Source organism: Ensifer sp. NM-2 (assembly GCF_003024455.1).
GTDB classification, from domain to species: Bacteria; Pseudomonadota; Alphaproteobacteria; order Rhizobiales; family Rhizobiaceae; genus Ensifer; species Ensifer canadensis.
On sequence record NZ_PVZR01000017.1, the window covers coordinates 113592 to 160709 of the forward strand.

Consider the following 47118-nt stretch of genomic DNA (forward strand, 5'->3'; position numbering starts at 1 on the left):
TATCAAAACGGTGAGCATTATTCCCATGGCGGATCTTGATATGTTGATCACTGTCATCCCCATTTGATCGTTTCAAGACAGTTTTCTTCGGTCTTGAGAATACATCACCACGCCTTCGGCGGCCAAGGGCCGCCAATGGGAGTAAGCACGGACTCGACGCGAAGCTACCCGCCCATCCGCTTTGCTGATCGATGATCGCCAGGAACAAGTATCGGTGCAGGTCGGCAATATCATCGGGCATTCGTCGTTCGCTCGGATCGAGGTAGCCGAACACGATCGGCCATCAAGTGGGCTGGAGAGCGTAAGACGATATCGTATCTGCAAGGGCTCTCAGTTTGGCACTGATTTCGCGAGCCTGATGCTCAGTCAGTGCAAATTGGAGTGCAGATACGTCTGTGTTATCAGGATTGACGCTGAACTCGAGCCTAAGGAAGATGTCGGCTTCGTTGTTGATCAGCGTTGCGGCCTTCCAGCCGACGACCGGTGATACTCTGACGCTGCCGCGCCCGTCCTTGTTCCAACCATTCATCGTGTTGCAAACCTCCGGCTGAGGAAGTCAGATTAAAGCAAAACAATGACAGGTTGTCGACTGCCGCCACGAATTCACGATAAGGCAGGCTGATGCTCTGGCAGCCTGGCCGCACCGCTCGTTGCCACTTGGACGTTTTGTCGCTCACCGCGGCGCCTTCGGATTCTACAGCGCGCAATCAAAAGTTGTTTCCCTCGTCGGCTCCGCTTCTCAGCCCTTAAGAAAGAAATTGATGCGTCACCCAGCGAACGTTGAAGCTTACACTGCGCAATCTGGAGCGTAACGGCTTCGTCCATTATTTTCCCGAAGTGCCGCCGCGTGTCGAATATGAGCTGACCGAGATTGGCCGCGGGGCTTTGCGCGCCCTTGAAAGGTTCAACTTTTGGGTTCGTGATAATCTGCACACCATCCAGGATTCCGTCGCGCTTACGACGATACCAAGTAGTTAACCCGCTTGCGGGCAGCTTTCTCGCTGTGGGCGTGTATCTCCACGCCATGAACCATCGGGCACGAGTGCTTGTCGACGCCCAGTGCAGCAATCTGGGAGTAGGCTGTCAGACGTAGCGAACCGCTTCGGCCCTCGTGCTGGCCCGTTTGGACAGCCAGAAGTAAACACGGAGATAGATCGTCACGCCGAGGTGGAAAGGACAGCGGTGGCGAGTACCTCCAGACGTATTCCGTCGGAAAGAAGATCGACGACGACGGTGGCACGGATCGGGTAGGGCGCTGAGAAAAACTGCCGATAGACCCGATTCATGCCGGCTGCGTCGGCCTTGTCTGTGAGATAGGCCTGGATCTGCACGACATCGGCAAGCGTGCCCCCGGCCGCCTCGAGCGCCTGCTGCAGATTGAGGAACACCTGGCGCGCCTGCGTTTCGATGTCGCCGGTGATCAGTTCGCCCGTCGTCGGGTTTTTCGCAATATGGGCGGAGCGCACGATAGGGCCCGACTTGACCGTGGCGCTCAAAGGCGCCTTTGACGCAGCGATGCCGGTTTCGACTTTCTCAAACACAATCCGCTCCCTTATGTCTTGTTGCTGAGAACGGCGTGGGCGAGGATTTCGATGCGAAGGCCTTCAGAAAGTAGCTCCTTCACCACCACGGTCGCACGTACCGGATAGGGCTCCCTGAAGAACTCGGCGTAAACTTTGTTCATGCCGGATGCATCCGATCTTTCAATGAGGAAAACCTGAACCTGCACCACATCGGCCAGTGTGCCGCCTGCGGCACGGATCGCGATGTCGAGATTTCCCAGTGTTCGGCGCGTCTGGGTTTCAATGTCGCCGGTGACGAGGTCGCCGTTCACCGGGTCCTCCGATATGTGGACCGACCAGACGAGATTGCCGGCACGCACGACTTCGCTGATTGGCACGTCGCAAGGGTCTGATCCGGTATCGATGGCTTCAAACATTTTGTTCTCCAAGGAAGTAAGGCTCCTCATTCGGGTCGCGCTTCGAAGTGGGTCACGAACTTCGTGTTGAGATAGCCGTCGAAGGTTTCAACTCCGCCTTCGCTACCATAGCCGCTGTCGTTGATGCCACCGAAAGGCGTTTCGGGTAACGCCAGACCGAAGTGATTGATGCTGACCATCCCGGCGGCAAGCGCTTGCGCTGTGTGCCGGGCTCGACTGCTCGAAGCGGTGAACACGTACGAAGCCAGGCCAAAAGAAAGGCTGTTGGCGCGGCGGATCACGTCTTCAAAACCAGAAAACGGTGTGACGATCGCAATTGGACCGAAGGGCTCCTCGTTCATCAGTTGCAGAGCCTCACAGCCGCCGGCGACGACCGTTGGTGCATAGAAGAAGCCGGTATTGCCGATGCGACTGCCGCCGGTCACGATCTCGGCCCCCCGGTCGCGAGCATCCTGTACGAAGCCTTCCATGGCCGTCACCCGGCGGGCGTGGCAGAGCGGTCCCATCTGCACCCCTTCGTCAAAGCCATTGCCAACCTTCGTTGCGGCCACCTTGTCGGCGAAGCGTGCAAGGAAACGGTCATACGCTGTTGCCTGAACGTAGAAGCGGGTCGGCGAGACGCAGACCTGTCCGGCATTGCGGACCTTTTGGACGGCAAGCGCGTCGGCAGAAGCTTCAATGTCGGCGTCGTCGAAGACGATTACGGGAGCGTGGCCGCCAAGCTCCATCGTCGACCGCTTCATGTGCCGGCCGGCGAGCGAAGCGAGCAGCTTGCCGACCTCGACAGAGCCCGTAAACGAAATCTTCTTCACCTCAGGGGCCGCCAGCAGCGTCTCGGAAATATGCGAAGACGATCCCCAGACAATGTTGAGGCAACCGTCCGGCAGTCCCGCCTCCTGCATGAGCCGGCCGATCGCGACCGTGGAGGAGGGCGATTCCGCCGGGCCTTTCAGGATGATCGTGCAGCCGCTAGCCAGGGCCGCCACGACCTTGCGTAGCGCCTGGCTGAAAGGGAAGTTCCAGGGGGTAAAGGCAATGCAGACGCCGACGGGCTCGCGGGTGACCACCTGTTGCACACGCGGATCGCGCGAAGGGACAAGGCGACCGTAAATGCGTCGCGCCTCCTCCGCGTGCCAATCGGCATGGTCGGCCGCGAATCGAATCTCTCCGATTGCTTCTGCAAGCGGTTTTCCCTGGTCCATCACCATGCTTCGGCCGATGTCTTCGACATGCTTGCGGGCGAGTTCGGCGAAGCGGCGCAGAACCTGTCCGCGGTCAAGCGGCGAGCGGTCTTTCCAGCTATCGAATGCACGCTGCGCGGAGGCGACGGCCGCCGCGAGATCGACGTCAGTAGCATGGGGCAAATGGCCGATGAGCGTACCGCTGGCAGGTTCGATGACCGCGTCCCGCCGCTCGGTCTCATAGATCCAGCGGCCGTCGATCAGCATGCCGAGCCGTTCATAACAATGTGGCGGACGGTTGGAGATGGCGATCTGCGGCATCACGCGATGTAGCCTTGGCTGCGCGCCCACGAAAGCGTGTCGTCGAGGGCCAGCTGCATGCGGGTCATGAGATCGTCGATCTGCATCTTAGAGATGATCATGGCCGGGCATAGGCTCACCATGTCGCCAAGACCGCGAGTAAGGACGCCGCGCTCGGTTGCGAACTTGCCGGCATGGTTGGCGACCTGCCAGGCGGGCGGAAAGTTCTCCTTCGTTCCCTTGTCCTTGACGAATTCGAGGCCGGCCACAAGACCAACACCGCGGGCCTCACCGATCAGCGGGTGTTCGCCAAGCTTGCGAATGCCCTGCTGGAAGCGCGAGCTGACGGCGCGGACGTGGGAGACTATGTCGGTTTCCTGGTAAATCGTCAGTGCCTCCAGCGCGACGGCGGCCGCGACTGGATGACCGCCATAGGTGAAGCCGTGCGAAAAGGTGCCGATCTTGCGGCTCTGGTCGACGAGGACGTCCGCGATCTTCGCGTTGATCATCAGCGCAGAGATCGGCATGTAGGCGGCCGAAAGCTGTTTTGCGCAACTGATCATGTCCGGGTTCAGTCCGTAGGTTTCTGACCCGAACATGTTGCCGGTACGCCCGAAACCGCAAATGACTTCGTCTGCGACCAGAAGGATATCGTACTTCTTCAGGACCGCCTGGAGCTTTTCGAAATAGGTCTTCGGCGGTGTGATCACTCCCCCAGACACCATGACCGGTTCGGCAAAGAACGCCGCCACCGTTTGCGGGCCCTCTTCAAGTATCATTGCCTCAAGGTTGCCGACTAGCCGGGTCGCAAAGTCCTCCTCGCTCTCGCCGGGTTCGGCAAACCGCCAGTAGTGCGGGCAGTCAGTGTGCAGGATATTGGCGATCGGCAGATCGAAATCGCGATGATTGAACGGCAGGCCCGTGAGGCTGGCGGTGGCGACCGTTACGCCATGGTAAGCCTTGCGGCGCGAAATGATCTTCTTCTTCTCAGGTCGTCCGACCGCATTGTTATAGTACCAGACAAGCTTGATCGCCGTGTCGTTTGCCTCGGAGCCGGAGCCGGCGAAGAAGACCTTCGACATCGCAACTGGGGCCATTTCAAGCAGCTTCTCGGCGAGACGGATGCCCGGTTCCGTCGATTTGTGGGCGAAGGAATGGTAAAATGGCATCGTCTTCAATTGCCGCGTCGCCGCTTCCACCAGTCGCTGCTCACTGAAACCGAGACCGGCGCAGAAGAGGCCCGCGAGACCTTCGATGTAGCGCTTGCCTTCATCATCGATCACGTAGATCCCTTCGCCGCCAGTGATTAGATGCGGCCCCACCTCCTGGTGAACCGCAAGGTTGGTGTAGGGATGGACGAGGTTTTGCCGGTCCAGGGCGTGGAGGGAATTGGGGCGGTCGTTCATGGCAAGCTCCAGGGTATGCTTGAATTGCTTGGCGATTGTCAGGCGATGACGTGCACGTCTTCGCTACGCCAGGTGACGTGGCACTCCGAGGCGCCGTCGAGTCTTCGTGCATCGACGCCGGGCACGCGCATGCGGATCGCTTGGGTGCCGAGCTTGCCGACGACCAGAAGGTTGTCGCCGTAGTTGATGGTGCTGTCGATCTTCATCGCCTGGCGCCCAGCCTCCGCCCGGACAGCGAGACGGATCATTTCCGGACGCAGCAGCAGCTCGGCCTTAGTGTTTCGGTCGCCACCTGCAGCCTTCGTGTCGACGACGCCGACTGGCGTCTCGAAACGGCCACCGCCAAGCGAAGTGGCGGCAATGATGTTGCTGTCGCCGATGAAGGAGGCGACGAAGCGGCTCTTCGGCGCGAAATAGATCTCGTTCGGAGTGCCGACCTGCTCGATGCGTCCCCCTTTGAAAACGGCGATCCGGTCCGACATGGTCATGGCCTCGGACTGATCGTGGGTGACATAGACCATGGTGACGCCGAGATCGCGGTGGATGCGCTTCAACTCCACCTGCATGTGCTCGCGCAGCGCCTTGTCGAGTGCGCCGAGCGGTTCGTCGAGCAGAATGACATCTGGCTGGAAGACGAGCGCCCGTGCAAGGGCTACGCGTTGTTGCTGGCCCCCGGATAGCTCGGAGGGGACACGTTTCTCGAAACCCTGCAGGCCGACCTTCGCCAGCGCCTCGCGCGACCGGCGGTCCTTCTCCGCCCTCTCCACGCCCCGCATGCGCAAGGGGAAGGCGACGTTGTCGGCAATCGTCATGTGCGGGAAGAGCGCGTAGTTCTGGAAGACCATACCGATGTTGCGCTTGTGCGGCGGTAGTTTGTCGATGGCACGCTCGCCGAGCCGGATTTCGCCGCTCGTCGGATGCTGGAAACCGGCAATCATCATCAGTGTGGTTGTTTTGCCGGAGCCTGAGGGTCCAAGGAAGGAGACAAATTCGCCGGCCTTGATGTCGAGCGACACGTCGTCGGCCGCCATATGCTTGCCGTCGTAGCTCTTGTTGACACTGCGGAGTGTGAGGGAACGGGCGTTCATGGCTTTGCTCCTTGATCAGGATGCCGCGGGAGCGGTGTTGGTGGCGCCGTTTTCGAGCGGCTGACGCGTGAAACCGGACCGGCGGCGCAGGAATTGCGGTGCAAGCCAGATTGAGATGCCAGCCAGAACAAGCAGGAAAAGGAATGAAGAGGCTGCCGAGATCGTCGGATCCGCCTCCTGGCGGACGGCATTGAACATCTGGCGCGGCAGGGTTGCCTTGTCGCGGCCGGAGATGAAGAGCGCGATAACGGCTTCATCGAAGGATGCGATAAAGGCAAAGAGGCCGGCAACCGTGAAGGCGGGACGCAAGATCGGAAAGGTGACCAGCCGGAACGTCGTGAAAGGCGATGCACCCAGGCTCATGGCGGCCCGTTCGACGGATTGGTCGAATCCTTTGAGCGCTGCGGTCAGGATCAACGTCGCCATGGGCATGGCGATGCAGCTATGGGCCAGGATGACGCCCAGGTAGCTCTGCACGAGGCGCAATTGACCGAAATACATGTAGTACCCGAGCGCCATGACGATGGTTGGCACGATCATTGGCAGCATGATCAAGAGATTGAACAATCCACGTCCGAGGAAAATGTGCCGCACGAGAGCAAAAGACGCGGGGATCGCAAGGCTGAGCGTCACGAAGACCGTACCGATGCCGATGATGACGCTGTTGACCAGCGGCTCTGTCCAGTTCGGGTCGGAGAAGAAATTGATGTAGTTCGCGAGCGTATAACCCGGCGGCGGGAAAGTCAGCGAGGCTGCCGAGCTGAACGACATAGGAATGACGATGAACATCGGCGCGGCAACGAAGACGGCGATGAGGAGCGCAAGGGCGCGGAGGAACGGGTTCATCGGCCGCCTCCTGCCCAAAGCCGGTCGAGACCGAAGAAACGGTTGTAAAGCGCGTAGACGGCAAGCGTGAGGCCGAGCAAGACGATGGAGATCGCCGAGCCGAGACCGAAATCGAGCGTCTGCTCGATCTGGTCGCCGATGATACCGGCGATCATCTGGTCGCGCGGGCTGCCGAGCAGGACAGGCATCACATAGAAGCCGAGGCAGGTGATAAAGACAAGCGTGCAGCCGTTGACGATGCCAGGTGCCGAGAGCGGTAGGTAGACCGCAACGAAGGCCCGAAGTGGGCTCGCACCGAGGCTTTCGGCAGCGCGGACATGGAGAGGATCGATGCGCTTCATGACCGAGAAAAGCGACATGGTCATAAAAGGGATGAGCGCATGGGTCATGGCAAGCGTTGCACTAAAGGTGGTGAAGAGCAGCTTGGGCGCCGGATCCCAACCGAGCCAGGTAAGGAGTGCTGTGACCGGTCCCTGGTTGCCGAGGATGACCATCCAGGCATAGGTGCGCACGAGATAACTCGTCCAGAATGACAGAGCGACCACGGTCAGCAGGAAGGTTGCGAAGCGTTTCGATCCGTTCGCGGCGGCATAAGCCAGAGGATAGGCGAAGAGAAGCGCAATGGCCGTGACAAGGAAGGCGGTCCTGAAGGTCTGGTAAATGACGGACGCAAACAGGCCCGAATGCAGGAGACGGCCGAAGTTCTGCAGGCCAAGAGCGGGCTGCGAGACGCTCATCCAGCCCACATAGGCAAGCGGTACCAGGAACAACCCCGCAAGGAAAACCGCTGCCGGGGCCATCAGCGGTATCGGCCCCTCCGCAATGGGCGAAAACGATCTCTGTTTCATGTCACTGCTCCCTCATGCCGTTCACCTGTTTTCAGATCCTCCCGGTTCCGCTTGTTGCTGAACCGGGAGGTTTGGATCAAAGACCGACCCAGCTCTCGAAGCGGCTGCTCAGCTCGTCGATCTGGGCCGTCAGCTTGGCGCCGTCGAGCATGACAGCGCGGGCGAGGTGATCTGGATAGGTCGGCATGGTCTTGGCCACGTCAGCCGGAATGAAATCGAACGACTTCGGGTTCATCGGGCCATTCTGGTCGGCGATGCAGAACTTCGCGAGGCCCTCGGCATTCTGGCCGATATGGCTGATCAGCTTGAAGCCGTTTTCGGCCCTCGGACTGTCCTTGGCGACGATCCAGCACGCCTGGTCGACGATCGCCTGATCCCAAACGATCTCGATCGGATCCTTGGAAGCCTTCTTGGCGCCGGCAGCATCGCTGTCCCAGAGGCCCGCCATGTCGACCTCGCCGTCGGTCAGGATCTGGCGGGCCTGCGGGCCTGCCGTCCACCAGACGCGAACGTTGTCCTTGACCTTGTCAAGCGAGGCGAAGGCGCGGTCGAGATCATAGGGGAAGAGTTGGTCGGGGGAGACGCCATCGGCGAGGAGCGCGATGGCGAGAATGCGGGCGGCATGGCGCTGCAAACTGCGGTTTCCCGGGAACTTTTCGACATTGAAGAAATCGGTCCAACTCCTCAGGCCGTCCGGGTACTTCGCCTTGTTGTAAGCCAGCTGCGTGGCGAAGCCGTGGGTCGACAGGCCGTTTTCATAGATCGCGCCCTGCCACAGTTTCGAGGTGTCGACGTGGTCACCGAGCGTTTCCAAGAGGCCGGCGGCATTTGCACGAGCGACGTCTGCAACGCCGAGCGTGGTGACGTCGAACTCAAAGACGCCAGTCGTCTTCTGTGCTGCGAGCTTGGCAAACGAGATCGGCGAGACCGTGCGGATCTCGATACCGGTATCGGCTGTAAAGGGATCGAAGAGGAACTTCTTGACGGAGGCTTCCCAGTCGCCGCCCCAGGTGTTGACATAGAGTACATTTTCTTCAGCGCTTGCACGGCGCACGAAAGGTAATGCGAGCATTGCGGCCCCGAATAGGCCTGCACCGAGTACTGCGCGTCGCGAGACCGGCATTGCCGATGCTTTCTTGAACGTGTCCATTCGTTGTTCTCCTTAGTCGAACGGTCGTTGATTGCTGTTCCTCGTGGCCGCTCGCCTGCCGGCGGCGGCCCTTCTTTTGTTGGAGTCCGTTTCCGGATCGATCAGTCGGCGCGGAAGACCTCGCCATAGAGGCGCAGCCAGTTGTCTCTGAGGATCTTGTTTGCCTCTTGCTGGTTGAACCCGACGCGCTTGAGTGCGGGCGCCACGTCCTGAAGGTTTTCCGGCTTCAAGAGCCATTCCGGCTTCGGCACGGCGCCGGGAGTTGAAGCCGAACCCGCGCCGTACTGGACGGAGCGTGTCCAGCGGCCCTTGCGCATCCAGTCGTAGTCGCGCTGGCTGTGGTTGTGGGAAATGTCGGTACCGATGCCGACATGATCGATGCCGGCAATGTCGACCGTTCGCGCCACCATCTCGCACCAACCATCAACGCTCGCGCAGGCACTTTCGGGCGTAATGTTGCGGTAGGCGACGCAGCCGATGACGCCTCTGCGTTCCGCGAGTGCCTTGATCACCTTGTCGGACTTGTTGCGCTTGTGCGCAAAGAGCGAGTCCGCGTTGGCATGGGTGATGGCGACCGGTTTTTCGGACCATTCGATGGCGTCAAGCGTCGTGCGGTCGCCGACATGAGAAAGATCGACGAGCATGCCGACGCGGTTCATCTCGCGTACAACGTCCCTGCCAAATCGGGCGAGACCGCTGTCATTCTCCTCGTAGCAGGAGCCGCCAAGTTCGTTCTGGTTGTTATAGGTGAGCTGTACGACACGCACGCCGAGCTCGGCGAAGAATTCCACATAGGCGATGCGGTCTTCGAAGAGGTTGGAGTTCTGATAACCGAGCACGATCGCAACCTTGTTCTCGCGCCCGGCGCGCTCGATATCGGCGGCTGTGCGGGCAATCAGGATGATGTCGGCGTTTTCACGTTCCATGTCGCGCCAGCGAGCAAGGGAATCGAGCGACTCCATCGTCCCCTCCCAAAAGCCAAGTGTCGGCGTGACGGCGCTGTAGCCGCCACGTTTCAGGGCTTCGAAGGATTCGCGGTTGAAATGGCCGCATTGCAGAGCATCGATAATCATGGTCATTCCGTTCAATGTTTGGCGGAAACGGCGCTATTGGGCGCGTCAGCGAGAAGCAACGAAAAGTCCGTCTCGTCCTCGTCCTGGCGGCCGATGACCTTGCCGTCGGCCTCAACGATGATCGGTCCGGCATGGCGGCGTGAAAGATAGGAGTCGGGTGCGAGCGCCTCTGCGGAGCGATGGTAGAGTTCCCACCAGAGCGCGGCGTCGACATCGACCCCGTCGCGGCGGATCTTGTCGAGCAGGGCGATTTCATCGGCATCAGTTGCGGGCGTGACGGCGATCGTCGCGCGATCGGCGCCAACAGCGACTATTGCCTTCAAGCCGAAGCGCTGCGCCAGCGCCTCGATGACCCGCAATTCGCCGATGTCCGCAGCGTTGCGCACGGTGACGATGCCACGGCCGCCGGTCTTCAGGATCTCGACCGCCAGCTCAAGGGCGGCATCGGCGGCAAGCCAGGCATGTTGGCCGCCGCAGTGAATGACAGGGTCATCCGATCCCTCGAGTGAAAGTGCGCTGGGGGTGGCCTTGCTGATCGTCTCAAGCGTTGCGGGCAAGCGGGCAAAGCCGCCGAGGGCGGCCGAGTAGACTGCGCAATCGCGAAGGGCCGGAACGAGCCCGCTTTCGATGCGCGTGACCTGGAGCAGGCGCTCAAACACCATGCGCATCTCGCGCAGGCTGACAGTCATGGAGGTCGCAAGATTAGACTGGCACGTGCTCACAGGTTTGGCTCCGCAGGATAAAACCACAACTCGTCGGCGCTCCCAGAAGCAATGTCTTCGGGAATGGGCGCGCCATGGAACAGAACGCCACGCAAGTTGCGATCGAGGAAGTCGCGTGTCTTGTCGATGCCGTGGATACCGACATTGAGAAGGCGGGTGATATGAGCTGGCGTGAAGGAGCCGCTCATGATGTCTGCATGGGGCGAATGCAGGCTGGTGCCGGCAAGGGCCTGGACACGGGTGACGATGGCCCTGTGCTGTGGATGGGCGAACAGGAAGCGGGCTGTGCTGAGGTTCGGGTCGGCCGCCGAGAGGTCGCGGTCAAGGGCTACGACGAGACGTGGCAGGTCGAGGCCGAGATTGACGACATTCTGACCGACCTCCGTTGCAAGGCCGCGGCGCGGTTCTTCGGCGGTCACGGACTTGTACCAGACGTAGCGCTCGGAGGCCGGAACCTCCAGATTAAGCTTGAAGGCCCAGGCGTAATCGTTGCGTATCAGGTCGCGCAGTCGGTGAACCGGCATTTCCGGTCGCCCCGTCAACTCCTCGTCGATGACCAGGCCGTCGACCAGGGCATCGGCCTCGTCGGGCACCAATTCGATCAGGAGCGAATGAAGAGTTTCCATAGCTTCCGCATGGACGCGCCCCTCAAGCGAGGCCGCAAGTTCTGCGAAGGGCTCGGCCTCAAAGCGGTTGCCCGCCTGCCAGCGTTGCAGAAGGTCGGCGACAGCGCGCCGGATGATCTGCAATTCTTCCGCAAGCACGTCGGAACGCGTGAAGTTTTCGTAGGCAGCACGATCCTGCGTGCGGAAGGTGATTGCCTTGTCGACGAGGGTCAGCAGCTTGGTGATCTGTGAGCCCGCGTCGTCGGGGAGTACAGCCTTAGCGCGCGCAATGGCCTCTTCGCGAATGAAAAGCCAGCGTTCGATCAGCCGCGGGTGGTTGTTGACGAATAGCATCAGGCCGAGTGCCGAGCCGTTGCCGACGCCGAGGAAGCGGCGAAGGTCCTTGGCCATGTCCGGCGCCTGCGGCGAACCGAGGCGGACAAGATGCTGCAACAGGTCCTGAGCGAAGACACGCATCATGTAGGCGCACAGCATCTGCGCAGCGAGCGACCAGCGCAGTGGGTGGTCCGCTTCATAGGCAAGGAAACTCTTCGTTCCAAACGTGCCGTTGCCGTCGAGACCGGTGTTGCGCATGAGATAGCAGGTCTGTGCAAGTTCAGCGACGTCTGGCTGCCGTCCCGCTGTCAACGCCTGGCGGGCACTCTCGAAGAAGCGACCGCTGCGATTGGAGCGGCACCATATGAGCGTGCCGGGTGTGGCGCGCCCCTCGTAAAGTTTGGGAAGCTCATTGCGCGTGGTCTCGAAATCGACCTGGCTCAGATCGCCCTCGATCAATGCGCCCATCATGTCCCAGGCCCGGCCGATGATCCGACCGGTGCGACCATGGGGCGAAGGCTCAAAAGAAAAGACGGGGAAGCTGAAGCGCCAGCTGCCAATATCGATGCGGTATTCGGCAACCCCGTTACCCTTCTCATCGATCTCGAAGCGCTTGCAAAGGATCTGCCAGCGACCGCGGATTGCGTGGCTGAGCAGCGCGCGCGATGCGCTGACGCGCGACGGCTGGATGGCGGCCAAGCGCTCAGGCGCCATCATTTCGCCGGCTGAACGCATAAGCCGCGCAATGCGGCACGCGTCCTGCGCCGGAGCAGGTCTTCTAAGGGCAGTCATTTATTGGTCTCCTCGCATGCGCCCCGAGCTCGCCGCCGCTGCCGCAACGACGATCCCAGCGCATTTTTCAGTATCAAAACCTTGGAACGGGCCCGAAAGGGCCAGTGCGCCGATGCACTCGCCCTGCGCGTCTAGGATGGGTGCGGCGACCGCCGAGACAGTGCGCGGGCCTTCGACTTCCGAAATGGCGTATCCCTGCTGGCGAACCAGCGTCATCATGTCATCGTCCGGGAGGCTGACGCCTTGCGCACGCAGTCGCTCAATGATTTCTGGGCGCGCGTGCGAGGCGAGCACGCGGCCGAAGGCTGTCCTATCGAGCCTGAGATGCGCACCAACCTTGAGGTCGGCGCGAAGAACGCCACGAGATTCCACCCGCCGAACGATAACGGCATCCCTGCCATCGAGGACTGCGAGCGAGGCCGTTTCACCGCTTTGCGTCACCATTTCCTCGAGAACGCCCGCAAAACGTGCGCCGAGATTGGACTGCTCCAACGCCATGGCCGCGTGGCTGACGACCCGCAGTGTCAGCCGGTAGCGGCCATCCTGTGTCTGTTCGATCCAGCCGGCCTCGACCAGCGTGACGAGGCGCTGATGGGCAGCGCCTCGGGCTTCTCCGAGCTGCTTGGCGATGTCGACCAGGCGCATCGGCTCTGCGGCGGCCGCGACACAGTCGAATGCAGTAAGTGTCTTCAGCACGGATGAAAGGGGGCGAACTGCCATTCGAAATTTCTTTCTTTTTTCTATTGTCCAACAATAGAAGACGGTGTATGGTTATGTTGGACGATAGATTGATATCTGTCAACTTGGGATTCCTGTGGCCGATGAAAAAATCTGCGCCCGGCCGCGCGCACTGAAATGACCAGGCCCTATTGGTTTGAATTCATGCCTGGCTTAGAAACCTGAGCATCAGGATCTCTCAAACGAACCACGATGCCGGTGAAGATCGACAAGAAGGACGCGCGGGGCATCGCGCAGGTGATGCGGCTTGGCTGGTTCAGAACAGTCCACTGCAATTCTCTTCCCAGCGCGATGGCCATGCATAGGGCCGCGTGTGTCCGCCAAAGGTCGGACATTCCAAGCTGCAGCTCGCGGACTGTGATTGCGACGCGAGCGGGGCCGCGTATCCCAGGTGCCCGGCCCAGACGGGTGACCATAAGTTTGTTATGGTTGAAGCATAGGTTCTGACCCATCACGGCCATGGGGACGACTAAGGTGAACGAAACGGAACTCAAGCTTGAGCTGTCGCCCGACGCGCTCGGGCGGATTAAGGCGTCGCCACTTTTGACAGGCAAGCCTAAAACCATGTCCCAGCGCTCGGTCTACTTCGACACCCCGGACCACAAATTGCGCGCGGCGGGATTTTCCTTGCGGATCCGCACGGTAGACGGAGTGCGGACGCAGACCGTCAAGGCAGACAACGCCAAGTTAGCCGGGCTTTTCGTGCGCCCTGAATGGGAGTTCACAATCTCCAGTGACCTGCCTGTTCTCGATCACTCGACGCCAATCAGATCGCTTCTGGAAGACGATGTCGACGCTCTGCAAGCCCGGTTCGATGTTCACGTCGAACGTCGAATGTGGTTGCTCTCGCGCGACGACGCCAAGATTGAAGCAGCGTTGGACATCGGGCGTGTTACTGTGGGCGATCGGGAAACCCGATTCTGCGAGCTGGAACTCGAGCTGAAGAACGGTTCCAGTTCCGCTCTGTTTGATCTTGCCCAGGAGCTGGACGGCTTCGCACCGGTTCGGATCGGCGTGCTGAGCAAGGCAGCGCGTGGCTACAAACTCCTTGGACCTGCCGTCAGTGTGTTCAAGGCGGAGCTCGTCCAACTGGATAAGCAGATCACAACGGCCGCCGCTTTTCAGCAGATCGCTCAGGCCTGCATCAAGCAATACAGGTTGAACGAAGCGGTCCTTCTTGCCGCCAGGGATGCCGAGGCACTGCACCAGGCTCGCGTGTCGCTGAGAAGACTGCGATCGGCGTTCTCCATATTCAAGGACGTCATCGCCGATGATCGATCCGAGCACCTTGGGAGTGAAGCGCGCTGGCTTGCCGGGGTTCTCGGACAGGCGCGAGACATCGATGTCCTCTTGGGCAAGACGGAGTTAGCGGTATTGCGCATTCGCCTGACCGAGGCGCGAGATTCCGCATATGACGAGGTGGAAGCAACGCTGGGCTCACAAAGGGTTAGGGCATTTATGCTGGGTCTTGCCGAATGGATTTCCAACGGTCCCTGGCTGGATGCCGCGGAAACGACGGATCTCAGGCAGGTGCCGGCAGTGGATTTTGCTTCCTCCGCGCTCGAGCGCCTGCGAAAGAAGATAAAGCGAGACGGACGGGCAATAGTCGTCGTCGACGACGAAGAGCGCCACAAGGTCCGAAAGGATGCAAAGAACTTGCGCTACGCGTCGGAGTTTTTCACGCTTCTTTTCCCAGGCAACCGGGGGCGACGACGTCATAAGCGGTTCATAACCATCCTCGGAGAGCTGCAGGACCAACTCGGCGCGTTGAACGACATGGCGGCAGGTTCACAACTTCTTGAAAGGATCGGGCTGGCCGGCGAACCGGCAACGGCATCCCTAATCGCGAAAGGCAACAAGAAGGGCCTGCTTGAGGCGGCCGAAGATGCGTACGTCGATCTTGTGGATGCGAAACGTTTCTGGCGATAGCCCCAACAACGCTCCAGGCCGCTTCCTTAAGGGCGACCTCGACCGGGCTGCCGACCGCGAGGTCAAGCTCGCGATCCGCGCGTCCCCGGTTGACCGAGATCTCGGCAAGTTTCCGCCGTCAGCGTCATGCGGACTTTCAGTTTCTTGCCGCCGATCTGCCCTTCGCACACTGTCTCCTCGATCTTGCTCTGCGAGGTCATGCCGACTTCCTTCAGGAAGGTGCGGATCGCCTGTTGAAGGCGACTTCGCTCATGGCAGAACTCCTCTGTGTCCGGAAATCATTCCCCGTCATCAAATAGTGCCCTCGGTAAAATCACCGCCTTGTGCAGAGCGCGAGGCACAAGCGGGCGGATGGCTGGCGCGGCTGCGCGTCGCACGAAGGAGATCGCCGGGCCCTTGGTTCGATTCCGTTCACCCCAGGATTTTGGGAAGGGTTATCTAGGCGTTTAGTACCCAGTCATCTCCAGATACCCCCTCCCACCGACGTTGCCGCCGAAGCTAATCGGGCCTTCCCAATACGGTGTGGACGTAGACATCCATGCTTGGTCGTTCAACGGCCTGGTCGTGACGTCAAAGCCGCGACTGGGAATTCGTATGTTCCAGGCCACTGGAATCTGACGCCCCGCGACCTTGGCAGTCCGGACGGGAGCGATCTGGAGAGCCCCCGCGGGTAAGGGGTCCGGTCGCCCGTCGGCGGTGATCCAGGTGGCGGAGGTATATCCCTCTCCTTCATCTCTGAGACGGAAGCCCATGAGCTTCTCTCCCGTATCGAGATGCAGCGAGAACCAGTCCCAACCGGTCTGGTCTTCCGCGAGCGGCTGTGACGACCACTCGCGGTCAAGCCAAGCCTTCCCCGCCACCTCTACACTCCCGGTGGGTAGCGAAAGCGAGCCGGTCACCGCGTAGAACGGTTGCGAATAGTAGTAGCTGGCCTGTCCCTTCGCTGATTTCACCGAATAGCCGTTATCGCCATGCGGCACGAGCGGGCCGGTGGCCGACAGGCGGAGTTCGTAGCCGAAGTCCTTTGCGGCTGCAGTCACGTTGAGATCGGCCAGCTGATCCGATCCCGGGGTTGCAAGTCCCGTCATCTGCCAGTCATCGATCCAGGCCGCGAACGGCTCCGCGACAACACCAGCCTGCCCCACTCCCCCGCGTGAAATACGTTCTGCCACGAAGTGGTCCTCTGAAGTGGTGACGGCTGCGTGACCCATCCAGATCTGTGGGCTCGACCACTCGCCGGCCTCACCCGGAGCAAGCGCTGACCGGAAAAGGGTCCACTGCGCTCCGTATTGAGTTCCGTCGGGTGCTTCAAGATTGGCCGTTAGATACCACCACTCTATCCGAAAGTCCGGATGTGGGCCGTGGTCGGCGGAAAAACGCAACAGCTGGCCGGGTTGCGGCACCGAAAACCCTTCGGCCGCTGAGCCAAGGCCACCAAAACCCTCGGAGACCGCTTGGCTCCCGGATATGCTGGCCATGGTCGTCGCCGCAAAAGCGATCGCAATCGATCTAACGCTCATTGGCGAATACCTTCAGAAGTTCCGATGGCGTGACTCCGGCCAGCCGGCGAAGCGGGATAAATACGGAAACGACAGCAGCGGCGAGCACGACGAGACCGAGGCGAACCCACTCGTAAGGAAAGATATACATAGGCAGACGCCAACCGAAGGCTTCGACGTTCACCACCGCGAGAAGCACCCACGCCAGCGCTAGGCCGAGGGGCAAGGCGGCAATAAATGTCGCCAGCCAGAGCACCAGCGTTCTTAGAAGCTCAAGAAGAGCGAGATCGCGTCTTGTGACCCCCATGGCCCACACAGGCGCAAGCTGCGGGAGGCGCATTTCCGAAAGCGTGAGGAGGCTCGAGAACATAGCGAATGCTGCAACCCCCAGTGTGAACATGTTCAACGCGCCAGTGACCAAAAAAGTGCGATCGAAGATCCGCCGTGACCGTTCCTTCAGTGCCGCTTGATCGACGACGTTATCGGATGGTAGTCCGAATTCGTCCGAGAGCCTCGATCGTAGGTCCGCAATCTGATCAGGCTGGATCCGCAGACCGTAGCGCAGACGCGAGACCTGCGGGTAGCGAGAGGTCAGCGCATTTATTCCGACGATGACCTCGCCCTTTGGGTTTCCGTAATCCGAATAGACCCCGACAACCGCCGCCTTCCAGTCCCCCGCCAGATCCAGCTCATCGCCGATACGGAGCCGGTCCCGCCTCCAGAACTGTTCGTTGACCAGCACCCCTTGACCGGACGCCACCCGATCCCAGACGTCCGGCATGGCAACGATCAGGGGCCAGTGCTTCCTGTAGGTTGGATCGTCAACGACACCGAAAATCTGCATCGGCTGCCCCCGGATCTCGGCATCTACGCTGGAGATCGGCAACACCGATTCCACCTTCGTTGCGAGCCATGTCCTGAGCCTGTCTGCCTCGCCCTCGTTCCGGGCAGCGACGTAAAGTTCGGCGGCGAGACGTTGGTCGAGCCAGCCGACGAACGTGAGACGGAAGCTCGACACCATGGTTCCAACGCCGACGTTTGCCGCCAGCGCAAGAAGCAATGCCATGAGCGCAAGGGAAAGTCCGGGGAGCTGCTGCCGAGCGTCGGCCCAGAACCACGTGACGAGCGCACGTGAAGACGTCCGCTGCATTACGGTGAGGAATCCGGAGAGCACGGTGGGGAGAAGTAGCGACGCCCCGAGCAGAAGACAGCCAAGGATGCCAAAGCCCGCCTCAAGTCCATCAGCCCATAGAAGAAGAGCTCCCGAGAGGGCTAGCAAAGCCGCCGCGGCCAGCACTTGAATCCGCCGCCCCGCTTGCCACGACCGCCCCCACACCTGGGGTTGGGCCGCCGCGAGCAAAGGCACCCGCATCAAGCGCAACAGGCTCTGTGCCGACGAAACCATTGTTCCGGCCACTGCGATGGCAAAGCCCGAAAGCCACCACTCCGGACGCAGGGAAAGCGTGCCGGGCACGCTGGCTCCGTAAAGTCCTTCAAGGGTCGCGGCCACTCCGGGCAGCAGCAGTGACGCGATCAGATAGCCGATCGCGACGCCGACTGCCCCGGCGGCGAGGGCGAAAAGGGCAAGTTCGGCGAGCAGCAGAACCGCAAGCGCACTCAACGAAACTCCAAGGCAGCGAAGCGTTCTGAAGGTCGGCCGCCGTTGCTCGAAAGCGAGACCGATCGTCGAGTACACGATGAACAGCCCCACCGCGAAGGCGAGAAAACCGAAGGCCGTCAGATTGAGATGGAAGCTCTCGGTAAGATGCTCGACATCGGTTTCTGCATTCGGCTGACGAACTGAGAGCGTTGGAACAAGCTTTTCAAGCGGATCCAGACCGGAACGTTGGCTTTTGGCGATCACAATCCGACTGAGTACGCCCTCTCTTCTTAATAACTTCTGGGCCAAGCCGATATCGGTGAAGGCGGTGCCGTTCAGCATCCGATCCGAAACACGCAGTGCGAGGTCCGTCTGTCCTCGCATTTTTTCCGCTGTTTCGGGAGAGACAACCAGCATGCCCGGAGGCGTGATGAAGGAAAGCAAGTCCCCGGCATTTCCAAGATCGACGGTGTTGGTTTCCGCGGGCATCGTCAGTGGCTCGATGCCGATCACCCTTAACCGGGTGGTTCCGAACCGAAAGTCTCCCTCTAAAACTGGTGACACGATCCAGCCCGCCCGTCTGAGCCGCACGAAGGCGGACTGAGGAATCGGGCGGCCGTTTGGAGAAACCAGGCTGGCCAACCCGTTCTGGTCGAGCACAACCGCGGCGCGGGTGTAGCTTGCGCGGGCCTCTGCGTTGATCGCCTGCACTCCGGACCACAAGGCCGTCGCCAGCGCCAGGCCGGACAAGAGAGCGACGAGCTGCAGCGGTCGTCGTCGCCAGTGGGACAGAAGTGCCGTGGCTGCGGTCCACATCTTCATTCCATCTTCCCGGACCGCAAATGCACCTGCCGGTCGAGCCTATCCGCCAGCCTTTGCGAGTGTGTCACCAGAAGCAGTGTCGATCCGGTTGCCTTCGACAGCGAGAGCATCAGTTCCAGAACAGCGTCTCCGTTGGCCTCGTCCAGGTTTCCTGTGGGTTCATCCGCCAGGAGTAAGCCGGGACGCGCGGCAAGGGTCCGTCCGATCGCTACCCGCTGCTGCTGTCCGATGGAAAGCTGCTCGGGATATCTGGTGAGCAATGTCCCGATTCCTAGGCGGGCCACGAGTTCATTTTCCCACAGGGGATCGTGGCGTCCCGCGAGCTTGGCGTGGAAAGCGATGTTCGCTGCCACATCCAGTGACGGGACAAGGTTGAACTGCTGAAATACAAGGCCGACTTCTGTCCGCCTGTAGGCGGCGCGTTCCCGATCGTTCAGCTTGGAGATGTCTCGGTCCCCGATCACGATCTCGCCTGAGTCTGGACGGTCGAGGCCGGCTACGAGATGCAGGAGCGTGCTCTTTCCGCTACCAGACTCCCCTGTCAGGGCAACGCTGTCTCCCTGGCCGAGATCGAGATTGACCCCTCTCAACACTTCAAGGCGCCCTTCGGCAGTCTCATAGGATTTCCTAAGATTGCTAAGAGCGATCACCATGGTGGCCAAGATCAGGACAATTTCACATATGTAACGCTCCATGGCCGCTTGGAAAGGCCACCTCGAGTTTTGCGAATCGGGCAAACCCCAGCCGAGCTTCGCCACTTCGGCTGCATCGCGGATGGCAGATAGCGCATCGAGGTTCGTCACGGGATAGGCCGAGACGAAGCGTTCGACCGAATACTCCGGAAACTCAGCTTTTAAGCGGACTGCGGTCCTGGCCGCCTCGCCGATTTCGCCCAGGGCCGCATGCGCACGCGCCAGGAACATCAGCACGTCTGGTGACTCCGGGACGCTTCTGTGGAGCGCCGCAATGGCCTCCGAATGCCTGCCGGCGGCGAACAGGAGGCGGCCCTGCATGGCGAAATGTCGGGGCCTCTTCCGGATCATCAGGTCCCGGCTCCTCGATGGGTCGCTCTGGGTTGGGCAGGGTATCGGGGGACATCTGGTGGAACCTCCTCGGGCCTTTTCGGGAATAGGTTCAGTAGGTTTTGTGCTCATGATGGACTCCTTTTCAGGAGGGCAACCGTTACCGCGAACAGGGAGGCGAGGCATGAGCATCGAAACGCGCTCGATTGCGTCTTCGCGACTATAGTGTTGAAGGCAAGATCGGTCTGGAGCCGACGCTCGGCGATTATGTCGCTGTCATGGTTGAAGCCGCAGGGCTCGCTCTGGCTCAACTATGGTAACTGCTACGCCACGACTCCGAACGGGCGGTCGGCCGCGGATGTCATGGGCGACGATCGCACTTTTCGCGACAAGCCGTTCGCGACGGTCGGACCGATTCAGCGCCGGGATAATGGCGGCGAGGGCCACCACCACGATCGCAGAGCGGGTATCTGAAACCCATAGACCTCTGATAGACCTTTGCATGATCCCGAACCGCTCGGCGATCGCCTTGCAGGAGGCCGGTTGGTGGGTTCGCTCAGAAATCATCTGGCACAAACCGGATCCAGGGCGGGCCGACGACGGTGCACGCGAAGGTCTTCCGGCTCACCAAGGGACGAGGAACACAAACTTCCCGAGCAGGATGATTCTGTGTAGCTGGTGCTGCTGCTTCCCGATCGGTACGGATCGCATTGGACTTTTGGGAATCTTCCTGTACGGTAAGTCACCACTGGAGATTTCAATGTTCAGGTCCGCACGCGAGTTCGGCGCCGCCGTTCGGGAAAAACGCAAAGGCCTCGGCTGGACCCAGACCGAGCTTGCCGCTCGCTCAGGCACGGGCGAGCGCTTCATCGTCGAACTCGAATCCGGCAAGCCGAGCTGCCAGCTCGAGAAGGCGTTGATCGTGGCGCGTACCGTCGGCATCGAGATCGGCGATCTCAGGGCAGCCCTGATGACCCCAACCGCACCGGACGATGACCTCGGCTTCCTGCCGACCTTTGTGAGGGTGGATGACAACCATCTTCTATGAAACCCTTCCCGTCGCGCGCATGACCTTCGAAGGGGAATGGCGGCTCGACTACGATCTTTCTTGGAAAGCACGCCGCTCGGCCTTCCCCGTCTCGCTGACCATGCCGCTGCGTTCAGGCTCCGTCGGCGCCGACAGGCTGCTGCCATGGCTTGCCAACCTTCTTCCGGAAGCACATCTCGCCGAGATCGGCCAGCGTCTGAAAGTATCTCCGCAGGACATTGTGGGCCTGCTTGGTCACATCGGGCGGGACACGGCAGGCGCGCTCTCCATCGGGGAGGCGCGAAAGGCGGGCGTCAACCATGAGCCAATTCCGGATGAACAGGCACTGGAACGGGTACTCAACGAACTTCCGGCCAAACCCTTTCTGGTTGGAGAGCGCGGCGTCTCCATGTCCCTTGCGGGCGTGCAGGAAAAATTGCCGGTCTTCGTCGATGAAGAAGGCAAGATCTCCATACCAGTCGACGGAACGCCGTCGACCCACATCATCAAGCCGGACACCAGACGGCTTGCCGGAAGCGTCGAGAACGAAGCCTTCTGTCTCACCCTAGCACGGGCCTGCGGCTTGGACGCCGCAGAAACAACCATAGGCGCAGCCGGGAAACGACGCTATCTGCTGGTGAAGCGCTATGACCGCTTCACGGATCCGCGAGGCGAGATCCGCAGGCTGCATCAGGAGGACCTCTGCCAGTTGACGGGTCATTTTCCGTCACAGAAATATGAGCGATCCTCGACAGGTCGTGGCGTGACTCTGAAGATGATGTTCGGCGCCGTCAGCGATCTCGTTTCGCCTGCTGAACGCCTGAAGCTTCTCGATGCGGTAATCTTCAACGTGCTGATCTGCAACTCGGATTCACACGCCAAAAACTATTCGATCCTGATCGGTGCTGCAGGATCCGCAAAGATGGCGCCGCTCTACGACCTGATGTGTGCGGCGGTTTACCGCCAGGTGGATCAGAGTTTACCGCAGGCTATTGCTGGACGTTTCCACGCAACTGACTTGAGGCGTTCCGATTGGCAGGAACTGGCCAAGGAGCTCGGAATGAGCGGCGCATCGACCATCAGACGGGTGGAGGAACTTGCTGGACTCATCAGTAGCGCTTGTGAGGACGTCGCGCCGCAAATCGCGGCCATGGCTGGCGATCCGACGGCAGTCCTTGTTCGCATCGTTCATCGCGTTCAGGAGAGATGCAGGCGAATTCTGGCTCAGGCGTGCGGATGATCATCGGATCGAGAAAACTCCTTCGAGAACGGCAAAAATCCCGCTTGGGGCGCAGTTAGGTGCGAAAGCTTTGTGCCTCCCAACACGGCCGCTTAATCCCACTACGCTCTTACCGAGGCAGACGCGATGCCCCGCAGCACGAGCAGAACGAACGCACCCGGCTGACACGGCTCGCGCTCGGACGAGCAAATACAGGTGTTTCATCGAAATATGTACTTGGCGAGAGAGGCGGATTGCACGGGAAGCAACTCGCTGGTACCAACGACGCCCCACCTGGGGAGAATGCCTTTGATTGCCATCGCGAATCTTCCAACCTACCGGCCGTGCCGGCGGAGATGAGCCGTCGCAAGTTTGTGAGCGGCTGACCTTTACCCTGCGTTTCGGCCTGATCGCCAACAATGGTGTACTTTCAAAAGGTGAGAAAAACCATGCTTACAATCCTTACCCCCGGCGCCTTCGACGCGCTGGCGAACGGCGTTGCTCCTATAGGTCTCCGCCTCGTGCAGGACAGCTCCATCGCCTCTCAGGAGGTATTGCGGATGCTGTCCGATCTCAATCGCGGCGTCGACGAGGAATTCAGTCCATCGGCCTGGCTGATCGTTGAGGATGGCGAGGTGGTGGGTCTGTGCTCGATCACTAGGCCGCCTGAGAACGGCGACGTGCATATCGGGTACGGCGTTGCGCCCTCGCGCGAGGGCCGCGGCTATACGACGGCAGCTATTTCAGAACTGCTGAGGTGGGCACGCGGCGATGCGCGGGTCAGAAACATTTCGGCGGAAACGGCTGGGGATAACATCGGCTCGCATCGCGTGCTCGAACGAAACGGGTTCGTTCAATCAGGAGAACGCGTCGATCCAGAAGATGGCCCACTGATCTGCTGGACGATCGCCACCACATAGGTCACAGAGAAGCGTCAGCGCCGTTCCCAGGACGATGCCACCCATCATTGCGTAGGCCATGGGTCCCCAGAAGATCTCGTGCGATTTCGGGATCAACGCCAGGGTTGCCGCCTCAGCGGTGAGCATGATCTGCCGCATACGGTGTTCGGTCGCCTCCACTGGCTGTGAGTCCGTTGAAGAACTTCCGTGTGCGCACTTGGCGGCACGGTTGAGGGTGCTGCGGTTTCCATGTAGCGCACCCTCCTTCACCCGGGCCAGCACCTGTTCACGGTCCTCGGCAAATACACCGTGGTCTTTCGCGATTTATCGCTGACTGTCGAGGGATGGATCCCAAGAAAAGCGGACTATCCCAATGGCGCGCCGTCAAAGCAGGCATCCGGACGCTGCTTGAGCGCTGGATACCTCTTTTGCTGAAAGCGTCGCGGCAAGCAGCTTCAGGCGAATAGCGAATCGATGGAGCTGCCGTTCCTCGCGTATTCGATACTGACCGGTATTTTCGCGGACATGGCGGACTTTCTGCGCCACTCCTCAACTCGCAATTTTACTTGATAAAGCCTGGATACTGCACTTCCTCGCGATTCACGCCTTTCGTATCCAACCTAACCGGAGAGGGCTCCGGCACGTCCGTCATGTACCGATGTGCTATAAGCCAGTCGCGCAAGATGGTTTCGACCGCGTCGACCCGGCCGGCAGGTGGCGGTGAAAGGTCCGGGTCGGTCATGTAGGCCGCCAGTCCGGCTTCGATTTCATCTGGAAGAGGTGGGAAGTCTGCTGAATCGGACATGGTAGGCTCCTCAGGGCTTTAGCAAAGATAACGTGTACCAATTTCCGACTGTCGTTTTGAGGACCGTATCATATGGTGCTGCCATCCGGGACAGAGGCGCCGGGAACTGGCCGATAATGTCGATTGGTTTGAGCTCAAAAAATAGGCCCCAGGAGAGGGGCCTTGCAGAGGTGCAACCTTCGACATGAGTACATATAACACCCTTGCAGCAACAATGTTCCATCGCGGCGGTCGACAAATCACCGTCTCTGTTTTCGCACCCGGAGCACGTTACCGTTGCTGTTGCTGCACTTCTTGCAACGCATGCGTCGTCCAAGTGCCAGGATCGACTGCGTCGTGCCAAACCGACGCGCCAGGTCGTTCCGATCCAGGTGATGTTCTCGGCCGCAGCGTTTGCATTGGCAGAAAAGCTCACACCATTCCGGTAGATTGGCGAAGGTGATTTCTTCCGGTCGTCCGGCTGGTTCCGCATTGCCAGCCGGTACGATCGGGAGGGCGGGGCCTCCGAAGGCATTGGGTCGCTGTATTTCAGCTGGCAGCGATTATTGAAGTTGTTCTTGGTTTTAGAGCAGCCGTTTGCTTGTGCCAGTTGGTCCAAAAGGGAGGGCATAGGCATGTCGCCGACGCGCTCCAGCAGCGCCTTGGCGTCATATTGCTTCTTCATGCCGCATGAACATTCGACTCGAACCTTGGCGACAAGCTCCGATAGCCACCAGGCACCGTTCTTAGGCATTGCCCTTCTTCCACTCCGGCCGATGTTCGTAACCGAGCCACTTCGGGGTGGCCCTTCCGATAGCGAAGTCGAAGCCGCCCCACGTCTTCCAGCCGTGGTGTTCGCCCAGGTGCTTGGCCAGGTCGCTTTCCCCTCTCTTGGTAACGCCAACCTCGTCGCTCATGCTCAATGCCTTCTGAGTAAATCTGTTCTACAAATGTTCTCATTAAGCAGAGAGTCAACGACCAGATTTGGGGAGGCTCTCCGCATAACTCAAAAAGGGGAGCGCCGAATCGCGGAGCTCAATCGACCATTCGAAGCCGGTAGGTGGCTGGCAATTATCCCAACCACCAAACTCATTCATTTGCTGCCATCGACCCTTCTTGCCGTGTCGAAATTCCTCGCTATTCGATTTGTAGATTTTGAATCGATAGGGGCGCACGACGCGGACAAAGATTACGGATCCATCCTCCGGCATGTCGCCTTTTCGCCATGTGGTGCCGGGCATTTTGATAGCCTCCACCCAATCAATGCGGCTTTGGGGCTATCAGCACGACGCCAGCGCCAAGCTCAAACATTTCTGCCTCAGCATTGATCGAGAGATAGTGGTTTTCGGCCAGCTCGATCAACGCTGATGAGGCCTCTTCGGGCGACCATCCTGCTGCCTCGATCCTTTCGATCAAAAACTGGAATTCATCAGTGATCGCCTCCTGGCATTGCAGGTCACGATCGGGGTGAGATTTCGGATGTCTAGGCCCGGCGATTTTCGGCATGGCGTTTCCTCCTGCAGAAGATGTTAGGGCGGCGTTTGCTGTTCGCAAGGTCCCTCTAATGCAAGACGTTCACAATGCAGCTGAAGCAATCCGATTTCCTGAATTCTATCTGTGACGCTTGACGCCAAGGTAATGATGGAGGGACATCTTACGTGTAGTACAGGCCTTTGTTAGGGATCCGGAATGTGAGCAAGCCGAACTATCGGGATATCGCCCGCCTGGCCGGAGTCGGAACTGCAACGGTCGAGCGGGTCGTGAACGGGCGAGGCGGCGTACGCGCTGAGTTGGTCGAGAAGGTCGTTATCGCCGCTCGCTCCCTCAATTACCCCCGATTACCTGCGGACACCCATCGCGGACTGCTGCGCATTGAAGTCTTGTTGGTTCGACCTGAAACGACATTTTACCGCCGGCTCGCTAATGCCTTCGAGAGGATTGCCGAGACACTCGATCCGCTCGTAATCGTGCACCGCACCTTCACTGAAGAAATGAAGTCTGCGGAAATCGCAAGGCGCATCATGTCTACCGAAATGACGCGCGCAGGTCTGATCTTGGCCGCTCCCAACAATCCAACGATCAGCGCGGCGGTAGAAGCCGTTGTGGAGCGGGGTCTCCCGGTCGTCCATGTTGTAACGCGTGCCTCTGAGACGAAAGGTGAGTTCGTCGGCATTGACAACTACGCTGCCGGACGGACTGCGGCGCATCTCATTGCTCGAATGACCCGGGCAAAGGGCTCGGTCGTTGCCTTGTGCCATCCCATCTATCAGGTGCACCGCGAACGCATCCGCGGGTTCTCCGATTACTTTCACGAGCATCCTGGTTCGATCGCCTTCGAATGGCTTGGGTTCACACGTGATGACGAACTTTATAGCGCGGAGACTTTGGTCAACGCGCTCAAAATCTATCCCGACCTCGTCGGGCTCTATAACGCCGGGGGTGCAAATTCCGCACTGATTGACGTGCTGCGCCGAGATCCCCGCGGTCGGGACCTGCTGTTCGTCGGTCATGAGCTGACAGACTATACGCGCAAGGCCCTGCGTGATGGGATCATGGACGTGGTTTTGGATCAGGCACCGGAGGCACAGGCCCAGCGGGCGCTCGACCTCATTCTGCGACGCATCGGCCTGACGTCGATCGAGCCGGATCTCGCTCCAATCCGCTTCATCACCATCACCCCTGAGGGGCTTTGATCTAATCAGATCAAACGAACTTTCGGAATCCAACCCGCCTCCTGCTAGATTTTTGTCAAGGAAGATGCCGGCCTCCCAGAGGAAGAGGACCCGGATAGGGGCGCCAAATGCGTCCTTCTTCCATCGTCAATTTGTGCGGTTGTGAGCACATCCGATCCCGCGGAGGAGAGCGCAATGGATGATCTGAAGTTTGGAACGCGCAACAAACGCGGTGATTGGGCTCCGAACGAGCCGATTGAATTAGCGCCATTGTTTGCCTTTCCGCTCAAGCTGCTGGCGCTTGCAAAGTGGCTGCCACACTATTTCTTTCCGTGGAATGCGATCTTCGCCGTATCAGCCGTGGCCTATTGGGCTTGGGTGATACCGTCCACGGAGACGATGCAGGACTTGGGCATGGGCTGGATCGCGTCGCTTTATGCCGTGAATGCAATCTGCGTCTTTCTCTTCTACGGCGCTTTCGAACTTCATCTTTACATCCTGAAGCGCCAGGAGAACCGCTTCAAGTACAACGGCAAGTTTCCGGCCGACCAGAAGAGCAAGGCCTTTTGGTTCGAAAGCCAGAACGTTGACAACATCCTGCGAACGTTTCTGTCTGGAGTGACAATCTGGACCGCGATCGAAGTCCTGATGCTGTGGGCCTATGCCAATGGTTACGCGCCTTGGCTGACGTTTGCGGAAAATCCCTGGACGCTGGCACTCGTCGCACTCGTGGTCCCGATCATCCACGAATTCCACTTCTTCTGTATCCACAGGCTCATCCACACGCCGTTCCTCTACAAGTGGGTCCATTCTGTCCATCACAACTCGGTCAATCCATCGCCCTGGTCGTCGTTGTCGATGCATCCGATCGAGCATCTGCTCTATTTCGGAACTGCGTTCTACCACCTCATCTTGCCGTCCAACCCGATCATCATGCTCTACCAACTTCACTATGCGGGTTTTGGTGCGATCCCTGGTCACGTCGGTTTCGACAAGGTTGAGGTCGGTGAAGACAAGCTGCTCGATAGCCACGCCTATGCTCACTATCTCCACCACAAGTATTTCGAGGTGAACTATGGGGACGCCTTAATTCCGCTCGATCGCTGGTTCGGCACCTGGCACGACGGCTCTCCCGATGGCGAGGCCCGCATGCAGGAACGCTATCGCAAGCGGAAGGAAAAACTCGCAGCCCGCAAGGCACGCAACGCAATCGGGGAGGCCGCCGAATGACCTGGGTTTCAGCATGCAAACTTGACGACATTGAGCAGGAAGGCGCGCTGCGCTTCGATCACGCAGGCCGCACTTACGCGATCTACCGCGGGCCGGACGACAACGTCTACTGCACGGCCGGGCTCTGCACGCACGAGGCGATCCATCTCGCAGACGGGTTGGTCATGGACTTCGAGGTGGAATGTCCCAAGCATTCCGGCGTCTTCGACTATCGTACTGGCGAGGCTCTTCGGCTTCCCGCCTGCGAGAATCTGAGAACCTATCCGGCCGAGGTGATCGACGGAGAAGTACGCGTGGCCCTCGGCTGAAGGCTCCGCTACCGAACAGGCCCGTGGGGCCTCCGGAATGCGATCGGGTGATCCGGCACCTACTGGGAGGATGATATGAAATCCATGTACCTGGCAGCCGTTCTGGCCGCCTTAATGGGAACGGCTGCGTCCGCGGAGACGATCGGCGTCTCGATGCAGAGCTTCGACAACAATTTCCAGACATTGCTACGACAGGGACTCGACGCGAGAGCTTCTCAGATAAGCGGCGTCAACCTTCAGATCGAAGATGCTCAAACCGACATTTCCAAACAGCGCAGTCAGTTGGACAACTTCATCGCCTCGGGCGTGGATGCGATCATCATGACGCTTGCCGATACGTCGGCTGCCCCTGGCATCAGCGAAGCAGCGCAGAAGGCTGGCATTCCATTGGTCTACCTCAATCTTCAGCCCGACGATGTCGATACGCTACCCGAAAAGCAGGCCTATGTTGGCTCGAAAGAGACCGACTCGGGGAAGTTGGGTGCCGAGGCTGCCTGTGAGCTCTTGAAGGCAAAAGGAAAAGCAAGCGATGCCCAGGTCTACATCCTGATGGGAGATTTGGCGCATCAGGCTTCGCGGGATCGCACCTCTTCGGTGAAGGAAACGCTGGCGGCGGGCGATTGCAAGGGCGTGACAATTGCTGACGAGCAATCCGCTGCCTGGACACGCACCAATGCGATGGATCTGACCACGAATTGGATCACCGCCGGCCGACCCATTGACGTGGTGTTTGCCAACAATGACGAGATGGCGATTGGTGCCATTCAGGCGCTGAAAGCGGCGGGCGTATCGACGGACGATGTAATCATCGTTGGTATCGACGCGACGCAGGACGCACTGGCGGCCATGGCGGCAGGCGACCTGGACGTCACGGTATTCCAGAACGCCAAGGGCCAGTCAGCGAGCGCCGTCGATGCGGCGGCGGCATTGGCTCAGGGCAAGAGTATCGAGAAGGCGGTCTGGGTTCCCTTCGAGCTCGTCACGCCCAAGAACATGGCCGAATACGCCCATCAGAACTGATCCTCCCACGACTGGCGCATCGCAATTGCGTTGCGCCAGGCCATTTCAAGCTGGAGATAGAGCATGGGCGGTATCGTCATTATCGGGGCCGGAGAATGCGGTACTCGAGCGGCCTTTGCGCTGCGCGAAGCAGGCTTCTTAGAAGCCGTCACGCTCGTCGGTTCGGAACCTCACCTGCCCTATGAGCGCCCGCCGTTGTCGAAACCGATCGAGGGTGCGGTCCAGTTGAAGCCGATCTGCGGAGCGCAGGCGCTGGAAGCTTCCGGCATCGACTACCTTCAGGGTGTCTCGGCGTCGAGCATTGACGTGGAAAGCCATACTGTTGCGCTTAGCGACGGGCGGGTGTTGACCTATGGAAAGCTGCTTTTGGCCACTGGCGCGCGTCCGCGGCGGCTGACATGCCCCGGCGCAGAACGCGCGCTGGACTTCCGCACCTATGCGGATGCTGAGACGATCTTCTCTGGTGCCGAGATCGGCAAGAGCGTCGCGATCGTCGGTGGCGGCCTGATCGGAATGGAACTCGCAGCCGTGCTGCGCAAAAAGCGCGTTGCTGTCAGCATCATTGAAGCTGCGCCAAAGCCGCTTGGGCGCGCCGTACCCACGCGTTTCGCCGCAAAGCTTCATGCCAGGCATCTGGGCGAGGGCGTGCAGTTCCATCTCGGACAAGGGGTGGCCGAAATCACTGATGATGCCGTTTATCTCGCCGATCGTGTCGTGGTGCCAGCCGACATTGTTGTCGCAGCGATTGGAGTTCAGCCCGATATGGCGTTGGCCGAGGCGGTAGGGCTTGCGACCGGCAATGGCGTCCTGGTGGATATTTCCCTTCGCACCAGCAATCCGGACATATTCGCGGCCGGAGACTGCGCGGCGGTTTCGTTGGCGAGCGGCGGGCATGTCCGGTTCGAGAGTTGGCGCAATGCGCGTAGCCAGGCCGAGACTGCTGCCCGCAACATGGTGGGCGGCAACGATGCATTCCTGGCCATCCCCTGGTTCTGGACCGACCAATATGATCTGGGCTTGCAGGTCGCGGGTTTGCCGCAGCCCGCTCATCAGGCAGTCGTGCGTTGCCTCGCAGAAGGAGAGCTGGAATTTTATCTGGACGGCGGGCGGCTCGTTGCGGCGGCAGGACTGGGCGCTGGCAACACCATTGCCAAGGATATCAAGCTGGCCGAGATGTTGATTGCTGCCGGCGCCGCTGTCGATGCAGCGTCATTGGCTGACCCGGCGGTTAATCTGAAGACGCTTCTGAAAAGCGCGCGGGCCGCGTGATCAAATCGGCGGGGATGGGGCAATGCAATCACTTTTGGTGTTTCAATCACTTTGGGCGATGGAACTGCGCAGCAGCAGACGCTCCGAATTCACCCTCGAGGAGAAGGTCGAGCGGATCGCTCAAGGAGGCTTTGATGGTGTAAGCGCGCACTGGCACGACCGAGCGTATGTGCGGTGGCTTCACGCCCTGCTGCGCCAATTCGGCCTTCAGGTCGAAGGCCAGTGTTTTCCAACGACCATAGATGATCTCAAGCCGGTTCTTGAAAACGCCGCCGAATTCGGTGTTCACCATATCTGCCTGCAACCCGACGTTCGTTTGCGCCGCGTAGAAGATTGCCTGCCACTTCTTGAAGGTTGGCAACAACTGTCGGAGGAAGCGAGAATTCCTGTTTTGATCGAGACTCATCGCGATCGGATGACCACCGACCTTTTCTTCACCTTGGACCTTCTTGATCGTCTTCCGAATCTGAGGCTACTGGGAGATGTGTCCCATTTCCTCGTCGGGCGCGAGTTTTCCTGGCCCATCTCCGACGAAAATCACCGACTGATCGAGAAGATTCTGGACTGCTCCTGGGCATTCCACGGAAGAGTAGCCTCACGAGAACAGGTCCAAATCGAGATCTCCTATCCTCACCATCGCCCTTGGGTGGATCTCTTTCTCGGCTGGTGGGAATTTGGTTTTCGCAGTTGGCAAAAGCGGGCAGGGGCGAACGACAGCCTCGCATTCGTCTGCGAACTCGGCCCCAAACCCTATGCGATAACAGACCGCTTCGGCGAAGATACTACAGACCGTTGGGAGGAATCCCTGGCGCTGAAGCAACATGCTCGTGATTTGTGGGCGAAGGTCTCAACCGGCCCCCTGACCTAATCAAACTATCGGAGATATTATTATGGATGTACGCGCCGCCGTCGCCGTTCAGGCCGGCAAGCCGCTGGAAGTGATGACCGTTCAGCTCGAAGGGCCGCGGGCCGGCGAGGTGCTGATCGAGGTCAAGGCGACCGGCATCTGCCACACCGACGATTTCACGCTTTCCGGCGCCGACCCCGAAGGTCTGTTCCCGGCGATCCTCGGCCATGAAGGTGCCGGCGTCGTCGTCGATGTCGGCCCGGGCGTGACCTCGGTCAAGAAGGGCGACCATGTCATCCCGCTCTATACGCCGGAATGCCGGACCTGCCCGTCGTGTCTGTCGCGCAAGACCAACCTGTGCACGGCGATCCGCTCGACCCAGGGCCAGGGCCTGATGCCGGATGGCACCTCGCGCTTTTCGATCGGCAAGGACAAGATCCATCACTATATGGGCTGCTCCACCTTTGCCAATTACACCGTGCTGCCGGAGATCGCGCTGGCCAAGGTCAACCCCGACGCGCCGTTCGACAAGATCTGCTATATCGGCTGCGGCGTCACCACCGGCATCGGCGCGGTGATCAACACGGCCAAGGTCGAGATCGGCGCGACCGCGATCGTCTTCGGCCTCGGCGGCATCGGCCTCAATGTCATCCAGGGCCTCAGGCTTGCCGGCGCCGACATGATCATCGGCGTCGATCTCAACAACGACAAGAAGGCCTGGGGCGAACGCTTTGGCATGACCCACTTCGTCAATCCGAAGGAGGTTGGCGACGACATCGTGCCTTACCTCGTCAACATGACGAAGCGCGGGGCCGACCAGATCGGCGGCGCCGATTATACCTTCGATTGCACCGGCAACACCAAGGTGATGCGCCAGGCGCTCGAAGCCTCGCATCGCGGCTGGGGCAAGTCGGTGGTCATCGGCGTTGCCGGTGCCGGCCAGGAAATCTCCACCCGTCCGTTCCAGCTCGTCACCGGCCGCAGCTGGATGGGCACCGCCTTTGGCGGCGCCCGCGGCCGCACCGACGTGCCGAAGATTGTCGACTGGTACATGGAAGGCAAGATCGAGATCGATCCGATGATCACCCACACCTTGGCCCTCGAAGACATCAACAAGGGCTTCGAGCTGATGCACTCCGGCGAGAGCATCCGCAGCGTGGTTCTATTTTAGTCCAATGAAGGATCACGGTCGACCGGTCGGAATTCCATAAACCCCTCAGGGAATAGGGCAGCCCTCCACCTGTCCTATGCCGAGTTCCCGCTCGGCAAGCAGCGACCGCATTTGTGGTCGCCGCAACAAAATCGCGTAACAAAATCGCAGAATGTATCGACGGAACGCGGCGGTTGCAGCGATGGTGGCTTCCCCTGAGGGAGCATCAAAGCGGTGCCCTGCTCGGGTTGCACTCAGGATGAGAGCAGGCCGGTGTGGCTCCACCTAAGTTTGAGACACCGGCCTCTTCGCCTGGGACGGAAAAATTCACACGGCTGCAGCGTGGGCGCAATTTCGACCAAGCGCGAAGTTTGCATCGCCGCAGTTTTTCCAGAAGCTAAATTCTAAGCCGTCTTCTCAAGAAAGTCTGCCATCTCGGCGTTGTAGTAGACCTTGGTCCGTGGACCAGCAAGAATTGGGTCAATCATGCGGACGCACTCTTTGTAGTGCTCAGTCTTGCGATGGTCCTCCAGAGCCTCGGCCGATTGAAAGACTTCATAGATCAGGAACGTGTTTTCGTCCTGCGGATCGCGCAAAACATCGAAGCGCAGATTGCCGGGCTCGCGGCGTGTGCCCTCGTAGTTGATGCGAAAGGCTTGGAGAAATTCGGCCGCATGGCCTTCCTGGACCTTGATGCTGACCATCTGAATGAGCATGTCGTTTTCCTTGGTAAAGTTAGAGCGGCACGCTGGTGCGTGCGAAGAAAGGGTTTAGAGACCGGGAGCCTTCCACATGGCGGTGGTGACGCCTTCATCGACCAGTTGACGTTGAAGAGCGTAGGCTCGGGCCCAACGCTCGCCGGCATTGTCGTAGATCGCCTTGTGTTCGAGATTGGGTTCGAAGTGTCGGTCCCAACGAACCCAGCTTTCGGCGGCCTCGACGAAATTGCGGTGGAATCCAACGCCGATTGCCGCCGACGCGGCACAGCCGAGAGCAGTCGCCTCCTTGACGACGGGTGTTACCACCGGCAAGCCGGTTGCATCGGAGAGGATTTGTGACCAATGGGCGGACTTGGAGGCGCCGGCCGCAAAGACGATCTTGTCAGGTATTTTGCCGGAAAGTTTGAAAATGGCGGCAAGGTTGCGGGCCGCAACAATGGCGGCGTTTTCCTGCAGAGCGCGAAAGATTGCCGCCTTGCCGGATTTTTCCGGATCGATGGAGAGGTTCAGCAGTGACGGGGCCGCGTGATACCATTTTCCATAGTGCATCACGTCCGAGAACACCGGGATGATGCCGTACGCACCTGGAGGAACAAGGGCCGCCTTCTGCTCCAGCAAGCGATAGGCGTCGCCGCCGGGGCCGACGGTTATGATTTCCTCAGCGCCGAAGCTGTCGCGGAACCACCGCATCACGATGCCGACGAAGAAGCTGATTGCCTCGGCCTGGTTGAGACCCGTGACGACGTGGGGGTTGATACGCAAATCCATCGACGGATCCGTAACAGACGGCGCCACATTGACCACCTGCTGCCAGAAGGTGCCACCAAGCACCGCGCAGTCACCTTCGTTGACGATCCCGAGACCGGCGGCGCCGATCTGGCAGTCACCGCCACCCATGACGACCGGCGTGCCGGCGGCAAGACCGGTTTCTTGCGATGCCTGCGAAGTAACGCGGCCGATCACAGTGCCCGGCTCGGCACTCGGCGGGAAGATATCGTCACGCATACCGACCTTGGACATGGCATCCGGAAGCCAGTTGCGCGCCGCCAAGCTATAAAGACCGGTCGTGCCAGCGTTCGAGGGATCGCTCGCGATCACGCCTGAAAGCCGGGCGAGCACCCAGTCCGAAAGCATGCTGACGCGATGAACACGATCGTAGACGTCGGGAAGGTTGCGCTTCAGCCAGAGTAGACGGGGCAGGGCGCCCAGCGCAAAGGTTTGGCCGGATTGGGCATAGAGTTCCGCCTCAAGCTGCGGAAAGTCCTGCTTCAGGTCGCGAACCTCGTTGTTGGCGCGGCTGTCGACATTCGCGCAAGCCCAGATTTCGCGACCGTCGCGATCATAGGCGACAATGGCTTCGCGCATGCTGGTGGCACTGACGGCCGCAATATCGGCTGCCCGGATCCCCGCATCAGCAATGACGCGGCCGATCGCCCGCGCCAAAAGTGTCCAGTTGCCCGTAACATCGAAATCCATCGAGCCGGCAAAGCGCGGATCAGCCTTGTGCCACCACTCATGCTGGGCGCTGGCGATCTGGTTGCCGTCGTGGTCGAAGATGACGGCGCGGCCGCTGCCCGTGCCAGCGTCGACGGCCAGGAGATATCTTGCGTTCATCGTGATGCTCAGTCCTTGATCTCGAGCAGGCCGGCTGCGGTGGTTTCATCGGTGATGAGGATACCGACGAATTTTCCCCGCAATGCAGAATGGATGGCTTGTACCTTTTGCAGGCCGCCTGCCGCGGCCACGACCTTTTCGGCGCGCGACAGGGTCGCGAGCTTCACCCCGATCACGCGATCGTGCAGCGGCAGATCGAGCACCTCGCCCTGTTCATTGTAGAACTGACAAAGGATGTCTCCGACTGCGCCCTTGCGGCGCAGCGGCTCCACTTCATCAGGGGTGACATAACCGGAGCGCACGACCGTCGAGGCAGGCGAAAGCTCGCCGATACCAACGAGCTGAAAGGATGCGTTGAGCGCCATGTCGAGCAGGTTGGCGACTGCCGGTTCACAGGAGAGGTTGCTTGCAACCTGCGGGTCTCTGACGACAAGAGGGGCGGGGACGAGATGGACGCTGCTTCCCCAATTGGCGGTGCGCATACCGTCTACATAGGTTCCGACGCCGCCGGTGAGGCTGACAAGGCCGATATCGCGTTCATTGGCGAGATGGCCGAGCCGCTGAATCGTGTTGCTGACGGTGGCGCCCCAGCCAACCGCCAGGAGGTCGCCATGCTGCAGGCGCTGCATGAGGAACTGGGCGGCCGCCTGGCCCAGGCGGTCGCTCGGATCCTGATCGGGCAGTTGCGGCACGACATAGGCCTCCAGCAATCCGTAGCGCTCCTTGATCTGACGTTCGAGTGCCAGACATCCCTGATAGCGCGAATTGATGCGCACCTGGATAATGCCCGAACGCCGACCGCTTTCCAGAAGACGCGACACCTTGATGCGGGACATGTTCAGCCGTTCGCCGATCTCGTTCTGAGTCAAGCCGTCATTGTAGTAATACCAGGCAATGCGGGTGAGGGTCTCCTCGTCCGCATCCGCGTAACTCCACTCGCCATTGTCCGAAGCCATGCGGCCCATTCCTTTGGGTTGTTGTGATCATTTGAATATTGCAAAAACATTTGATACGTCAACGGTGTTGAGTGCCGAAATAATTTATTGATCGGCAACCGACTGATATTGCGCGATTATTTGCGCGTCTGGTCCTCATGTAGTCATTTCCATCTCCGTTCGACACAGATGACCATATTGACGGTGGTAGGGCATTATGATCACATGATGGTAACAGAATACATTTGAACAGGTGGGGAATGGTGAAGGAACAAGCGGCCGGGAAGGTCGCCCTTCTAGAGGACATCTGGAAATCCTATGGTGCGGTGCCGGTCTTAAAGGGCGTCTCGCTGGCGCTCGAAGCCGGAGAAGTGCACGCGCTTCTCGGAGGCAATGGCGCAGGCAAATCCAGTCTGATGAAGATTATGTCCGGAGTTATCCCGGCCAACTCCGGCCGCATCGAAATCAACGGCCGGACGTTGATGCATGCCTCGCCGGCTCTCGCCCAAGACCTCGGTCTCTATCTGGTGCCGCAGGAAGCGCATATCCTGCCAAACCAGACGGTTTTGGAAAATATCTGTCTGGGCTTGACGCTGTCACCACGCTCGCTGCGGCCTCGCGTCGAGGCGCTTGTTGCCGAGCTTGCCGTTGCGGTGGATCTCGATGCGCAGGCAGCATCGCTCGAGATCGCCGAACGGCAGATCGTCGAAATTCTGCGTGGCCTGGTGCGGGACGCGCGCGTCCTCATCCTCGACGAGCCAACCTCGGCTCTGACACCCTTCGAGTCGAGCGCACTTTTCGAACGTGTGCGAAAACTGCAGGGGCAGGGCGTCGGCATTTTCTTCATTTCCCACAAGCTGCGTGAAATCCGAGAAATCTGCAGCGCGATCAGCGTGCTTAGGGACGGTGTCATCGTGCTCTCGGGGCCGCTCGACGACCATACGGACGCCGAGATCGTGGAGGCAATGAGCCGTGTACCGCTTGCAGCCGGCAACGGACCCGCCAAGCTCGGGCGCAAGGTGGCGCAGATCGGTCAGCCGAGGCTCACGGTGCGCGGGCTGTCGGGAGAGGGCTTTCGCGACATCGACCTAGATGCCAGGGCAGGGGAGATCCTCGGTCTTGCCGGTGTCGTCGGTGCCGGGCGCACGGAGTTTGCCGAGACACTTTTCGGCTTGCGCAGACAAACCGCCGGGAGCGTGCATCTTGAAGGCAAGGAGCTGAAGAACCGGCAGCCACGGTCGTGCATCAATCACGGCCTCGTCTATCTGCCGGAAGACCGCCAGCAGAACGGCCTTTTCCTCGAAGCGCCGCTCTACTGGAATGTCTCGTCGTATCTTATCCATCGCCTGCCGTTTTTCCTGCGGCCGGGAATTGAACGCCGGATCTTCGACGGCTTTCGCGACAGCATGGGCATAAAATGCACCGGCGCCGGCCAGGCAGCGCGTGGCCTTTCCGGGGGCAACCAACAGAAGGTTCTCATGGCAAAATGCCTATCGGCGAAGCCGAAGGTGTTGATCCTCGACGAACCGACGCGCGGGGTGGACGTTGCCGCCCGCAACGACATCTACGGACTGATCCGCACGCTTGCCGGCGACGGCGTCGCCATCGTCCTCATATCCTCCGATTTTGACGAGATCGAGCAATTGGCCGATCGCGTTCAGGTCATGGCCTTTGGCCGACACGGCGGCGAACTCTCGGACGCGATCAGCGTGGATGCAATCGCCAGACTGGCCTTCGGCGCCTCGGAGGCTCACCATGCTTGATCTCTTCGCCCGGAACCGCGTTGTCACGCTCATCTTCATCCTGACCCTTGCCTACGCCGCAATCGGCGCAGCGGCGCCGGGCTATCTCTCCGGAGCAACGGTCTCGACCGTGCTGTCGAGCAGCCTGGTTTTGATGCTGATCTCGCTTGGCACCATGGTCGTTATCCTGACGCGCAACATCGATGTGTCGAGCGGCTCGGTGCTCGGTCTGAGTGCCGCAGTGCTTGGCCTCACGTTGAATGCGGGTCTCTGCCTGCCGCTCTCGATCGCCCTTTGTCTGCTCACCGGCGCGCTGGCAGGTGCGTTCAACGGGCTGATGGTCGCCTATCTCGGCATACCGTCGATCGTCGCCACCCTTGGTACGCTTGGTCTTTATCGCGGCGTCATGCTGGTCATGACCGGCGGACGCTGGATCGAGGACCTGCCGCAGGATCTGAAGGCGCTTTCCACCAATCTCGGCTTCGGTTTCTCAGCGCTGACAGTCGTCGTCGTTCTGCTAATCGTCACGCTCTGGATTTTCGTGCGCAAGACGCGTTTCGGCCGCTTCTTCTATGCGGTCGGGGACAACAAGGCGGCAGCGCACCACCTCGGCGTGCCGGTGCGGCGCGTCCAATTTGCCGCCTTCGTCGCGGCCGGATCTTGCGCCGCTCTGGCAGGCGTCGTCTTTGCCGCCCAGATCGGCTTCATTCCCAACCAGGCGGGCAACGGCATCGAACTCAAGGCGATCGCGGTCAACGTTCTCGGCGGCGTCAGCCTTCTCGGTGGCACCGGATCGGTCGCAGGCGTTGTCGCCGCCGTGATCTTCATCACCTCGATCGACAGCGCACTCGTCTTCCTGAAAATTCCCGCCTACTGGAACGACTTCATCGCCGGTGCGCTACTGCTCTCGGTACTCCTTCTCGATGGCCGCATTCGTCAACTTATCGATCGGCGCATTCGTGCCCGCCGCTACGCCATCCACGATCGTGCGCCCGCCCACGATACCAAGTCTACAACATCCAGGATCGCGGAGACGAGCCGATGAAAAAGTTGATCTTCCGCTGGGAGACCGCGTTGCTCGCCATGCTGGTGGCGGAGCTTGCAATCTTCGGCATCATCAATCCGCGCTTTCTCAATCCCGCGAACCTGATCTACGGCACCTCGGATTTCGTCCAGATCGGCATCGTCGCCTTGCCGTTGACTTTGGTGATCATCGCCGGCGGCATCGACGTCTCCTTCGCATCGGCCATCGGCCTTGCAGCAATTGTGTTCGGAGTCGCGACTTTCTACGCCGTACCGCTGCCGCTATCGATCCTGATATCGCTTGCGACCGGCGCGATTTGCGGCCTGTTCAACGCCAGCGTTATTCACCTGTCGAAGATCCAGCCTCTCGTTGTCACCCTCGGCAGCCTCTATCTGTTTCAGGGAACGGCGACCGTCGCTTCGGGCTTTGTCGGGGCTGGCGGTTACGAGGGGATCGGCAACTTCCCGGAAGCCTTCAATGGGTTCGGCTACGCACAACTGTTCGGGCTGCCCGCGACCCTTGCCGTATTTCTCGGGCTTGCATTCGTGCTCGTGGTGCTCCTGCATTTCACGCGCTTCGGCCGTGCCGTCTTTCTTGTTGGCCAATCGGAGAGTGCGGCTCGTTTCGCCGGTATTCCCGTGGCCACCATCCAGACCGTCACCTACGTCGTCACCGGACTTTGCGCCGCGGTGGCGGGGCTGGTGATGTCCGCCTATTTCGGCTCTGCGCGCGTCGATCTCGGAGCCGCGACGCTGCTTCCAGCCGTCACGGCGGCCGTGCTGGGTGGTGCGTCGATCTACGGCGGGCAGGGGTCCATTCTCGGCACGCTGATTGCCACATTCGTCATCGGCTACCTGCAGCAGGGCCTGCAGGCGAGCGGTGTTTCAAGCCAGATTTCCAGCGCACTTTCGGGAGGGTTGCTGGTTATAGCGGTCGCACTGCGCCACGGAAGCGCTTTGCTTTCCGATTTCGTCGCCGTTGCCCGGCAACAGAAGAGCCGGGCGGCTGTCACCTCAGGAGGAGAAAGAAAATGAACAACACAATCGTCAAAACCGCCGCCCTTGCGGCCAGCCTTCTTGCCGGCACCGTGCTTGCATCAGGTACGGCGCAGGCCGAATCCCAGATCGCCTTCATCCCCAAGCTAGTCGGTGTCGGCTTCTTTACCAGCGGTGGGGCCGGAGCGGTAAAGGCCGGCGAAGAGGTTGGCGCAAAGGTCACCTACGACGGTCCGACCGAGCCAAGCGTCTCCGGCCAAGTGCAGTTCATCAACAACTATGTGAACCAGGGCTACAACGCCATCATCGTTTCGTCCGTTTCGCCGGATGGACTTTGCCCGGCCCTGAAGCGTGCGATGGAGCGCGGTGTGCTGGTGATGACCTGGGATAGCGACGTCAATCCGGATTGCCGGAGCTACTACATCAATCAGGGCACGCCAGAACAACTCGGAGGTCTGCTTGTCGACATGGCCGGCGAGGGCGTGAAGAAGGAGAAGGCGAAGGTTGCCTTCTTCTATTCGAGCCCGACCGTCACCGACCAGAACGCCTGGGCGGAAGCTGCCAAGGCGAAGATCGCCAAGGAGCATCCCGGCTGGGAGATCGTCACCACGCAATATGGCTACAACGATGCGCAGAAGTCGCTGCAGACGGCAGAAAGCATCCTGCAGACTTACCCCGATCTCGACGCGATCATCGCGCCCGACGCCAACGCCTTGCCGGCCGCAGCCCAGGCCGCTGAAAACCTGAAGCGGGCAGATGGCGTCACGATCGTCGGGTTTTCGACACCGAACGTCATGCGGCCCTACATCGAGCGGGGCACGATCAAGCGGTTCGGTCTCTGGGATGTGACCCAGCAAGGCAAGATCTCGGTCTTCGTCGCGGACCACGTCTTGAAGAACGGTCCCATGAAGGTCGGTGACAAGCTGGAAGTCCCAGGCGTCGGCACGGTCGAAGTCTCGGCCAACAAGGTTCAAGGCTACGACTACGAGGCCGAAGGCAACGGTATCGTGCTGCTACCCGAGCGTACCGTCTTCACCAAGGATAATATCGGCAATTTCGACTTCTGATCTTGAAAACACCAGGCCGGGTGGCCTGCGAATGGCCGCCCGTTCTCACTTGATGAAAAATGGAAACCCATCATGAAAAGCCGCTGGGACGACATCGACGCCAACCGTTACGTGGAGGCCGCCCGGTCCGCTGGCCATAGCGAAGCGTTGGGGCTACGCATCTATACCTCGCGCATCATCGGTGGCGATCCGGACCTTGTGCTGCACGGCGGCGGCAATACATCGGTCAAAGTGACGGGCGAGGACGGCTGCGCGCTCATGCATATCAAGGGCAGCGGTTGGGATCTCGACACCATCGAGGCGCCTGGCCTGCCAGCGGTGCGATTGCCGGAGCTTCTGGCGGCGCGCGACGGGCTGAGGCTCTCCGATCCCGATATGGTCGCCTTGCTGCGCGCCAATCTGCTGGATGCCAGCGCGCCCAATCCTTCGGTCGAGGCGCTTTTGCATGCCTTCATCCCCCACGAATTCGTCGACCACACGCATGCAACCGCGATCCTGGCGCTAGCGGATCAACCTGGCATGCGCGATACCGTCGAACGTCTCTACAGCGGCCGCGTAGCCTTCGTGCCGTATGTGATGCCAGGTTTTGACCTATCAATTGACGGAGCTCGCATCTTTGATGCCCACCGCGATTGCGAGGGCCTCTGGCTGGAAAATCATGGCCTGTTCACTTTCGCCGGCACGGCGCGGGCGTCGTACGAATTGATGATCGAGTTTGTAACATTGGCCGAGGAGGAACTGGCGAGCAAAGGGATTAAACTGACCGGTCCGCAACAGAGCGACCGGAGTCCCGACGCCGCTCTGCAAACACGTCTCACCTCAGTGCTGACTGGCGAACGGTCCCCCTTTGCCCCCGGCGTTTCGCTGGATTATCGCTCAACGGAGGCAATACGTCAGCACGTGCGCAAGAGCAATGTCGAAGAGATTGCCCTTCGCGGCACCGTAACGCCCGATCACGTCATTCGCATCAAGCCTTGGCCGATGTTCATTGACGCAGGTGCGCGTGATCTCGAAATCGAACAGGCGCTGGAGAGTTACAAGGAGCGCTACCGCGCTTACTTCAATCGCCACGCCGCGCACTCAGCAGAGCCGAAAACCATGCTCGATCCCTATCCGCGTGTCGTGGTCGTGCGTGGAGAGGGCATGTTTAACATCGGCACCAACGTAAAGGCCGCCAAAATCGGCGGAGATCTTTGCGAGCAGGCGACACGTGCGATCAATGCTGCTGAGTCGTATGGCCGATTCACGCCAATTGGAGAGGCCGAGTTGTTCGCCATGGAGTACTGGGTTCTCGAACAGGCGAAACTGAAGGTCACTCAGGCAAACTGAGCCGGAAGACGGCAGCGGCGATTATGGCTGTATCGGCGCATGGCAACACAAGAATTGGCGCCGTTTTCCGCGTGGCTGCTTGACCGGGGATCGTCTCTAACCTGCGGGTATGCCGCATGCCATCGCCGCGCATCAACTGTTTTTTTACTTGAAGAATTCTTCGATATTGGCCGGAGTTTTTTGCCGGTTATGTTGGGTACGTTGCACCCAACTCCTTGGTCATGCTGGCGACGTGTTTTCGCGAGGCGGATTGCCAAACTCTAGTCCAGAAGCGACAAGCCACCCGACATTCGCGTGGTAGTTTTAGAAAAAAAACATGCTCCATAATGGGTCCGGTCTTTAACTTCGTCTTGTTGTCTCACGGACAGTCCCTATTACCTGCGACGACACGCCCTCTACTTCCTCACTGCCGATCTTCGGGGCGTACCTTGCCGATCTCCTGATTACCCCGCCGCAGAACTTGGAAGAGCATCTTTCGGCCTTGCTCCGTCAACAAGTCCGTACCCTCCTGCAGAGCCTCGCGCCATGCAGGTCCGCGCTCTTCGGCTTCTTCATATGCAAGTGCAAAGTCGGATGCCCGCCGCGTCTCGTAGAGAGCTTCAAAGAGGAGTTCGGCCTGTTTAAGGTCTTTGTCGCGCTTCAGAACGAAGTGGCCGTCCGTTCGGCGCTTGGTCGCAATGATAAGCTTGTGAACAGCGTACCGAGACGGCTCCGGAACATTAACCGGGATACCGCTCTTGTGCAGCAGCACCGTTCTCATCGGATCTCGGATGAGGAAGTCCAAGTAGCGCAGCGGGTCTGCGCTGGCACCGCCGAGAGCGGGCATCGTTGACGGCTGATCGCTATAGTCGTCGGAGCCGCGGTTGGAGGTCAGGAACTCCACCCTGTAGCCGCGCTTGGTTTGGAACGCACTCGACGCTGCCGATCCCGATCGATGCGGGACAGGCCGGAAGGTGGGATCGACCGAGCGCAGGAGATCGAGGATCGGGGGGAGGGAGTCTTCGACCTCCCGGCTGACGGCGTAGTCTTGAGCGATGTCTGCATCGCCAGTTACGATCGTCGCCATGGGCAGGCGCACGCCGAGGATGCCGCTGTAGGTCTGGAAGGCCACCGTGCCGATGAGGACGCCGCGGAGCCGAAACAGGCCTCCGGCTGCGAGCGCCTCGACGATATCGCCGGACATGGGGTCGGGCGCGATCATGCCTCCTTGCCGGGTCAGCGAGGCCACGATGCGCCTGCGATCCCGCAGACTGTCCTTGTCACGTTTGAAGTCCTCGACGCGCTGCGCGATCTCTTCATCGTCAGCAGGACCGACGTAGCGGCGCTTCTTGCCGCCCGAGCCATCCGGCATGTCGAAATACCAGTAGCGCTTGCCCTTGACCTCTGATGTGATGAAACGGCCCTCGGGCGGGAAGTCTGCTGTCCATGCCGCGTCCATAGTCCTCTGCGCCAGCTCAGCAAGCATCGTCTGGTACATGAGGTCGATGTTCTTCAACGTCATCTCCTACGAGTTGTGACCATTTATGCAAATATGGTCATAACAGAAAGGAGGCGGGAGGGGAACATGGGTTAGAAACGGTGTCGCGTGGATCGTCCTGCGGGGTTCGAAGACTGTGCATAATGCATGGGGCCGGCCACGTCGGCAATCATTCTTGACCATACGCTCGGGTGATCGCTTCTCCCCAGCGCGGCCGCCGGTATCATGGGCAGACGAGCATTATGCCCGTCTTGTTCTATTTTGGACGGCCTGGGATCGCACATGTGGCGGCTGGATTGCTAACCCTGTACGACGGTATCGAGGGCCAGCGTAAACCGGCTCCGGCGTATCCTCGGCTTGGTTTTTCTTTCTCTCATGCTATATGTAGGTAATTGCTTACATTGAGGTCTACCGCACAACCCAGGCGTTGCTCAACAAGCGACTGAGATAACCCGTGGCCAAAACGAGATCGAGTGATCGCCGCATAATGTATACTCGCGGTCGCGCTGCGCACCCTGTTGACCGCCCGGAAAAGCCGAAAAGATGCAATAATACCTCGAAGCGTCGTCCGCTCACGCCGCCTGGTGGACGTTCCTTGTGAAGGCGTAGTCTATGCTTCGAGCACCAAAACTTTCGCTAAATCACTGAATTAATAGGGATGTTCTATGGATGTCCGCAGCTCGACCGTGACCCACGGCAACTTCGCCTCATGAAGGAGGCTCGCCGTTGCGAACTAAAGGTTGGAACGTCTCACTTCGAGGGCGTGACCGCCAAATTGCATTGTCGACATCATTTCCTACCAATTGGCCTCCTCACCGATCGACAGCGACCTCAAGGCGCGGAGAGGCCAGACGCGGCCTCGGCGAACATGCGGGCCGCAGATGGGGCCAAAATCTTGTAGAATCTTCATTGCACAACGGTCGGGGCTGTGAACGTATAGCCCACCCCATAGACCACTTTTATCGGCACATGCAGGTTGGTCTGCTCCCCTATCTTACGGCGAAGGCGGCTGACGACTGCATCCAGATGCCGGTTATCAAAATGGGTTCTGGGGCGGGCAAGGGTCTCCGCCAGTTCCTCGCGTCTGCAGATGCCACCGTCATGTTTGCAAAGCGTATTGACGAGCGCGAACTCGGTTGCCGTTAGCTTGAGCGAGCGTTGGTTGGGCGCAGTGAGAGTCCAATTTCTGCTGTCCAACGCCCATTTGCCTGCCCCGCCGTCCGCTAAATCACCTTGATCACCTGTTCGCCGCAGTAGGCTACGGATCGCTGCTTCGATCTCCCGCAAGGTGCTGTGCTTGACGAGATAAATGTCGGCTCCACTTTCAAAGCCGCGAATGCGGTCGTCACCGTCGCCAAGAGCTGTAAGCATGATGATGCCGCAGCGACCGGCCTCACGGATTTCGCTGGCCAGGTCGAAACCATTGCCATCAGGCAACCCGACATCGAGGATGATGACATCGGGCGGCTCATCATTTGCCAGTGTCTGCCGCAAACCTTCTGCTGTCGCAGTTCCTTCGGCCGTGAAACCGCACAATCCCAGAAAATCAACCAGATCCCTGCGCAGTCGCTGTTCGTCCTCGACGATCAAAATGCGGGTCAACCCATTATCTCCTCTTGCAGGGCGGGCTCTGTCGTTCCGCTCAAGATAGGCACACGCGCCACAGCCGCCGTTCCCCCTCCTTCACGGGGTAGGAGCTCCAATGTGCCGCTATGATAGGCCAGAAGCTTACGGGAAGAGTAAAGGCCAAGCCCGGTCCCGCTTCCGGCCTTGGCGTTGGAGGCTCGGAAGAAGCGGCGACCAATTTTGTGTGCCTCAGCTTTCGGTATACCGATACCGCGATCACACACTTGGATAACGACGAAGCCACTTGCCGACAGGGTATCAATATGAATGGACTGGTTCTCGGGCGAATATTTGAAGGCGTTGTCGATGAGATTGATGACGACGGTTGCCAGCATATCGGGATCGACGAAAACCGAAGTTGATTCCCCGTACGTTTTGAAATGCAATCGTTCCCCGCGCCCGGTCATTTCGAAATGGAACTGCACGTCGGTCATCAGAGATCCGATCTGCATCGATTGCGGTCGAAAGCCATTGTCTCGGTCGTTCGTCATGAAGCGATCAATAAGGGAGAACAGCCGGTCTAGCGCCTCGCCGATCCCGGTAAGCCGTTCCTTTGTTGCTTCACGCGATCTGTCACCGACCAGACCGATCATGTCGGCGGCATTACGGATGACCGCCAAGGGAGTGCGAAACTCGTGACTAACAATGCGCATGAAGTCCGCCTGCTCCTCACGAAGCGCGCGTTCGGTTTCAAGGCTGGTATTCAATTGGTTTTCAAGGCTCCTGCGTTCCACCACTTCCCGTAACAAAGCGTCGTTTTTCTCGCGTAGGGCCTCTGATAGTCGCGAACTGACCATGAAGAGGAGGCAGGCAAACAGAGCGATCAGAAACAGAACGCCCTGCAACAGGTACCAGGCGTTGCGATTGTCGAGGACCGTGATGTCTTGGGCGACGGCCGGGTTCCAGTACTCGATCGCGCTGTGAATTATACTGGCTGCGATATATTCGGCCAATACCGCAATGGTAATCCATCGCAAAAGCCAAGGCTGTGTCCGGTCATGCAGGAGCGCCACGGACATCAATGACATCATGATGATCGTGAAGAGGGTCGATGAGTGGATGCGGATGGCAAGGTTGCCCGGATCGACGGCGAGGGCGATGCTCCAGGCCACAATCTGAAAAATGAGCAGCGAAATACCGATCCAGGTGTAGCGGGGTTGGCCAAGGAAGCGCGCCAGTCCTTCGGCGAGCAGGACCAGACCGAGTTTTATTACAGTGTTGTGCAACACGATCGACCATGCGGCAGGCTGCTCGCCTCTCAAGATCATCAAGAGAAGCCCTATGGCAATGGCGGTAAACCCCGCAGCAAGGAACTTGAGCTCGTAGAGATGACGCCATGCCAACCAGACGAAGATCCAGACGATCGCCTGCAGGCTGGCAGTCGCCAGATTGACGACCAGGACTGTCTTGAGGTCAAGCATTCTTGAGCATTTGTACGGTGTCCCCTGCTGCTTCAAGTCACGCGATCATGCAACCTATAGCTGGCAGGAGTCCAGCGCAGGCGCAAGAACAATCAAGTGATGCAAGAATTTACAAGAGTTCAGCTGAATTGATCGATTGATGTTTTTGTCTGTCATCGATCGCAAATCCCAAGAGCTCTGCATGAAGCGTCGGCTGTAGGATTTGGTCAGAATTGAATCGTTTTGTTCGGTTGAATCTCCGGCATTTGTCGCTTTATCGTTCGCATGGTTGTGGCCTTGCCGTTTTGGTTGAAGGAAGTCGCGTCGAGGATTTCGCGCAGATTGCGCATGCGACGAAGCTTGTCTCAAGGTCGGCAGGTCTTGTTCGCTTCACTTTTGGGGGCTCATCGCATGAAGCATGTCGCACGCACCGGTAAGACCCGGCAAGGATCGTCGCACCCTTCATCCAGGCGCAGCGACCAGGCTGCAGTCCTGTCCGACCGAAACGCATCGCGTTTAGTAATAATGTTGGCCTTGGGTCTCGGCGGCGCGGCCGTGGCCGACAATGCGTACGCGGGCTGCACCGGCTCCGCGACCCAGTCAATCGGCCAGGTCGACTATGGATATACGTGGTCCGCCTGCTGGGGCGACAGTGGTGTCGATCACAACGATGAGAAGGACGGTGACCCAGGAGCGAATATAACGATCAACACCCAAGCCTCGTACACGGCCGGCGCAAGCCTCCCTTACACAGTGCCGTGGGAATCCGTCGGCGGCGTCATCATGACCTATACAATGGGTGGCGCCGGCCGTGTACGAGGCTTGGGTGTTGATCGTTATATTCGCTCCTGGGTCACCGTCCTTCTCAT

The 47118-nt window shown here is 59.7% G+C and carries 46 protein-coding genes and 3 pseudogenes; 19 read left to right on the forward strand and 30 right to left on the reverse strand.

Annotated features, from left to right (window positions below):
* Positions 1-283: 283 nt before the first annotated feature.
* Positions 284-529, reverse strand: coding sequence for a hypothetical protein (locus C6558_RS27720; protein WP_057208234.1), 246 nt, complete (start codon positions 527-529; stop codon positions 284-286).
* 251 nt (positions 530-780) lie between these two features.
* On the opposite strand from C6558_RS27720, the gene C6558_RS41490 reads away from it, so the two are divergent.
* Positions 781-978 (forward strand): helix-turn-helix domain-containing protein, encoded by a 198-nt coding sequence (locus C6558_RS41490; RefSeq protein WP_107028010.1) that lies wholly within the window; start codon positions 781-783, stop codon positions 976-978.
* 179 nt (positions 979-1157) lie between these two features.
* Here C6558_RS41490 and C6558_RS27730 read toward each other — a convergent pair whose 3' ends face one another.
* The 12 genes from C6558_RS27730 to C6558_RS27785 form a co-directional block, all read right to left on the reverse strand.
* Positions 1158-1541 carry a RidA family protein gene (locus C6558_RS27730; RefSeq protein ID WP_057208236.1) on the reverse strand — a complete coding sequence of 128 codons (384 nt, stop codon included), beginning with the start codon at positions 1539-1541 and terminating at the stop codon, positions 1158-1160.
* A gap of 11 nt (positions 1542-1552) precedes the next feature.
* The gene (locus C6558_RS27735) at positions 1553-1939 is read right to left on the reverse strand and encodes a RidA family protein (RefSeq protein WP_057208238.1); all 387 of its coding nucleotides are present in this window, start codon (positions 1937-1939) and stop codon (positions 1553-1555) included.
* Between the two features lie 26 nt (positions 1940-1965).
* A complete protein-coding gene (locus C6558_RS27740; protein WP_057213565.1) occupies positions 1966-3441 on the reverse strand; it encodes an NAD-dependent succinate-semialdehyde dehydrogenase in 1476 nt (491 codons plus the stop codon).
* Positions 3441-4826 carry an aspartate aminotransferase family protein gene (locus C6558_RS27745; protein ID WP_057208242.1) on the reverse strand — a complete coding sequence of 462 codons (1386 nt, stop codon included), beginning with the start codon at positions 4824-4826 and terminating at the stop codon, positions 3441-3443. Before C6558_RS27745 ends, C6558_RS27740 begins: the two co-directional genes overlap by 1 nt.
* A 38-nt stretch (positions 4827-4864) precedes the next feature.
* Complete coding sequence (locus C6558_RS27750; protein ID WP_057208244.1) at positions 4865-5914, reverse strand: ABC transporter ATP-binding protein; 1050 nt, start codon at positions 5912-5914, stop codon at positions 4865-4867.
* A gap of 15 nt (positions 5915-5929) precedes the next feature.
* Positions 5930-6760 (reverse strand): ABC transporter permease, encoded by an 831-nt coding sequence (locus tag C6558_RS27755; RefSeq protein ID WP_057208246.1) that lies wholly within the window; start codon positions 6758-6760, stop codon positions 5930-5932.
* Positions 6757-7608 (reverse strand): ABC transporter permease, encoded by an 852-nt coding sequence (locus C6558_RS27760; RefSeq protein ID WP_057208248.1) that lies wholly within the window; start codon positions 7606-7608, stop codon positions 6757-6759. The genes C6558_RS27755 and C6558_RS27760 overlap by 4 nt, the downstream gene beginning before the upstream one ends.
* 76 nt (positions 7609-7684) lie before the next feature.
* Positions 7685-8758, reverse strand: a complete 1074-nt coding sequence (locus tag C6558_RS27765; protein WP_107028011.1) for an extracellular solute-binding protein — start codon at positions 8756-8758, stop codon at positions 7685-7687.
* Between the two features lie 101 nt (positions 8759-8859).
* Positions 8860-9831, reverse strand: coding sequence for a membrane dipeptidase (locus C6558_RS27770; RefSeq protein ID WP_057208295.1), 972 nt, complete (start codon positions 9829-9831; stop codon positions 8860-8862).
* A gap of 11 nt (positions 9832-9842) precedes the next feature.
* Positions 9843-10553 carry a hypothetical protein gene (locus tag C6558_RS27775; protein WP_107028012.1) on the reverse strand — a complete coding sequence of 237 codons (711 nt, stop codon included), beginning with the start codon at positions 10551-10553 and terminating at the stop codon, positions 9843-9845.
* The gene (locus C6558_RS27780; protein WP_057208253.1) at positions 10550-12286 is read right to left on the reverse strand and encodes a hypothetical protein; all 1737 of its coding nucleotides are present in this window, start codon (positions 12284-12286) and stop codon (positions 10550-10552) included. The genes C6558_RS27775 and C6558_RS27780 overlap by 4 nt, the downstream gene beginning before the upstream one ends.
* Positions 12287-13006, reverse strand: a complete 720-nt coding sequence (locus C6558_RS27785) for an IclR family transcriptional regulator (protein ID WP_057208256.1) — start codon at positions 13004-13006, stop codon at positions 12287-12289.
* 204 nt (positions 13007-13210) lie between these two features.
* On the opposite strand from C6558_RS27785, the pseudogene C6558_RS41070 reads away from it, so the two are divergent.
* Both C6558_RS41070 and C6558_RS27795 read left to right on the forward strand, forming a co-directional pair.
* A pseudogene (locus C6558_RS41070) lies at positions 13211-13312 on the forward strand (IS110 family transposase); the annotation flags it as partial.
* Positions 13313-13498: 186 nt separating this feature from the next.
* Positions 13499-14953 carry a CHAD domain-containing protein gene (locus C6558_RS27795; RefSeq protein WP_199197061.1) on the forward strand — a complete coding sequence of 485 codons (1455 nt, stop codon included), beginning with the start codon at positions 13499-13501 and terminating at the stop codon, positions 14951-14953.
* Between the two features lie 62 nt (positions 14954-15015).
* On the opposite strand, the gene C6558_RS40390 is transcribed toward C6558_RS27795, so the two are convergent.
* From C6558_RS40390 to C6558_RS41755, 5 genes and pseudogenes are all read right to left on the reverse strand, one after another.
* Positions 15016-15180 carry a DUF6494 family protein gene (locus C6558_RS40390; protein WP_245449231.1) on the reverse strand — a complete coding sequence of 55 codons (165 nt, stop codon included), beginning with the start codon at positions 15178-15180 and terminating at the stop codon, positions 15016-15018.
* A gap of 219 nt (positions 15181-15399) precedes the next feature.
* Positions 15400-16473 carry a lipocalin-like domain-containing protein gene (locus C6558_RS27800; RefSeq protein WP_057208264.1) on the reverse strand — a complete coding sequence of 358 codons (1074 nt, stop codon included), beginning with the start codon at positions 16471-16473 and terminating at the stop codon, positions 15400-15402.
* Entirely contained in the window at positions 16463-18874 is a 2412-nt protein-coding gene (locus C6558_RS27805; protein WP_107028014.1) for an FtsX-like permease family protein, read from the reverse strand. The genes C6558_RS27800 and C6558_RS27805 overlap by 11 nt, the downstream gene beginning before the upstream one ends.
* A complete protein-coding gene (locus C6558_RS27810; protein ID WP_057208297.1) occupies positions 18871-19527 on the reverse strand; it encodes an ABC transporter ATP-binding protein in 657 nt (218 codons plus the stop codon). Before C6558_RS27810 ends, C6558_RS27805 begins: the two co-directional genes overlap by 4 nt.
* A 195-nt stretch (positions 19528-19722) precedes the next feature.
* A pseudogene (locus C6558_RS41755) lies at positions 19723-20088 on the reverse strand (tetratricopeptide repeat protein); the annotation flags it as partial.
* Between the two features lie 568 nt (positions 20089-20656).
* Here C6558_RS41755 and C6558_RS27820 point away from each other — a divergent pair.
* From C6558_RS27820 to C6558_RS27830, 3 genes are all read left to right on the forward strand, one after another.
* On the forward strand, positions 20657-20944 hold the full coding sequence (locus tag C6558_RS27820; protein WP_057208270.1) for a helix-turn-helix domain-containing protein: 288 nt from the start codon (positions 20657-20659) through the stop codon (positions 20942-20944).
* A gap of 19 nt (positions 20945-20963) precedes the next feature.
* Positions 20964-22163: a type II toxin-antitoxin system HipA family toxin gene (locus C6558_RS27825; protein ID WP_244494629.1), complete on the forward strand. Its 1200-nt coding sequence runs from the start codon at positions 20964-20966 to the stop codon at positions 22161-22163.
* Positions 22164-22591: 428 nt separating this feature from the next.
* Positions 22592-23062, forward strand: a complete 471-nt coding sequence (locus C6558_RS27830) for a GNAT family N-acetyltransferase (RefSeq protein ID WP_057208274.1) — start codon at positions 22592-22594, stop codon at positions 23060-23062.
* Here the strand turns inward: C6558_RS27830 and C6558_RS41075 are convergent.
* The 6 genes and pseudogenes from C6558_RS41075 to C6558_RS27855 all read right to left on the reverse strand — a co-directional run.
* Positions 23000-23221: pseudogene (locus tag C6558_RS41075) on the reverse strand (hypothetical protein); the annotation flags it as partial. The gene C6558_RS27830 and the pseudogene C6558_RS41075 overlap by 63 nt on opposite strands.
* A gap of 382 nt (positions 23222-23603) precedes the next feature.
* Positions 23604-23846: a hypothetical protein gene (locus C6558_RS27840; RefSeq protein ID WP_057208276.1), complete on the reverse strand. Its 243-nt coding sequence runs from the start codon at positions 23844-23846 to the stop codon at positions 23604-23606.
* 10 nt (positions 23847-23856) lie between these two features.
* Complete coding sequence (locus tag C6558_RS41080; protein WP_244494248.1) at positions 23857-24579, reverse strand: hypothetical protein; 723 nt, start codon at positions 24577-24579, stop codon at positions 23857-23859.
* Positions 24572-24742, reverse strand: a complete 171-nt coding sequence (locus tag C6558_RS40395; protein ID WP_164474992.1) for a hypothetical protein — start codon at positions 24740-24742, stop codon at positions 24572-24574. The genes C6558_RS41080 and C6558_RS40395 overlap by 8 nt, the downstream gene beginning before the upstream one ends.
* A gap of 54 nt (positions 24743-24796) precedes the next feature.
* Positions 24797-25066 (reverse strand): hypothetical protein, encoded by a 270-nt coding sequence (locus tag C6558_RS27850; RefSeq protein ID WP_146160918.1) that lies wholly within the window; start codon positions 25064-25066, stop codon positions 24797-24799.
* Positions 25067-25085: 19 nt separating this feature from the next.
* The gene (locus C6558_RS27855; RefSeq protein ID WP_038577891.1) at positions 25086-25331 is read right to left on the reverse strand and encodes a hypothetical protein; all 246 of its coding nucleotides are present in this window, start codon (positions 25329-25331) and stop codon (positions 25086-25088) included.
* A 185-nt stretch (positions 25332-25516) separates the two neighbouring features.
* Here C6558_RS27855 and C6558_RS27860 point away from each other — a divergent pair, with 185 nt between their 5' ends.
* The 7 genes from C6558_RS27860 (at position 25517) to C6558_RS27890 (ending at position 32342) form a co-directional block, all read left to right on the forward strand.
* Positions 25517-26518 carry a LacI family DNA-binding transcriptional regulator gene (locus C6558_RS27860; protein WP_057208279.1) on the forward strand — a complete coding sequence of 334 codons (1002 nt, stop codon included), beginning with the start codon at positions 25517-25519 and terminating at the stop codon, positions 26516-26518.
* A 174-nt stretch (positions 26519-26692) separates the two neighbouring features.
* Entirely contained in the window at positions 26693-27727 is a 1035-nt protein-coding gene (locus C6558_RS27865; RefSeq protein WP_057208282.1) for a sterol desaturase family protein, read from the forward strand.
* Entirely contained in the window at positions 27724-28035 is a 312-nt protein-coding gene (locus C6558_RS27870; protein WP_057208284.1) for a MocE family 2Fe-2S type ferredoxin, read from the forward strand. The genes C6558_RS27865 and C6558_RS27870 overlap by 4 nt, the downstream gene beginning before the upstream one ends.
* Positions 28036-28110: 75 nt before the next feature.
* On the forward strand, positions 28111-29055 hold the full coding sequence (locus C6558_RS27875) for a substrate-binding domain-containing protein (protein WP_057208286.1): 945 nt from the start codon (positions 28111-28113) through the stop codon (positions 29053-29055).
* A gap of 63 nt (positions 29056-29118) precedes the next feature.
* A complete protein-coding gene (locus C6558_RS27880) occupies positions 29119-30324 on the forward strand; it encodes an NAD(P)/FAD-dependent oxidoreductase (RefSeq protein ID WP_057208288.1) in 1206 nt (401 codons plus the stop codon).
* 22 nt (positions 30325-30346) lie between these two features.
* Positions 30347-31192, forward strand: coding sequence for a sugar phosphate isomerase/epimerase (locus C6558_RS27885; protein WP_057208289.1), 846 nt, complete (start codon positions 30347-30349; stop codon positions 31190-31192).
* Positions 31193-31214: 22 nt separating this feature from the next.
* On the forward strand, positions 31215-32342 hold the full coding sequence (locus C6558_RS27890) for an S-(hydroxymethyl)glutathione dehydrogenase/class III alcohol dehydrogenase (RefSeq protein ID WP_107028016.1): 1128 nt from the start codon (positions 31215-31217) through the stop codon (positions 32340-32342).
* A 383-nt stretch (positions 32343-32725) separates the two neighbouring features.
* On the opposite strand, the gene C6558_RS27895 is transcribed toward C6558_RS27890, so the two are convergent.
* Genes C6558_RS27895 through C6558_RS27905 form a run of 3 tightly spaced genes read right to left on the reverse strand, consistent with a single transcriptional unit; the run spans position 32726 to position 35610 of the window.
* Positions 32726-33037, reverse strand: a complete 312-nt coding sequence (locus C6558_RS27895; protein WP_057209569.1) for an antibiotic biosynthesis monooxygenase — start codon at positions 33035-33037, stop codon at positions 32726-32728.
* 54 nt (positions 33038-33091) lie between these two features.
* Positions 33092-34654, reverse strand: coding sequence for an autoinducer-2 kinase (gene lsrK, locus C6558_RS27900; RefSeq protein ID WP_199197063.1), 1563 nt, complete (start codon positions 34652-34654; stop codon positions 33092-33094).
* 8 nt (positions 34655-34662) lie between these two features.
* Positions 34663-35610 carry a sugar-binding transcriptional regulator gene (locus C6558_RS27905; protein WP_107028017.1) on the reverse strand — a complete coding sequence of 316 codons (948 nt, stop codon included), beginning with the start codon at positions 35608-35610 and terminating at the stop codon, positions 34663-34665.
* A gap of 239 nt (positions 35611-35849) precedes the next feature.
* Here C6558_RS27905 and lsrA point away from each other — a divergent pair, with 239 nt between their 5' ends.
* The 5 genes from lsrA to C6558_RS27930 all read left to right on the forward strand — a co-directional run bounded on the left by lsrA (position 35850) and on the right by C6558_RS27930 (position 41746).
* Entirely contained in the window at positions 35850-37352 is a 1503-nt protein-coding gene (gene lsrA / locus C6558_RS27910) for an autoinducer 2 ABC transporter ATP-binding protein LsrA (protein ID WP_107028018.1), read from the forward strand.
* Positions 37345-38376 (forward strand): autoinducer 2 ABC transporter permease LsrC, encoded by a 1032-nt coding sequence (gene lsrC, locus C6558_RS27915; protein WP_057209584.1) that lies wholly within the window; start codon positions 37345-37347, stop codon positions 38374-38376. Before lsrA ends, lsrC begins: the two co-directional genes overlap by 8 nt.
* Positions 38373-39389, forward strand: a complete 1017-nt coding sequence (locus C6558_RS27920) for an autoinducer 2 import system permease LsrD (RefSeq protein ID WP_057209588.1) — start codon at positions 38373-38375, stop codon at positions 39387-39389. The genes lsrC and C6558_RS27920 overlap by 4 nt, the downstream gene beginning before the upstream one ends.
* Positions 39386-40417, forward strand: coding sequence for an autoinducer 2 ABC transporter substrate-binding protein LsrB (lsrB, locus tag C6558_RS27925; RefSeq protein WP_057209592.1), 1032 nt, complete (start codon positions 39386-39388; stop codon positions 40415-40417). Before C6558_RS27920 ends, lsrB begins: the two co-directional genes overlap by 4 nt.
* Before the next feature lie 72 nt (positions 40418-40489).
* A complete protein-coding gene (locus C6558_RS27930; protein WP_057209596.1) occupies positions 40490-41746 on the forward strand; it encodes a class II aldolase in 1257 nt (418 codons plus the stop codon).
* A gap of 403 nt (positions 41747-42149) precedes the next feature.
* Here C6558_RS27930 and C6558_RS27935 read toward each other — a convergent pair whose 3' ends face one another.
* The 3 genes from C6558_RS27935 to C6558_RS27945 form a co-directional block, all read right to left on the reverse strand.
* Positions 42150-43241 carry a GSU2403 family nucleotidyltransferase fold protein gene (locus C6558_RS27935; RefSeq protein WP_057209599.1) on the reverse strand — a complete coding sequence of 364 codons (1092 nt, stop codon included), beginning with the start codon at positions 43239-43241 and terminating at the stop codon, positions 42150-42152.
* 888 nt (positions 43242-44129) lie between these two features.
* On the reverse strand, positions 44130-44825 hold the full coding sequence (locus tag C6558_RS27940; RefSeq protein ID WP_057209602.1) for a response regulator transcription factor: 696 nt from the start codon (positions 44823-44825) through the stop codon (positions 44130-44132).
* Positions 44822-46270 (reverse strand): HAMP domain-containing sensor histidine kinase, encoded by a 1449-nt coding sequence (locus tag C6558_RS27945; RefSeq protein WP_107028019.1) that lies wholly within the window; start codon positions 46268-46270, stop codon positions 44822-44824. Before C6558_RS27945 ends, C6558_RS27940 begins: the two co-directional genes overlap by 4 nt.
* Positions 46271-46660: 390 nt before the next feature.
* On the opposite strand from C6558_RS27945, the gene C6558_RS40530 reads away from it, so the two are divergent.
* Positions 46661-47118, forward strand: a 458-nt coding sequence (locus C6558_RS40530) for a hypothetical protein (protein ID WP_146160919.1), incomplete at its 3' end; no start/stop codon positions are given.

What these genes read in the sequence shown, in the direction of transcription:
- C6558_RS27890 (WP_107028016.1), top strand. Translation starts at nt 31,215, where the DNA reads ATGGATGTACGCGCCGCCGTCGCCGTTCAGGCCGGCAAGCCGCTGGAA.
- C6558_RS27865 (WP_057208282.1), top strand. Translation starts at nt 26,693, where the DNA reads ATGGATGATCTGAAGTTTGGAACGCGCAACAAACGCGGTGATTGGGCT.
- lsrC (WP_057209584.1), top strand. Translation starts at nt 37,345, where the DNA reads ATGCTTGATCTCTTCGCCCGGAACCGCGTTGTCACGCTCATCTTCATC.
- C6558_RS27945 (WP_107028019.1), bottom strand. Translation starts at nt 46,270, where the DNA reads ATGCTTGACCTCAAGACAGTCCTGGTCGTCAATCTGGCGACTGCCAGC.
- C6558_RS27750 (WP_057208244.1), bottom strand. Translation starts at nt 5,914, where the DNA reads ATGAACGCCCGTTCCCTCACACTCCGCAGTGTCAACAAGAGCTACGAC.
- C6558_RS27895 (WP_057209569.1), bottom strand. Translation starts at nt 33,037, where the DNA reads ATGCTCATTCAGATGGTCAGCATCAAGGTCCAGGAAGGCCATGCGGCC.
- C6558_RS27785 (WP_057208256.1), bottom strand. Translation starts at nt 13,006, where the DNA reads ATGGCAGTTCGCCCCCTTTCATCCGTGCTGAAGACACTTACTGCATTC.
- C6558_RS27800 (WP_057208264.1), bottom strand. Translation starts at nt 16,473, where the DNA reads ATGAGCGTTAGATCGATTGCGATCGCTTTTGCGGCGACGACCATGGCC.
- C6558_RS27850 (WP_146160918.1), bottom strand. Translation starts at nt 25,066, where the DNA reads ATGCCCGGCACCACATGGCGAAAAGGCGACATGCCGGAGGATGGATCC.
- C6558_RS27765 (WP_107028011.1), bottom strand. Translation starts at nt 8,758, where the DNA reads ATGGACACGTTCAAGAAAGCATCGGCAATGCCGGTCTCGCGACGCGCA.
- C6558_RS27825 (WP_244494629.1), top strand. Translation starts at nt 20,964, where the DNA reads ATGACCTTCGAAGGGGAATGGCGGCTCGACTACGATCTTTCTTGGAAA.
- C6558_RS27905 (WP_107028017.1), bottom strand. Translation starts at nt 35,610, where the DNA reads ATGGCTTCGGACAATGGCGAGTGGAGTTACGCGGATGCGGACGAGGAG.
- C6558_RS27810 (WP_057208297.1), bottom strand. Translation starts at nt 19,527, where the DNA reads ATGGTGATCGCTCTTAGCAATCTTAGGAAATCCTATGAGACTGCCGAA.
- C6558_RS27920 (WP_057209588.1), top strand. Translation starts at nt 38,373, where the DNA reads ATGAAAAAGTTGATCTTCCGCTGGGAGACCGCGTTGCTCGCCATGCTG.
- C6558_RS27820 (WP_057208270.1), top strand. Translation starts at nt 20,657, where the DNA reads ATGTTCAGGTCCGCACGCGAGTTCGGCGCCGCCGTTCGGGAAAAACGC.
- C6558_RS27870 (WP_057208284.1), top strand. Translation starts at nt 27,724, where the DNA reads ATGACCTGGGTTTCAGCATGCAAACTTGACGACATTGAGCAGGAAGGC.
- C6558_RS27805 (WP_107028014.1), bottom strand. Translation starts at nt 18,874, where the DNA reads ATGAAGATGTGGACCGCAGCCACGGCACTTCTGTCCCACTGGCGACGA.
- C6558_RS27770 (WP_057208295.1), bottom strand. Translation starts at nt 9,831, where the DNA reads ATGATTATCGATGCTCTGCAATGCGGCCATTTCAACCGCGAATCCTTC.
- C6558_RS27755 (WP_057208246.1), bottom strand. Translation starts at nt 6,760, where the DNA reads ATGAACCCGTTCCTCCGCGCCCTTGCGCTCCTCATCGCCGTCTTCGTT.
- C6558_RS27885 (WP_057208289.1), top strand. Translation starts at nt 30,347, where the DNA reads ATGCAATCACTTTTGGTGTTTCAATCACTTTGGGCGATGGAACTGCGC.
- C6558_RS27720 (WP_057208234.1), bottom strand. Translation starts at nt 529, where the DNA reads ATGAATGGTTGGAACAAGGACGGGCGCGGCAGCGTCAGAGTATCACCG.
- C6558_RS27855 (WP_038577891.1), bottom strand. Translation starts at nt 25,331, where the DNA reads ATGCCGAAAATCGCCGGGCCTAGACATCCGAAATCTCACCCCGATCGT.
- C6558_RS27840 (WP_057208276.1), bottom strand. Translation starts at nt 23,846, where the DNA reads ATGTCCGATTCAGCAGACTTCCCACCTCTTCCAGATGAAATCGAAGCC.
- C6558_RS27745 (WP_057208242.1), bottom strand. Translation starts at nt 4,826, where the DNA reads ATGAACGACCGCCCCAATTCCCTCCACGCCCTGGACCGGCAAAACCTC.
- C6558_RS27740 (WP_057213565.1), bottom strand. Translation starts at nt 3,441, where the DNA reads ATGCCGCAGATCGCCATCTCCAACCGTCCGCCACATTGTTATGAACGG.
- C6558_RS27780 (WP_057208253.1), bottom strand. Translation starts at nt 12,286, where the DNA reads ATGACTGCCCTTAGAAGACCTGCTCCGGCGCAGGACGCGTGCCGCATT.
- C6558_RS27930 (WP_057209596.1), top strand. Translation starts at nt 40,490, where the DNA reads ATGAAAAGCCGCTGGGACGACATCGACGCCAACCGTTACGTGGAGGCC.
- lsrA (WP_107028018.1), top strand. Translation starts at nt 35,850, where the DNA reads ATGGTGAAGGAACAAGCGGCCGGGAAGGTCGCCCTTCTAGAGGACATC.
- C6558_RS41080 (WP_244494248.1), bottom strand. Translation starts at nt 24,579, where the DNA reads ATGCCTAAGAACGGTGCCTGGTGGCTATCGGAGCTTGTCGCCAAGGTT.
- C6558_RS40395 (WP_164474992.1), bottom strand. Translation starts at nt 24,742, where the DNA reads ATGAGCGACGAGGTTGGCGTTACCAAGAGAGGGGAAAGCGACCTGGCC.
- C6558_RS27880 (WP_057208288.1), top strand. Translation starts at nt 29,119, where the DNA reads ATGGGCGGTATCGTCATTATCGGGGCCGGAGAATGCGGTACTCGAGCG.
- lsrB (WP_057209592.1), top strand. Translation starts at nt 39,386, where the DNA reads ATGAACAACACAATCGTCAAAACCGCCGCCCTTGCGGCCAGCCTTCTT.
- C6558_RS27760 (WP_057208248.1), bottom strand. Translation starts at nt 7,608, where the DNA reads ATGAAACAGAGATCGTTTTCGCCCATTGCGGAGGGGCCGATACCGCTG.
- lsrK (WP_199197063.1), bottom strand. Translation starts at nt 34,654, where the DNA reads ATGAACGCAAGATATCTCCTGGCCGTCGACGCTGGCACGGGCAGCGGC.
- C6558_RS27735 (WP_057208238.1), bottom strand. Translation starts at nt 1,939, where the DNA reads ATGTTTGAAGCCATCGATACCGGATCAGACCCTTGCGACGTGCCAATC.
- C6558_RS27830 (WP_057208274.1), top strand. Translation starts at nt 22,592, where the DNA reads ATGCTTACAATCCTTACCCCCGGCGCCTTCGACGCGCTGGCGAACGGC.
- C6558_RS27875 (WP_057208286.1), top strand. Translation starts at nt 28,111, where the DNA reads ATGAAATCCATGTACCTGGCAGCCGTTCTGGCCGCCTTAATGGGAACG.